At 68.5% G+C, this 54,428-nt stretch carries 61 protein-coding genes, 2 tRNA genes and 2 pseudogenes (2 of these 65 cut by a window edge); 40 read left to right on the top strand and 25 right to left on the bottom strand.

All coding sequences use genetic code 11. The annotated features are described in order from the left end of the window. The 4 genes and pseudogenes from dnaN to AB0L64_RS20120 all read left to right on the top strand — a co-directional run. Nucleotides 1-407: the final stretch of a DNA polymerase III subunit beta gene (dnaN, locus tag AB0L64_RS20135; RefSeq protein ID WP_363712055.1), read on the top strand. Its footprint begins 727 nt before the window's first position; 407 of the gene's 1,134 nt are visible here — the last part of the coding sequence; its start codon lies off the left edge, out of view; it ends in the stop codon at nt 405-407. A 60-nt stretch (nt 408-467) separates the two neighbouring features. Continuing rightward, nucleotides 468-707, top strand: a pseudogene (locus AB0L64_RS20130) (maleylpyruvate isomerase N-terminal domain-containing protein); the annotation flags it as partial. A 187-nt stretch (nt 708-894) separates the two neighbouring features. Next, on the top strand, nt 895-1,068 hold the full coding sequence (locus tag AB0L64_RS20125) for a hypothetical protein (protein ID WP_363712374.1): 174 nt from the start codon (nt 895-897) through the stop codon (nt 1,066-1,068). Next, nucleotides 1,061-1,756, top strand: coding sequence for a YdcF family protein (locus AB0L64_RS20120; RefSeq protein ID WP_363712053.1), 696 nt, complete (start codon nt 1,061-1,063; stop codon nt 1,754-1,756). Before AB0L64_RS20125 ends, AB0L64_RS20120 begins: the two co-directional genes overlap by 8 nt. On the opposite strand, the gene AB0L64_RS20115 is transcribed toward AB0L64_RS20120, so the two are convergent. Together AB0L64_RS20115 and AB0L64_RS20110 are read right to left on the bottom strand one after the other, a co-directional pair. Beyond that, nucleotides 1,747-2,058 carry a hypothetical protein gene (locus AB0L64_RS20115; protein ID WP_363712051.1) on the bottom strand — a complete coding sequence of 104 codons (312 nt, stop codon included), beginning with the start codon at nt 2,056-2,058 and terminating at the stop codon, nt 1,747-1,749. The genes AB0L64_RS20120 and AB0L64_RS20115 overlap by 10 nt on opposite strands. 22 nt (nt 2,059-2,080) lie before the next feature. Beyond that, on the bottom strand, nt 2,081-2,848 hold the full coding sequence (locus AB0L64_RS20110) for an alpha/beta hydrolase (protein WP_363712049.1): 768 nt from the start codon (nt 2,846-2,848) through the stop codon (nt 2,081-2,083). A 169-nt stretch (nt 2,849-3,017) separates the two neighbouring features. Here AB0L64_RS20110 and AB0L64_RS20105 point away from each other — a divergent pair, with 169 nt between their 5' ends. The 3 genes from AB0L64_RS20105 (at nt 3,018) to AB0L64_RS20095 (ending at nt 5,151) form a co-directional block, all read left to right on the top strand. Then, entirely contained in the window at nt 3,018-3,989 is a 972-nt protein-coding gene (locus AB0L64_RS20105; RefSeq protein ID WP_363712047.1) for a LysR family transcriptional regulator, read from the top strand. A 141-nt stretch (nt 3,990-4,130) separates the two neighbouring features. Beyond that, the gene (locus tag AB0L64_RS20100; protein WP_363712045.1) at nt 4,131-4,298 is read left to right on the top strand and encodes a hypothetical protein; all 168 of its coding nucleotides are present in this window, start codon (nt 4,131-4,133) and stop codon (nt 4,296-4,298) included. Nucleotides 4,299-4,398: 100 nt separating this feature from the next. Then, a complete protein-coding gene (locus AB0L64_RS20095) occupies nt 4,399-5,151 on the top strand; it encodes a GntR family transcriptional regulator (RefSeq protein ID WP_363712043.1) in 753 nt (250 codons plus the stop codon). Between the two features lie 144 nt (nt 5,152-5,295). Here AB0L64_RS20095 and AB0L64_RS20090 read toward each other — a convergent pair whose 3' ends face one another. The 5 genes from AB0L64_RS20090 to AB0L64_RS20070 are packed head-to-tail and all read right to left on the bottom strand — an operon-like array spanning nt 5,296 to nt 12,539. Next, on the bottom strand, nt 5,296-5,829 hold the full coding sequence (locus AB0L64_RS20090) for a hypothetical protein (RefSeq protein ID WP_363712041.1): 534 nt from the start codon (nt 5,827-5,829) through the stop codon (nt 5,296-5,298). Nucleotide 5,830: 1 nt separating this feature from the next. Continuing rightward, a complete protein-coding gene (locus AB0L64_RS20085) occupies nt 5,831-7,327 on the bottom strand; it encodes an Nramp family divalent metal transporter (protein WP_363712039.1) in 1,497 nt (498 codons plus the stop codon). Nucleotides 7,328-7,360: 33 nt separating this feature from the next. Further along, complete coding sequence (locus AB0L64_RS20080; protein WP_363712037.1) at nt 7,361-9,553, bottom strand: acetate--CoA ligase family protein; 2,193 nt, start codon at nt 9,551-9,553, stop codon at nt 7,361-7,363. A 25-nt stretch (nt 9,554-9,578) separates the two neighbouring features. Continuing rightward, nucleotides 9,579-10,817 carry a formyl-CoA transferase gene (frc, locus tag AB0L64_RS20075; RefSeq protein ID WP_363712035.1) on the bottom strand — a complete coding sequence of 413 codons (1,239 nt, stop codon included), beginning with the start codon at nt 10,815-10,817 and terminating at the stop codon, nt 9,579-9,581. A 12-nt stretch (nt 10,818-10,829) separates the two neighbouring features. Next, entirely contained in the window at nt 10,830-12,539 is a 1,710-nt protein-coding gene (locus AB0L64_RS20070) for a thiamine pyrophosphate-binding protein (RefSeq protein ID WP_363712033.1), read from the bottom strand. A 122-nt stretch (nt 12,540-12,661) separates the two neighbouring features. On the opposite strand from AB0L64_RS20070, the gene AB0L64_RS20065 reads away from it, so the two are divergent. Next, on the top strand, nt 12,662-12,919 hold the full coding sequence (locus tag AB0L64_RS20065) for a hypothetical protein (RefSeq protein WP_363712031.1): 258 nt from the start codon (nt 12,662-12,664) through the stop codon (nt 12,917-12,919). Here the strand turns inward: AB0L64_RS20065 and AB0L64_RS20060 are convergent. Next, nucleotides 12,871-13,398 carry a hypothetical protein gene (locus AB0L64_RS20060; protein WP_363712028.1) on the bottom strand — a complete coding sequence of 176 codons (528 nt, stop codon included), beginning with the start codon at nt 13,396-13,398 and terminating at the stop codon, nt 12,871-12,873. The two genes, AB0L64_RS20065 and AB0L64_RS20060, sit on opposite strands and share 49 nt — an antisense overlap. Nucleotides 13,399-13,430: 32 nt before the next feature. After that, nucleotides 13,431-14,765: an OFA family MFS transporter gene (locus tag AB0L64_RS20055; RefSeq protein WP_363712024.1), complete on the bottom strand. Its 1,335-nt coding sequence runs from the start codon at nt 14,763-14,765 to the stop codon at nt 13,431-13,433. A 134-nt stretch (nt 14,766-14,899) separates the two neighbouring features. On the opposite strand from AB0L64_RS20055, the gene sucC reads away from it, so the two are divergent. Next, nucleotides 14,900-16,057: an ADP-forming succinate--CoA ligase subunit beta gene (gene sucC, locus AB0L64_RS20050; RefSeq protein WP_363712022.1), complete on the top strand. Its 1,158-nt coding sequence runs from the start codon at nt 14,900-14,902 to the stop codon at nt 16,055-16,057. Between the two features lies 1 nt (nt 16,058). Next, on the top strand, nt 16,059-16,958 hold the full coding sequence (gene sucD, locus AB0L64_RS20045; RefSeq protein ID WP_363712019.1) for a succinate--CoA ligase subunit alpha: 900 nt from the start codon (nt 16,059-16,061) through the stop codon (nt 16,956-16,958). An 80-nt stretch (nt 16,959-17,038) separates the two neighbouring features. On the opposite strand, the gene AB0L64_RS20040 is transcribed toward sucD, so the two are convergent. Beyond that, a complete protein-coding gene (locus AB0L64_RS20040) occupies nt 17,039-18,085 on the bottom strand; it encodes a LacI family DNA-binding transcriptional regulator (RefSeq protein ID WP_363712017.1) in 1,047 nt (348 codons plus the stop codon). A gap of 136 nt (nt 18,086-18,221) precedes the next feature. On the opposite strand from AB0L64_RS20040, the gene AB0L64_RS20035 reads away from it, so the two are divergent. The 3 genes from AB0L64_RS20035 to AB0L64_RS20025 are packed head-to-tail and all read left to right on the top strand — an operon-like array spanning nt 18,222 to nt 21,375. Then, nucleotides 18,222-19,151 (top strand): sugar ABC transporter permease, encoded by a 930-nt coding sequence (locus AB0L64_RS20035; RefSeq protein ID WP_363712015.1) that lies wholly within the window; start codon nt 18,222-18,224, stop codon nt 19,149-19,151. Beyond that, on the top strand, nt 19,148-20,011 hold the full coding sequence (locus AB0L64_RS20030; protein WP_363712013.1) for a carbohydrate ABC transporter permease: 864 nt from the start codon (nt 19,148-19,150) through the stop codon (nt 20,009-20,011). The genes AB0L64_RS20035 and AB0L64_RS20030 overlap by 4 nt, the downstream gene beginning before the upstream one ends. A gap of 11 nt (nt 20,012-20,022) precedes the next feature. Next, entirely contained in the window at nt 20,023-21,375 is a 1,353-nt protein-coding gene (locus AB0L64_RS20025) for a sugar ABC transporter substrate-binding protein (RefSeq protein ID WP_363712011.1), read from the top strand. Nucleotides 21,376-21,427: 52 nt separating this feature from the next. On the opposite strand, the gene AB0L64_RS20020 is transcribed toward AB0L64_RS20025, so the two are convergent. After that, nucleotides 21,428-22,399, bottom strand: a complete 972-nt coding sequence (locus AB0L64_RS20020) for a 2-dehydropantoate 2-reductase (protein WP_363712009.1) — start codon at nt 22,397-22,399, stop codon at nt 21,428-21,430. A gap of 190 nt (nt 22,400-22,589) precedes the next feature. On the opposite strand from AB0L64_RS20020, the gene AB0L64_RS20015 reads away from it, so the two are divergent. From AB0L64_RS20015 to AB0L64_RS20005, 3 genes are all read left to right on the top strand, one after another. Beyond that, nucleotides 22,590-23,144: a dihydrofolate reductase family protein gene (locus AB0L64_RS20015; protein WP_363712007.1), complete on the top strand. Its 555-nt coding sequence runs from the start codon at nt 22,590-22,592 to the stop codon at nt 23,142-23,144. Between the two features lie 12 nt (nt 23,145-23,156). Next, on the top strand, nt 23,157-23,951 hold the full coding sequence (locus AB0L64_RS20010; RefSeq protein WP_363712005.1) for a hypothetical protein: 795 nt from the start codon (nt 23,157-23,159) through the stop codon (nt 23,949-23,951). 94 nt (nt 23,952-24,045) lie between these two features. Beyond that, nucleotides 24,046-24,249 carry a cold-shock protein gene (locus tag AB0L64_RS20005; protein ID WP_130381366.1) on the top strand — a complete coding sequence of 68 codons (204 nt, stop codon included), beginning with the start codon at nt 24,046-24,048 and terminating at the stop codon, nt 24,247-24,249. Between the two features lie 24 nt (nt 24,250-24,273). On the opposite strand, the gene AB0L64_RS20000 is transcribed toward AB0L64_RS20005, so the two are convergent. Then, nucleotides 24,274-24,753, bottom strand: coding sequence for a GNAT family N-acetyltransferase (locus tag AB0L64_RS20000; RefSeq protein ID WP_363712003.1), 480 nt, complete (start codon nt 24,751-24,753; stop codon nt 24,274-24,276). 77 nt (nt 24,754-24,830) lie between these two features. On the opposite strand from AB0L64_RS20000, the gene AB0L64_RS19995 reads away from it, so the two are divergent. The 6 genes from AB0L64_RS19995 to AB0L64_RS19970 all read left to right on the top strand — a co-directional run bounded on the left by AB0L64_RS19995 (nt 24,831) and on the right by AB0L64_RS19970 (nt 28,976). Next, on the top strand, nt 24,831-25,736 hold the full coding sequence (locus AB0L64_RS19995) for a class I SAM-dependent methyltransferase (RefSeq protein WP_363712001.1): 906 nt from the start codon (nt 24,831-24,833) through the stop codon (nt 25,734-25,736). A gap of 51 nt (nt 25,737-25,787) precedes the next feature. After that, nucleotides 25,788-26,411, top strand: a complete 624-nt coding sequence (gene orn, locus AB0L64_RS19990; protein WP_359939156.1) for an oligoribonuclease — start codon at nt 25,788-25,790, stop codon at nt 26,409-26,411. A 79-nt stretch (nt 26,412-26,490) separates the two neighbouring features. After that, nucleotides 26,491-26,563 (top strand) — tRNA-His (locus AB0L64_RS19985). A 592-nt stretch (nt 26,564-27,155) separates the two neighbouring features. Next, nucleotides 27,156-27,644, top strand: coding sequence for a SigE family RNA polymerase sigma factor (locus AB0L64_RS19980; protein WP_363711998.1), 489 nt, complete (start codon nt 27,156-27,158; stop codon nt 27,642-27,644). Between the two features lie 15 nt (nt 27,645-27,659). Continuing rightward, on the top strand, nt 27,660-28,436 hold the full coding sequence (locus AB0L64_RS19975; protein WP_363711996.1) for a hypothetical protein: 777 nt from the start codon (nt 27,660-27,662) through the stop codon (nt 28,434-28,436). Nucleotides 28,437-28,625: 189 nt separating this feature from the next. Next, nucleotides 28,626-28,976, top strand: a complete 351-nt coding sequence (locus tag AB0L64_RS19970) for a hotdog domain-containing protein (RefSeq protein ID WP_363711994.1) — start codon at nt 28,626-28,628, stop codon at nt 28,974-28,976. Here the strand turns inward: AB0L64_RS19970 and AB0L64_RS19965 are convergent. From AB0L64_RS19965 to AB0L64_RS19955, 3 genes are read right to left on the bottom strand one after another with little or no spacing between them, the layout of a single operon-like run. Further along, nucleotides 28,973-29,965, bottom strand: a complete 993-nt coding sequence (locus AB0L64_RS19965; protein WP_363711992.1) for a cation diffusion facilitator family transporter — start codon at nt 29,963-29,965, stop codon at nt 28,973-28,975. The two genes, AB0L64_RS19970 and AB0L64_RS19965, sit on opposite strands and share 4 nt — an antisense overlap. A gap of 13 nt (nt 29,966-29,978) precedes the next feature. Then, a complete protein-coding gene (locus AB0L64_RS19960; protein WP_363711990.1) occupies nt 29,979-30,623 on the bottom strand; it encodes a response regulator transcription factor in 645 nt (214 codons plus the stop codon). Continuing rightward, nucleotides 30,620-31,792: a sensor histidine kinase gene (locus AB0L64_RS19955; RefSeq protein WP_363711988.1), complete on the bottom strand. Its 1,173-nt coding sequence runs from the start codon at nt 31,790-31,792 to the stop codon at nt 30,620-30,622. The genes AB0L64_RS19960 and AB0L64_RS19955 overlap by 4 nt, the downstream gene beginning before the upstream one ends. 145 nt (nt 31,793-31,937) lie before the next feature. On the opposite strand from AB0L64_RS19955, the gene AB0L64_RS19950 reads away from it, so the two are divergent. Together AB0L64_RS19950 and AB0L64_RS19945 are read left to right on the top strand one after the other, a co-directional pair. After that, nucleotides 31,938-32,903, top strand: a complete 966-nt coding sequence (locus tag AB0L64_RS19950) for a gluconolaconase (RefSeq protein WP_363711986.1) — start codon at nt 31,938-31,940, stop codon at nt 32,901-32,903. A 113-nt stretch (nt 32,904-33,016) separates the two neighbouring features. Then, nucleotides 33,017-34,105, top strand: a complete 1,089-nt coding sequence (locus tag AB0L64_RS19945) for an ankyrin repeat domain-containing protein (protein ID WP_363711984.1) — start codon at nt 33,017-33,019, stop codon at nt 34,103-34,105. Here AB0L64_RS19945 and AB0L64_RS19940 read toward each other — a convergent pair whose 3' ends face one another. Then, a complete protein-coding gene (locus tag AB0L64_RS19940; RefSeq protein WP_363711982.1) occupies nt 34,106-35,830 on the bottom strand; it encodes an aminotransferase class V-fold PLP-dependent enzyme in 1,725 nt (574 codons plus the stop codon). It lies immediately after the preceding gene. Nucleotides 35,831-35,922: 92 nt separating this feature from the next. Here AB0L64_RS19940 and tenA point away from each other — a divergent pair, with 92 nt between their 5' ends. The 6 genes from tenA (at nt 35,923) to AB0L64_RS19910 (ending at nt 40,258) form a co-directional block, all read left to right on the top strand. Continuing rightward, on the top strand, nt 35,923-36,585 hold the full coding sequence (gene tenA, locus AB0L64_RS19935) for a thiaminase II (protein ID WP_363711980.1): 663 nt from the start codon (nt 35,923-35,925) through the stop codon (nt 36,583-36,585). Then, entirely contained in the window at nt 36,582-38,129 is a 1,548-nt protein-coding gene (locus AB0L64_RS19930; RefSeq protein WP_363711978.1) for an NAD(P)/FAD-dependent oxidoreductase, read from the top strand. Before tenA ends, AB0L64_RS19930 begins: the two co-directional genes overlap by 4 nt. Nucleotides 38,130-38,189: 60 nt before the next feature. Continuing rightward, nucleotides 38,190-38,262: transfer RNA gene (locus tag AB0L64_RS19925), tRNA-Lys, on the top strand. Between the two features lie 436 nt (nt 38,263-38,698). Next, the gene (locus AB0L64_RS19920; RefSeq protein WP_363711976.1) at nt 38,699-39,193 is read left to right on the top strand and encodes a hypothetical protein; all 495 of its coding nucleotides are present in this window, start codon (nt 38,699-38,701) and stop codon (nt 39,191-39,193) included. 370 nt (nt 39,194-39,563) lie between these two features. Then, a complete protein-coding gene (locus AB0L64_RS19915) occupies nt 39,564-39,791 on the top strand; it encodes a creatininase family protein (protein WP_363712372.1) in 228 nt (75 codons plus the stop codon). After that, complete coding sequence (locus AB0L64_RS19910; RefSeq protein WP_363711974.1) at nt 39,788-40,258, top strand: hypothetical protein; 471 nt, start codon at nt 39,788-39,790, stop codon at nt 40,256-40,258. Before AB0L64_RS19915 ends, AB0L64_RS19910 begins: the two co-directional genes overlap by 4 nt. A gap of 174 nt (nt 40,259-40,432) precedes the next feature. Here the strand turns inward: AB0L64_RS19910 and AB0L64_RS19905 are convergent, their stop codons facing one another. Genes AB0L64_RS19905 through AB0L64_RS19895 form a run of 3 tightly spaced genes read right to left on the bottom strand, consistent with a single transcriptional unit; the run spans nt 40,433 to nt 42,508 of the window. Continuing rightward, nucleotides 40,433-40,873, bottom strand: a complete 441-nt coding sequence (locus tag AB0L64_RS19905; RefSeq protein ID WP_363711972.1) for an SRPBCC family protein — start codon at nt 40,871-40,873, stop codon at nt 40,433-40,435. A 54-nt stretch (nt 40,874-40,927) separates the two neighbouring features. Continuing rightward, complete coding sequence (locus AB0L64_RS19900; protein WP_363711970.1) at nt 40,928-42,112, bottom strand: DUF6596 domain-containing protein; 1,185 nt, start codon at nt 42,110-42,112, stop codon at nt 40,928-40,930. Between the two features lie 24 nt (nt 42,113-42,136). After that, complete coding sequence (locus AB0L64_RS19895) at nt 42,137-42,508, bottom strand: YciI family protein (RefSeq protein WP_363711968.1); 372 nt, start codon at nt 42,506-42,508, stop codon at nt 42,137-42,139. A 183-nt stretch (nt 42,509-42,691) separates the two neighbouring features. Here AB0L64_RS19895 and AB0L64_RS19890 point away from each other — a divergent pair, with 183 nt between their 5' ends. Next, nucleotides 42,692-42,940: a hypothetical protein gene (locus AB0L64_RS19890; protein ID WP_363711966.1), complete on the top strand. Its 249-nt coding sequence runs from the start codon at nt 42,692-42,694 to the stop codon at nt 42,938-42,940. Further along, the gene (locus AB0L64_RS19885; protein WP_363711964.1) at nt 42,930-43,295 is read left to right on the top strand and encodes a hypothetical protein; all 366 of its coding nucleotides are present in this window, start codon (nt 42,930-42,932) and stop codon (nt 43,293-43,295) included. The genes AB0L64_RS19890 and AB0L64_RS19885 overlap by 11 nt, the downstream gene beginning before the upstream one ends. Nucleotides 43,296-43,364: 69 nt before the next feature. Here AB0L64_RS19885 and AB0L64_RS19880 read toward each other — a convergent pair whose 3' ends face one another. From AB0L64_RS19880 to AB0L64_RS19865, 4 genes and pseudogenes are all read right to left on the bottom strand, one after another. Next, on the bottom strand, nt 43,365-43,634 hold the full coding sequence (locus tag AB0L64_RS19880) for a transaldolase family protein (RefSeq protein ID WP_363711962.1): 270 nt from the start codon (nt 43,632-43,634) through the stop codon (nt 43,365-43,367). Between the two features lie 95 nt (nt 43,635-43,729). After that, nucleotides 43,730-44,377, bottom strand: a pseudogene (locus AB0L64_RS19875) (transaldolase family protein); the annotation flags it as partial. 455 nt (nt 44,378-44,832) lie between these two features. After that, nucleotides 44,833-45,081: a hypothetical protein gene (locus AB0L64_RS19870; protein ID WP_363711960.1), complete on the bottom strand. Its 249-nt coding sequence runs from the start codon at nt 45,079-45,081 to the stop codon at nt 44,833-44,835. Between the two features lie 271 nt (nt 45,082-45,352). Continuing rightward, entirely contained in the window at nt 45,353-45,580 is a 228-nt protein-coding gene (locus tag AB0L64_RS19865) for a hypothetical protein (protein ID WP_363711958.1), read from the bottom strand. A gap of 179 nt (nt 45,581-45,759) precedes the next feature. Between AB0L64_RS19865 and AB0L64_RS19860 the strand changes: the two genes are divergently transcribed. The 5 genes from AB0L64_RS19860 to AB0L64_RS19840 are packed head-to-tail and all read left to right on the top strand — an operon-like array spanning nt 45,760 to nt 51,778. Beyond that, a complete protein-coding gene (locus tag AB0L64_RS19860) occupies nt 45,760-46,755 on the top strand; it encodes a universal stress protein (RefSeq protein WP_363711956.1) in 996 nt (331 codons plus the stop codon). Beyond that, the gene (gene aceE, locus AB0L64_RS19855; RefSeq protein ID WP_363711955.1) at nt 46,752-49,466 is read left to right on the top strand and encodes a pyruvate dehydrogenase (acetyl-transferring), homodimeric type; all 2,715 of its coding nucleotides are present in this window, start codon (nt 46,752-46,754) and stop codon (nt 49,464-49,466) included. The genes AB0L64_RS19860 and aceE overlap by 4 nt, the downstream gene beginning before the upstream one ends. A gap of 50 nt (nt 49,467-49,516) precedes the next feature. After that, nucleotides 49,517-49,954: a hypothetical protein gene (locus tag AB0L64_RS19850; RefSeq protein WP_363711953.1), complete on the top strand. Its 438-nt coding sequence runs from the start codon at nt 49,517-49,519 to the stop codon at nt 49,952-49,954. Next, nucleotides 49,951-50,904, top strand: a complete 954-nt coding sequence (locus AB0L64_RS19845) for a slipin family protein (RefSeq protein WP_363711951.1) — start codon at nt 49,951-49,953, stop codon at nt 50,902-50,904. Before AB0L64_RS19850 ends, AB0L64_RS19845 begins: the two co-directional genes overlap by 4 nt. 58 nt (nt 50,905-50,962) lie before the next feature. Continuing rightward, entirely contained in the window at nt 50,963-51,778 is an 816-nt protein-coding gene (locus AB0L64_RS19840) for a DUF488 family protein (RefSeq protein WP_363711949.1), read from the top strand. A gap of 30 nt (nt 51,779-51,808) precedes the next feature. Here AB0L64_RS19840 and AB0L64_RS19835 read toward each other — a convergent pair whose 3' ends face one another. Further along, on the bottom strand, nt 51,809-52,183 hold the full coding sequence (locus AB0L64_RS19835; protein WP_363711947.1) for a hypothetical protein: 375 nt from the start codon (nt 52,181-52,183) through the stop codon (nt 51,809-51,811). Nucleotides 52,184-52,199: 16 nt separating this feature from the next. Further along, nucleotides 52,200-52,874, bottom strand: coding sequence for a DUF2249 domain-containing protein (locus AB0L64_RS19830; RefSeq protein WP_363711945.1), 675 nt, complete (start codon nt 52,872-52,874; stop codon nt 52,200-52,202). 87 nt (nt 52,875-52,961) lie between these two features. On the opposite strand from AB0L64_RS19830, the gene fdxA reads away from it, so the two are divergent. The 3 genes from fdxA to AB0L64_RS19815 form a co-directional block, all read left to right on the top strand. Continuing rightward, the gene (gene fdxA / locus AB0L64_RS19825; protein ID WP_359924744.1) at nt 52,962-53,288 is read left to right on the top strand and encodes a ferredoxin; all 327 of its coding nucleotides are present in this window, start codon (nt 52,962-52,964) and stop codon (nt 53,286-53,288) included. A gap of 5 nt (nt 53,289-53,293) precedes the next feature. Then, complete coding sequence (locus tag AB0L64_RS19820; protein ID WP_363711942.1) at nt 53,294-53,998, top strand: helix-turn-helix domain-containing protein; 705 nt, start codon at nt 53,294-53,296, stop codon at nt 53,996-53,998. 287 nt (nt 53,999-54,285) lie between these two features. After that, on the top strand, nt 54,286-54,428 hold the 5' portion of the coding sequence (locus tag AB0L64_RS19815) for a hypothetical protein (RefSeq protein WP_363711940.1). It continues 118 nt past the right edge of the window; 143 of the gene's 261 nt are visible here — the first part of the coding sequence; its start codon is at nt 54,286-54,288; the stop codon falls past the right edge of the window.

Genomic DNA, 54,428 nt, shown 5'->3' with positions numbered 1-54,428 from the left:
TCCCGAAGGTGCGCGGCCTGATCCCGGCCGAGAGCGCGATCACCAGCACCGTCACAGTCCAGACCGCCGCGCTCGTCGAGGCCGTCAAACGGGTCGCCCTGGTCGCCGAGCGGTCGGCGCCGGTCCGGCTGACCTTCGCGGACGGCACGGCGACGCTCGACGCGGGCAACGGCGAGGAGGCACAGGCGTCCGAGTCCGTCGAGGTCACCCTCAACGGCGATCCGGTGGTGACGGGGTTCAACGCCGGCTACCTGCTCGACGGGCTGGCGTCCCTGGGCGCGCCGATCGCGCACTTCGCCTTCACCCAGCCCACCAAGCCGGCCAACCTGACAGGCCTCAGCTCCCCCGAGGACACACCGCCGTCCGACGCCGCCTACATCCTGATGCCGATGCGTCTCCCGACCTGACGTCAAACCGCCGTTTTCGGCTCCGACCACCCGGCAAAGGACCGAGCGGAGGAGTAGCAGATGGAGTTCGAGCGGCACTGCGAGCTGATCGTCGAGCAGACGGAGTTGCCGGCCGGCCACCTGGGCACGGGCAACGACCTGAGCACTGATGAGCTGACCGGGTGGATCGTCGACGGAGCCAATGAGCTGGCCGAGGCCCTGCGCACGGCCGGCCCCGACGTACCGATCCGGATGCCGGTCGATGAGCCGACGACCCGGTTCACCGCGCGTCGGATGGCGCACGAGACCGTCATGCATCGCGCCGACGCCGCGCTGGCGCTCGGGACGACGTACGAGCTGGATGCCGACGTCGCGACCGATGGGATCGACGAGTGGATGGAGCTGGGCGCGCTCCCGTTCCACTTCGAGGTGCACCCGTGGATGCGTGAGCTGCTCGCTCCGGGCCGGACGCTGAAGCACCGCCCCGGAGCAGTCGTGGGTCGTCGACCTGACCGGCGAGTCGATCCGCTGGCGGCACAGCACCGAGCGGGCCGCGGTCACCGTCCGCGGCTCGCTGACAGACCTCCTGCTACACCTGTACAAGCGCCGCGACGACAATCTCGAGGTGGACGGCGACAGAGACCTCCTCGAGTACTACCGGGAGCGAGTCAGCTTTGGATGAGGGCGTCATCGCGCGGTGGCTCGCGCGCCGGGACCCGATCGATCGGCCGGTCGATCGGGTCGTGCTGATGGGCTCGGCCGTGGTGGAGTCGGTGGAGGTCGCGGCCGAAGCGCACCGCGCGCACTCCGCACCGATTCTCGTCAGCGGTGGGATCGGGCATTCGACACAGTTCCTCGACGAGGCCGTCCGGCGGCGCGGGCTCGGCCTGGCCACCGGCCGGCCCGAGTCGCACGTCTTCCGCGAACTCCTGCTGAGGTACGGCGTCCCGGACGATCAGATCGTCGTCGAGGACCGATCCACCAACTGCGGCGAGAACGCGGCGTTCACCCGCGCGCTGATCAGCCACCCGCAAACGCTGCTGCTGATCCAGGACCCGACCATGCAGCGTCGTACGCACGCCTGCTTCGAGCGATCCTTCGCCGACCTGCCCGGCAGCACGATGATCAGCCACGCGCCGGTCATCCCATGGATCGGTCCGGATCACGTCGGCGCGGCGCCGGCCGCGCCCGAGATCTGGAGCCGCGAGCGCTTCCGCGCCCTCCTGCTCGGCGAGATCCATCGGCTGTCGCCGGACGTCTACGGGCCCCGCGGCCGCAACTTCATCAACCACGTCGACATTCCGGACGAAGTACTTGCCGCTTACAACCGTCTCGTCGCCGCATACCCCGCATCCGACCGTCATCCGTAGACCGGTACGGAGCGACGTCGCAGACACTCGCCCTCGTCGCGGTCTCGCTCGGCAACGCGGTCTACCGCGGTATCGGGTTCGCCGACGTCGGTCTCCGGTACCGCACCGAGATCGACCGCACGGTCGTGGTCGCGATCATCGTGGCGATCTCCGCCGTCATGCCGGCGGTCGCGCTGAAGCTCACACACCGGCTGGGCCGGCCGTGGTTCGCGGTGCTCGGCGCGCTCACCTACCCGCTGTATCTGGTGCACGCGCACATCGGCTTCATCATCTTCGAGCGGCTCGGCGACCAGGCGAACCACGTCCTCCTGGTCGCCGCCCGGTTCACACAGCGCCGAAGTAGCCCGCCAGCACGCGCGCCAGGTTCTCCGAGGCGATGGTGTGGAACGTCCCGTCGTGGCCCTCGGCCGTGCCGTGCTGCAACGCTTCCGCGGTCTGCCGGACCGAGTCCTTCAGCCAGTCGGGACTCGCGTTGCTGTAGAGCGCCAGCGCCGGGATGTCGATGGACGACAGCAGTGCGGTCGGCACCGCGCTGTCGCCCATCTGCAGCGCGTCGTACACCAGGGTGTGCGCGATCGCCTCGAGGCCGGCCCACATCGGCGTCTCCCGGATCTGGTCGACCATCTCCTTCGGCTGGCCGACGGCCTCGACCATGAACAGCTCCGCCGCGCCACCGGGATTCCCGGCCGCGACGAACTCCTGCAACCGCTCGAGGTACCGCTCCGGCGCCGGCGGTGCGCCCTCCACCCGGAACGGCGGCTCGACAACCGCCAGCTTCTCGAACGGCACCCGGGACTGCAACAGCACCATCGACCCCGACGAGTACGCACAGGCGAACCGCGCGCCGGTCGCGTCGCGCACTGCCGCGAGGTCCTCCCACTCGCGCTCGACCGCGTAAGGCAGGGTGTCGCCGGAGTCACCGCGACCTCGCCTGTCGTAGTTCACCACGCTGAACGCCGACGCCAGCGCCTCGGCGTCCTGGACGTACCTCGACCGGTCGGTGAACGCGCCGGCGACCAGCACGAGTGCGGGTCCGCTGCCGGTCACGTCGTACGCGATCTCGGTGCCGTCCTTCGAGACAACCTTCTCCATCACTGCTCCTTCGCCCGAAAAATCTCTCTGCCCTACCGTCGAACGGCGCGGTCCACCCGAGACATCGTGTGACCCACATCACAGTAAGCCGGGATCTTTCCGTGCGCGACCGGTCTCACTACAGTTGGATTATGTATACAGGCGACTGCACACCAGCCCGAGGCCGTTGATGCTGCTCCGTCAGCTCGAGTACCTCGTCGCCCTCGCCCGCGAGAAGCATTTCGCGCGGGCCGCGGACGCCTGTTACGTCTCCCAGCCGTCGTTGTCCGCGGCGATCCGCAAGCTCGAGCAGGAGCTCGACGTACCGATCGTGCGCCGCGGCCGGCGCTTCGAGGGCCTGACTCCCGAGGGCGAGCGGGTGCTGCTCTGGGCGCAGCGGATCCTCGCCGAGCAGGACGCACTCCGCCACGAGCTGTCGATGATGCGCGGCAGCCTGAACGGCACACTCCGGCTCGGCGCGATCCCGACCGCGATGCCGGTCGTCTCGCTGCTCACCACCCCGTTCTGCGAGCGGCACCCGAACACCCGCGTCACGCTCGAGTCGCTGTCGTCACGCGACATCACCCAGAAGCTGGCCGAGTTCGAGCTGGACGTCGCGATGACGTACCTCGACGACGACACGCTCGGCCAGGTGCGCAAGACACCGCTGTACGAGGAGCGGTACCTGCTGCTCACGCCGAAGGACACCGAACTCGCCGAGCTGCCGTTCGCGACCTGGGCGCAGGTCGCCGGCCTGCCGCTGTGCCTGCTCTCCCCCGACATGCGCAACCGGCGGATCATGAACGGGTACTTCACCGACGACGGGGTGACCGCGACACCCTCGATCGAGAGCGACACGGTCTCCGGCCTCTACAGCCACCTGCACGGCAACCATTGGTCGACGGTCATCTCGCACGCGTGGCTGCACATGTTCGGCGTACCGGACGGGATGCGCGTCGTACCGCTGAAGCGCCCGGCGCACGGCCCGCGCGTCGGCCTGGTGATCGCCGCCCGCAGCCCCGAGCCCGTCCTCGCCCGCGCGCTGCTCGACGTCGCGCGCCAGGCCGGCGTACAGAAAGCCCTCGACGGCCTGCTCGACGTACATCTGATGGATTCGGGCTATCTCGACATAGCAACCAAGTCTTTGACCGCCGGCCACTGACCCGGCGATGGTGGAAGTGCCTACCTGATCGTGTAAGCGGGATCACGGCGTACGTAACGGGGATCACGTGAGACGTGGGCATAACCGGTGAGTACGGCTGGTTGAATGTATACAGAAGGCAGAATTCAGGAAAGGACAGCAATGATCTTCACGCGGAGGTTCGGTGCTCTGGCGGCGCGGCCGCAGTTCCCGGACGCACCGGAACTGCAGGAGCTGAGCACGCCGCTCGATCTCGATACGGAGCTCGCGAAGCTGACGGCCGAACAGGGCCGCGGCACCCACGACGACGACCGCGAGTCGGCCGCCTGAGTCCGGCACAGAACACTCTGTCGCCGGAGCTATATGTCAAGTCATGGCACTTGGTAGACTGTCTACCAAGTGCCATGACTGTAGGACCGGAAGGGACCTCATGACGACCATCAGCGCAGGCCCAGGGGCGGGTGCGGAACCGGCCGGTGTGCGGCACGTCAAGCGCCCGCAGCCGTTGCGGGAATCGGTGTACGAGGCCCTCACCGAGATGATCATCGACGGCACCCTCGAGCGCGGCCGGCACCTGGTCGAGGTCGAGCTCGCCGGGATGCTCGGCGTCTCCCGCCAGCCGGTGCGCGAGGCCCTGCAACGGCTGAACAACGAAGGCTGGGTCGATCTGCGGCCGGGGTTCGGCGCGATGGTGCACGTGCCGGCCGAGGACGAGGTCGACCAGCTGCTCGCGGCCCGCGCCGCCCTGGAATCGGAGTCCGCACGCCTCGCCGCCCGGCACGCGTCCAAGGACGACGTCGCGCGGTTGCGCGAGCTCTGCAAGGTCGGCACCGCGTACCAGGAAGCCGGCGACATCGACGGCACGGTCCGCACCAACGCGGAGCTCCACAGCTTGATCACCCAGATGTCCGGCAACCGCTTCCTCGTCGACTTCGCGGCCCAGGTCGACCGCCGCGTCCGCTGGTACTACACCCCCGTCGCCCCCGTCCGCGGCGCCGCGTCCTGGCGCGAACACAACCGCCTGGTCAAGGCCATCAGCGATGGCGACGAGGACAAGGCCGCCCAAATCATGCGCGAACACACCGAACACACCCGCAAGGCCTACCACGACCTCCAGGCCTCCACACCCCCCGCAGAAACCCCGGACCCAGAACCCTCCCGCCGCCGACGCCGCACGAGCTGACGGGCACCACCAGGCGGCAGTTCCCGGCCGAGCACAGCTGCCGCCGTACCAGCACTCGAGGGGATATCCCCTCGAGTTGGGGGTTCTCTCCTGGCCTACGAGCGGAGAACCCACAACAGGAGGGGATATCCCCTCGAGCGACTGTCAGGCGGTGCGGTTCTTGCGGCCCCGGCCGGTGGCGGCCTTGCGGGCCTCCAGGGCGGTGGCCAGGTGGGTGTACTGCTCGACTACCCGTCGGGCGTACATGTTGCGGTCGAGGATGTGCGGCCACCAGAGGCGGCCGATCTGTTCGTGCATCCAGAGGAAGCCGATCGCGAATCCCATGCTCACCAGCGCACGGAAGGCGAGGAACTTCCACGGTTCCGGCGGCAGACCGGGCGAACCGGCGACCACCCATTCGGTGACGACCGCGTGCACCAGCAACGCCAGCGGAAACGCGATCACCCAGTAGACCGCCGCCGGCGCGAACACCCCGGCGGGGACTTTCCCCAGCGCGACCAGGACGGCGTACCCCGTCCCGAACACCATCAGCGGTACGCCGAGACCGAGCCCGGTGAGCACCGCCCAGCCGGCGGGCTGGCCGACGAATGCGGCCAGTCCACCGGCGATCAACCCTGCCGCGGCACCGACCGAGACGGCCGGGACCGAATACTGCGCCAACTGCTTCAGATCCGCCATGTCAGCCCACAGCCACGCCGAAGCGGAACAGGCAGTAGAACAGCATCCCGAGGTAGAACACCGCGCCGAAGCCGATGATCACGTTCCGCACCGGGCCGGGACGGATCTTCTTCGGCAGCAGCATGTTGTTGGTGAGCAGCAGCACGATGCAGTACGCGCCCATCGCGAAGGTGGACAGGAACGCGAGCGTGTCCAGGATCCCCGCCGGACCGTCGGCGGGCCCGAACAGCAGGATCAGGATCCCGAACAGGATCACGCCCCACAGGAACCCGGCGTACAGCCGCGACATCGAGAACCGCTTCGCGCCGGGCACGAAGTAGTACGTCATGTCCGCCTGGCCGCGGGAGAACGAGTCGAACAGACCGAGGGTCGCGTTCAGCCCGATCAGTGCGATGAAGGCGAAGAACAACGTGCCGAGGATCGGCGAGCCGGCCGACGCGAACGCGTCCGACATCGCCTTCAGCGCCGCCTCCCGGTCACCGCCCTCGATCAGCGTGGCGACGTCCGGGTTCTCCCGGGACGCCGACATGGCCAGCACGGTGAACGAGATCGTGACCAGCATCGTGATGCCCCAGAAGAGCAGCAGCGCGTCGAACGTGACCCACTTGCGCCAGCCCTTCCACTTCGCCATCTCGGCCGGGTCCTCGGTGTCGAACATGAACCCGCGGGACGGCATCGACTCGGCCTCGCTCGCCGCCCGCAGGCCGCGGATCTTCGGGATGTGCGCGCCCATACCGGCGCCGCTGTCCCGCAGCTGCAGCGTGTACCACATCTGCTGCATCCCGGACGGTCCCGCGAACGCGATCGAACCGACCACGACCGGGAACCAGGCCGACGTCATCGCCTCGTCCGGGAAGTACCCGAACGCGAACATCCCGGACAGCGTCCGGCCGAGGTCGTCCCAGCTGCCGACGATCGCCGCGATCACCGACGTACCGACGACCAGCAGCCCGATCAGCAGGCCGAGCAGCTTCTCGAGGAAGTTGTAGATCACCGACAACAGGCTGAACAGCACACCGACGAACACCAGAGCCACGCACGCGGTGACCTGCCAGGGTATGCCGGTGATCTCCTCGAAGGCGGCCGCGCCGGCGGACAGATGGCCCGGCCACATGTAGATCAGGATCGCCGCCGCGTAGAAGAACCACATCAGCGGTTTGAAGATCCGGGCCGCGCCGAAGAAGATGCTCTCCCCGGTGGCCATCGCGTACCGCGCCATCTCCAGCAGCACGAACGCCTGCAGCGTGACACCGACCATGAACAACCAGCGGATGTCCGGCCCGAACACCAGGACGAGCCGGGGCCACATGTACGACTCCCCCATGCCCACCCCCAGCGCGACCAGGAAGACGGTCGGGCCGAGGATGTGCAACGAGGGCGGTGCGTCCGGAAGTTTCCGGATCGGCATCGGTTCGAGCCGGCCGGCTTTCCACACCTTCTCGGTGACCGCGGCCGCCGGCTCTTCGGGTACTTCTGAGGTCTTGCTCGTGACGTCCAAGGCGGACTCCTTAGATCGACGCCAACTAGCGGACTACCACACCCCCGCGGACTGCTTCCTCCAATCAGCTGATGCCGAGCGGCCCGGCGTTGCGGGCCCGGCGTTGCGGGCCCAGCGGTACTTGGCACCGAGGACCTGGACCGGGGTCTCGGTGGTGTACGGGTACGCGACCACACCGTGGTCGAACAGGTACTGGCTGGCTTCCTCGACCTGGACGTCGCCGGACAGCGAGGCGACCACGGGCTTGTCGATGCCCTTGGCCCGGAATTCCCCGACGACGTCGGCGACCAGCTCCGCGAACACCATCGGCGGTGTCACGATCGTGTGCCAGTACCCCAGGATCAGCGCGTGGATCCGCTCGTCGGACAGCCCCAGCGCGATCGTGTTCCGGTACGTCGACGGCGGTTCGCCGCCGGTGATGTCGACCGGGTTCCCGGCCGCGCCGAACGGCGGGATGTACGCGCGGAACGCCTCGTCGAGGTCCGGCGGGATGTCCATCAGCGTCAGCCCGGCGTCCACGCAGGCGTCCGACAGCAGTACGCCGGACCCGCCCGCGCCGGTGATGATGACGACGTTCTCGCCCTTCGGCGTCGGCAGCAGCGGGATGCCGCGGGCGTACTGCAGCATCTCGTTCAGCCCCGGCGCCCGGACCACGCCGCTCTGCCGAAGGATGTCGTCGTACACCTTGTCGTCGCCGGCCAGGGCGCCGGTGTGCGAGCTGGCCGCCCGCGCGCCCAGGGAAGTACGGCCGGCCTTCAGTACGACGACCGGCTTCTGCTTCGACACCCGGGCCGCCGTCTCGGCGAAGGCCCGGCCGTCCTTCAGGTCCTCAAGGTGCATGGCGATCAGGTTGGTGTTGTCGTCGCTCTCGAAGAACGTCAGGAGGTCATCCTCGTCGATGTCGGCCTTGTTGCCTACCCCAACGATCGCGGAAACTCCCATCCGGCTCGAGCGGCTGAAGCCCAGGATCGCCATCCCGATACCACCAGACTGCGACGACAGGGCCACGGAACCGCGCACGTCGTACGGCGTGCAGAACGTCGCGCAGAGGCTCTCCGGCAGGTAGTAGTAGCCGTAGATGTTCGGTCCCAGGATGCGGACATTGTGCTTGCGGGCGATCGCGACCACCTCGTCCTGGAGCTCCTGCTCGCCGGTCTCGGCGAACCCGGACGGGATCAGGATCGCGCCCGCGACGCCCTTCTGGCCGCACTGCTCGAGCGCGCCGCCGACGAACTTGGCCGGTACGGCGAACACCGCGACGTCGACGTCACCCGGTACGTCCACGATGCCGGCGAACGCCTTCAGCCCGAGGACCTCGCCGCCCTTGGGGTTGATCGGGTAGATGTCCCCGGCGTACCCGCCGTTGACGAGGTTCTTCATCACCGAGTTGCCGATCTTGCCGTCCTCGTTGGACGCGCCGATCACGGCCACCGCGCGCGGCTTCATGATCCGGGTCATCGCGGTCAGGATCTCCGCCTGGGTGTACCGCTCGACCGGTTTCCCGGCCTCGGCGTCCACGATGATCCGGAAGTCGACCGCGGTGGCGCCGTCCGGCGCGGCGAGCACCGGGTTCAGGTCGACCTCCGCGAACTGCGGGAAGTCGGTGACCAGGTCCGACAGTCTCCGGACCAGGTCGGCGAGGGCGTCCTTGTCGACGGGCCGGGCGCCGCGGACGCCGTCGAGCATCTCGTGGGCCCCGATCCCGTCGATCATCGCCCGCGCCTCGTCGCCACCGAGCGGAGCCAGCCGGAAGGTGACGTCCTTCAGCACCTCGACGAGGACGCCACCCAGCCCGAACGCGACCACCTTGCCGAACGTCGGGTCGGTGACCGCGCCGACGATGACCTCCTGCACGTCACCGCCGGTGACCAGCATCTTCTGGACCTGTACGCCGGTGATCTCGGCGTCGGCCTGGTACGCCCGCGCGTTGGCGAGGATCTTGTCGAAGGCGTCCCGCGCCGCGTCCTCGCTGTCGACGCCGACCACCACGCCGCCGGCGTCGGTCTTGTGCAGGATGTCCGGCGAGACGATCTTCAGCACGACCGGGAACCCGATCTCGGCCGCGAGGCCGGCGGCCCCCTCGGCAGTCGTGGCCAGCCCCTCGCCCGGTGTCGGGATGCCGTACGCATCGGCCACCAGCTTGGCCTCCGGCGCGCTCAGCGAGGTGCGGCCGTCCGCCAGAGCCTGGTCGAGGATGGTCCGGACTGCTGCCTTGTCATAAGTCATGCGAATGCACTCCATTTCGCGAGAGTCAGATCACGCCGGCGGTCTTGAGGTCGTCGAGCTCGGCCGGGGAGATCCCGAGCGAGCCGTAGATGACGGAGTTGTGTTCGCCGAGGCCCGGCGAGGTCTGCACCTCGACCGGCGAGTCGGACAGCTTGATCGGGCAGCCGACGGTCTTGAAGGTGCCGCGCTGCGGGTGCTCGACCTCGACCACCGCGCCGAGGTCGGCCAGCGTCTCGTCCGCGATCAGCTCGGCCGTGGACATGATCGGCCCGCACGGCACGTTCAGCGCGTTGAGCTTGTCCATCACCTCGAACTTGGTGTGCTGCTCGGTCCACTGCTCGATCAGCGCGAACATCTTGTCGAGCTTGTCCAGCCGCGCGACCGGCGTCGCCCAGTCCGGGTCCTCGGCCAGCTCCGGCTTGCCGATCAGCTCGGCGATCGGGGCCCATCCCGGCGGCTGGACGATCACGTAGATGTAGTCGTTCGGGCCGCCCGGCGCGCACCTCAGCGCCCAGCCGGGCTGGCCGCCGCCCGACGCGTTGCCGGACCGCGGGACCTCGGTACCGAAGTTGTCGTTCGGGTACTCGCGCAGCGGGCCGTGTGTCAGCCGTTGCTGGTCGCGCAGCTTCACGCGGGTCAGGTTCAGGACGGCTTCCTGCATGGCCACGGTGACCCGCTGGCCCTTGCCGGTGCTGGTCCGCTGGAACAGCGCGGCCAGGATGCCGGCCACCAGGTGGATGCCGGTGCCGGAGTCGCCGATCTGCGCACCGGTCGCGGTCGGCGGTCCGTCCTCGAACCCCGTCGTACTCATCGCGCCGCCCATCGCCTGGGCGACCACCTCGTACGCCTTGAAGTTCTCGTACCGGCCCGGGCCGAAGCCCTTGATCGACGCGAACACCAGGCCGGGGTTGATCTCCTGGAGGCGTTCCCAGGTGAACCCCATCCGGTCGATGGCGCCGGGCGCGAAGTTCTCGACGAGGACGTCGGAGTTCTTCACCAGGTCGGTGAAGATCTCCTTGCCCCGGTCGGACTTCATGTTCAGCGTGATGCTGCGCTTGTTGCAGTTCAGCATCGTGAAGTAGAGGCTGTCGACGTCCGGCAGGTCGCGCAGCTGCTGGCGGGTGATGTCGCCGGTCGGTGCCTCGAGCTTGATCACGTCGGCGCCGAGCCAGGCGAGGATCTGGGTGCAGGACGGTCCGGACTGCACGTGGGTCATGTCGAGAACACGGACACCTTCGAGGGCCCTCTGAGTGGACGCTGTCATGCTGGGTCCCCTTTACTTGTACATGGTCTGGTTCATGGTTCCGGGGGCGTACGCGTCCGGGTCGACCCAGACGTTGATCAGCGACGGCAGCCCGGACTCGCGGGCCCGCAGCAGCGCCGGCCCGATGTCCGCGGGGTCGCGAACCTCCTCGCCGTACCCGCCGAGCATCCGCGCGAACTCGTCGTACTTCACGTCGCCGAGGGTGTTGCCGACCCGGCCGCGGTCCTTGCCGTACTTGGCCTCCTGGCCGTACCGGATCTGGTTCATCGAGGAGTTGTTGCCGACCACACCGACGAACGGGAGCTGGTAGCGGACGAGCGTCTCGAAGTCCCAGCCGGTCAGCGAGAACGCGCCGTCGCCGAACAGCGCGACCACTTCCTTGTCCGGCCGCGCGTATTTGGCCGCGAGCACGAACGGGATGCCGACGCCGAGCGTGCCGAGCGGGCCCGGGTCCATCCAGTGGCCGGGCGACTTCGGCTGCACGACGCCGCCGGAGAACGTGACGATGTCACCGCCGTCGCCGATGTAGATCGAGTCCTCGGTGAGGAACTCGTTGATCTCGTGCGCGAGCCGCAGCGGGTGGATCGGGTTCGCGTCGGACAGCTGCCGCGGCAGCCGCTTCTGGTACGCCGAGTCCTCCTCGGCGCGCAGCTCCGCGAACCAGGCCTTGCGGTCCGTCTTCTGGATCCGGCCCGACGCCGCCTGCGTGACGGCCGCCAGGATCGCTCCCGGGTCGCCGACCAGGCCGAGGTCGATATCGCGGTTCTTGCCGACGGTGCGGTAGTCGAGATCGATCTGTACGACGGTGGCGCTCTTCGGGAGCCGGCGCCCGTACCCCATCCGGAAGTCGAACGGCGTACCGACGATCAGGATCAGGTCGGCGTTGTTGAAGCCGTACCGCCGGGACAGGTGGAAGTGGTGCGGGTCGCCGGGCGGCAGGGTGCCGCGAGCCGAGCCGTTCATGAACGCCGGGATGTCGAGCGTACGGACGAAGTCGACCGCCGCCTCGCTGCCGCGCGACGTCCAGACCTGGCTGCCGAGCAGGACGACGGGCTTCTCGGCCCGCACCAGCAGGTCGGCCAGCGCCTCGATGCTCGCCGGGTCGCCGATGCTCTTCGTCGACGCGCGGTAGTGGCCGGCCTCGGGGACGGTCGCGGACTCGACCGGCACCGAGTTGTCCAGGATGTCGCGCGGAATCTCCAGGAACGACGGACCGGGCGCGCCGTTGTAGCACTCGCGGAACGCCATCGAAACCATGTCCGCGGCCCGCGCGGTGTGCGGCACGGTAGCGGCGAACTTGGTGATCGGCGTCATCATGTCGACGTGCGGCAGGTCCTGCAGGGACCCCATCTTGTGCTGGTTCAGGGCGCCCTGGCCGCCGATCAGCAGCATCGGGCTCTCGGCGCGGAACGCGTTCGCGACACCGGTGACCGCGTCGGTCGTGCCGGGGCCGGCGGTGACGACCGCGCAGCCGGGCTTGCCGGTGACCCGCGCGTACCCGTCGGCCGCGTGCGCCGCGACCTGCTCGTGCCGTACGTCGACCACTGCGATGCCCTCGTCGACGCAGCCGTCGTAGATGTCGATGATGTGACCGCCACAGAGCGTGAAGATCACGTCGATGCCCTCGGCCTTCAAGGCCTTCGCGACGAGGTGCCCCCCGGAGATGGTCTCCGGCTCCTTGACTTCCGCGACGGGGTGGGTCTCCGACACTGTCTGCGCCATCTGCAGTCACTCCTCGGAAAGGCCGGTTAGCGGCTTGGATGTAGATTGCATACCGTATGGTGTAGTCGTAGTCTTATCCCACGCCGCGGTGGTTGTCCAGAGTTCGCACCCAGGAGGCTGTGATGACGATTTCCGACGAACTCGACCGGACCCGCGCCGCGCTGCTCGCGCTGGAGAAATCCCTTGTGGCGTTGAGGAATCGCCTCGGTCCACACCTCGACGTCCTGCGGTTGCTCGACGACCTGGAGCGCTGCACGGCAGACCTCCGCCGCCTCGAGCAGCAGGTCCGTGCGCCCCGCCGGCACGAGCTCGTGGTGATCCCGGACGACGACTACGACCACGATTTCTGGGCCGACGCGGAGCACGAAGGTTTGGGCTGACTTGCGAGGCACAGCTTCAGCAGGCTTCGCAGCCGTACGTCGGGATTGGCCGCGCGGGCGGTGATCGTCACCGCCTCGGCTGCCTGTTCTGTGGCGACGAAGGAGCGATAGAAGGGCTCGCTCCACTTCAGGGGCGAAAGCACCGGTAGCCACCATCGCGCCGCTCCCCCGGGGCTGTCCTCGGAACCGAGCAGGTGCAGGGCTGTCTGGTGCGCCTCGGTCAAGCGGCGGCGCTCGTCACGCAGGAGCTCGCCGGTCGTCAGCGCTGTCGATACGCAGAGCGCGACCAACCGGGCGGACGACTCGAAGCCCGCCCGGTTGGTGTCGATGAACCGCGGAGCCAGCGGCAGTAACTCGCGTCGACCGGTCGACGTGCTGTGGTCGTGGGCGACCCGCGCCACGGCACTCAGTACCGGGTGCACGCATCCAGGACGATCCGTCCAGGGCTCTCGCGCCAAACGGGACACCAGCTCCATCACACAGGGATCTCGCTGAACCTTCCCGTAGCCGTTCACTCGCCTGCCACCGGCGTACCGAGCTGCGGGCGGACGGGCAGCGCGGGCCGGCCGGGCTGTTTGAGCAGCCGCACGCTGAGCGCGGTCAGTACGCCGAGCAGCCCCGCGGTCAGGAACACCGGCCGGTATCCAACGGCGGCGATCACCGAGGCGGCGACACCGATACCGACCAGCCCGCCGACCGCCTTCGCGGAGTACAGGATGGCCTGGTTCTGCACCAGGCTGTTCTCACCGAAGAACTCGAGCACCAGGTTGGCCATGATCGCGTAGAACGCACCGCCGCCGAGGCCGGCGAACATGGCACACACCACGAACACCCATCCGGTTCCGGCGGTCACGAGTCCCATGTGCGCGAACCCCTCGACCATCAGTACGGCGGCCAGTACGCGGCGGCGGCCGAAGCGGTCGGAGAGGTGGCCCGCCGACGACCGCCCGAGACCGTTGACGGCGGCAAGCAATCCGGCGGCGCAGGCTGCCGTCGCCGTCCCCAGTCCGGTGTCGACGGCGTAGCCGGCCACGAACGCGATCCCGAGCAGCGACAACGCCGCGCTGATTGCCAGCAGCAACCACATCAGCGGCAACGCACCGGTCTTCATCGCCTCCGCGGGACGGTAGTGCCGGACCGCGGGCGCATTGTGGGGAATGCTGCGGTTGAGCTTCCGGTCGATCGCCCACGCCTGAGCATCGATGTGCGCGGGCCACCAGTACCGCGGCGGATCCTTCAACAGACCGCCGGCGACCAGCACGATCAGCACCGCCACCAGCGCAGTCAAGTCGAACACGAACGACTCGTCCAGCCAGGTGAGCAAGAAGATGCTCGGCACCGCGCCGACCGCGAAGCCGCCGGTGACGAATCCGATCGTCGCCGTCCGCCGGTCCGGGAACCAGCGGGCCGATGTGGTGATGCAGGCGGCGTACACGAGGCCCGCGCCGGTGCCGCCGAGGAGTGAGTAGCCGGCCACGACCGCGACGTACGCGTCGACGTGCGCGAGCGTGACGAGTCCGATCGCCGAGAGCGCCCCGCCCGCGATGACGAGCTGCGTCGGCGTGGCCCGTCGTACCCGATGGGCCCAGGCCGCCGGGACCGCGACCAGCGCCTGGCAGGCGACGAAGACGGCGAGCAGCCACAACGTGCGAGCAGGGCCCCACCCGCGATCCGACGACAGACCGAGCGCCGCCGCGCCGAACGAGTACTGCAGCGGACTGATCGCGACCATGCAGGCCCAGGCTGCCCAGAGTTGCCAGCGGCGCGCGCGGCCGGTCAGTTCCCGGGCATCCTCGCCGATCCGGTACCGCCGGCCATAGACGTCACGGACATCAACGTGATCCATCGTGCCCTCCTGACTACTGCATACCGTATGAAGTCTGTGGTACTCCTCCGGTCGCGGCCTGTCCAGACCTGAGCGGGTCTTGTGAGTAGATTGCATACCGCATACAGTCGTCACCACACTTTCAGGGAGGCGACGTGGACCTCATGGAGTACCAAGCCAAGGAACTGTTCGCCCGGCACGGCGTCCCGGTGACGCTCGGACGGGTGATCGAGGACCCCGCCGACGCGGCGGCCGCGGCCCGCGAGCTCGGTGGGCGCGTGGTGGTGAAGGCTCAGGTGAAGACCGGCGGGCGCGGCAAGGCCGGCGGAGTGAAGCTGGCCGCCGGACCGGACGAGGCGACGGCCCGGGCGGGCGAGATCCTCGGGATGGACATCAAGGGCCACACCGTGCGCCGGGTGCTGCTCGCGCCGGCCGCGGAGATCGCCGAGGAGTACTACTTCTCGTTCCTGGTCGACCGCGCGAACCGCGAGTACCTCTGCATCGCCAGCACCGAAGGCGGTGTGGAGATCGAGGAGGTCGCGCACACCAACCCGGACGCGATCGCGAAGGTGCCGATCGACCCGGCCGTCGGAGTCGACGACGCGAAGGCCGCGGAGATCGTCACGGCGGCCGGATTCCCTGCCGAGGCGTCGGCCGTCGTACAGCGGCTGTGGGACGTGTTCGTCGCCGAGGACGCCTCACTGGTCGAGGTGAATCCGCTGGTGAAGCTCGGCGACGGATCGCTGGAGGCGCTCGACGGCAAGGTCACGCTGGACGACAACGCGGCGTACCGGCACGCGGACCATGTGGGCTTCGACGACAAGACGGCCGCCGACCCGCTCGAGGCCGAGGCGCACGCCAAGGGCCTGAACTATGTGAAGCTGGACGGCTCGGTCGGCATCATCGGCAACGGCGCGGGCCTGGTGATGTCCACGCTCGACGTCGTCGCGTACGCGGGGTCGGCGTACGGCGTGCAGCCGGCCAACTTCCTGGACATCGGCGGCGGCGCGTCGGCCGAGGTGATGGCGAACGGGCTCGGGATCATTCTGTCCGACCCCCAGGTGCGCAGCGTCTTCGTGAACGTCTTCGGCGGGATCACCGCCTGCGACGCGGTCTCGAACGGCATCGTGCAGGCGCTCGCCGTGCTCGGCGACCGGGCTGACAAGCCGCTCGTCGTCCGGCTGGACGGCAACAACGTCGAGGAGGGTCGCGCGATCCTCGCCAAGGCCGCTCATCCGCTCGTCACCGTGGTCGACACGATGGACGGCGCCGCCGCCCGGGCCGCCGAGCTCGCCGCAGAGAAGGGAAACTGACATGGCGATCTTCCTGACCGAGAAGAGCCGGGTCGTCGTGCAGGGCATGACCGGGTCCGAGGGACAGAAACACACCAGCCGGATGCTTGCCGCCGGCACCACGGTGGTCGGCGGCGTGACCCCCGGCAAGGGCGGCCGGTCGGTGGACTTCGCGCGGCAGTCGATCCCGGTCTACGGGTCGTGTGCGGACGCGGTGAAGGCGGCGGACGCGGACGTGTCGGTGGTGTTCGTCCCGCCGCGCTTCACCAAAGGCGCGGTGCTCGAAGCGGTCGACGCCGGGATCCCGCTCGTCGTGGTGATCACCGAGGGCGTGCCGGTGCACGACACGGCCGCGTTCTTCGCCGCCGCGCGGACCAACGGGACGCGGATCATCGGCCCGAACTGCCCGGGCATCATCAGTCCCGGCCGCGCCAACGCGGGCATCATCCCGGCGGACATCGCGGGTCCCGGGAGGATCGGCCTGGTCTCCAAGTCGGGCACGCTGACCTACCAGATGATGTACGAGCTGCGGGACTTCGGGTTCTCGACCGCGATCGGGATCGGCGGCGACCCGATCATCGGGACCACGCACATCGACGCGCTGCAGGCGTTCCAGGACGACCCGGACACCGACGCGATCGTGATGATCGGCGAGATCGGCGGTGACGCCGAGGAGCGGGCGGCCGCGTTCATCAAGAAGAACGTGACCAAGCCGGTCGTCGGGTACGTCGCCGGCTTCACCGCGCCCGAGGGCAAGACGATGGGCCACGCGGGTGCGATCGTGTCCGGCTCCTCCGGCACCGCCGCCGCCAAACAGCAGGCCCTGGAAGCGGCCGGCGTACGCGTCGGCAAAACCCCCACCGAAACCGCCCACCTCCTCCGCACCACCCTCACCCCGGCCGCCCGCCATTTGGCTGGTTGACCAGCAGAATGCGGGGTTTGTCACCCGTATCCAGGGTGACAAACCCCGAACTTGCCTGGTTGACCAGCCAAATGCGAGACCTAGCCAGCGGGTGCAGCGGTGGGCGGGGGTGCGGTGCTGCTGCGGTGGACGAGTTTGGCGGCGACGGCGACCGGCTCGTGGTGGTGTTCGCCGGCGTGGATCTCGCGGATCAGCGCGTCGACGCTCAGCCGGCCGACGTCGACGAAGTTCTGGCGGATCGTGGTCAGCGGCGGCCAGAAGTGCGCCGACTCCTCCATGTCGTCGAAACCGACCACGCTCACGTCGCCGGGCACGTCCCGGCCGTGTTCGTGGAGTGCGCGGAGCAGGCCGAGCGCCATCTGGTCGTTCGCGACGAACACCGCGGTCACCTCGGCGTTGGCGGCCAGCTGCCGACCCGCCTCGTAGCCCGATCCCGCCGTCCAGTCCCCGTCGAATACCGGCGGCACCTCCCGGCCGTGATCCAGCAGCGTCGCCTCCCACGACCGCCGGCGCCGGTCAGCGGCGAACGAGGTCGGCGGGCCGCCGAGATGCCACACCGTGGCATGCCCCAGCCCGAGCAGGTGCTCGGTCGCCAGCCGTGCGCCCTGCCGCTGGTCGGTGTCGACGATCGGGTAGTCGTAGTGCGCGCTCGAGTCGACCACGACGACCGGGAGACCGTGCGGGAGCCGTACGCCGGCCTCGTCCAGCGTGTGCGCCTCGATCAGGATGATGACGCCGTCCACCGCCTGCTCACCGAGCCGGCTGAACGCGTTCGTGACCGCACTCTGCGTGACGTCCAGCACCGGGACCAGGTTGATCGCGTACCCGCTGATCGTGGCGGCGGTGGCGATCGCGTCGAGCGTCCGCGTCGTACCGAAGCTGTGCAGCTCGAAGACGATCACGCCGATGCTGCGGTACTCGCCGTTGCGCAGGGCGCGGGCGGCGCTGTTCGGGCGGTACCCGAGCTGGCGCATCGCGGCCTGCACCCGGTCCCGGGTGACCGCGTCGACGTTGTTCCGGTCGTTCGCGACCCGCGACACGGTCTGCCCCGAAACCCCCGCCAGCCGCGCCACGTCCGCCATCGACGGGCCGCGCCGCCGGCGGCCCGCTGAATCCTCCGCTGGCATCCGCACCTCCTCGGTCTTTGCGTCGGAGTGTAGACATGTTGACGTAAACACGTTACCGTCGCGCCGTCGATGTTGACGTCAACATCGCGCGTCGCGCCCACCTCCGGGCGCGGAAAGCGAGAGGAGGTCCCCGGACATGGCGGAGTCCGTGGCCCATCAGCACGTGGCACGGGCCGGCGCGACCGGCAGGCGGCGGAGGGTGTTCAAGGACGGCAAGGGGTGGCTGTTCGTCGGGCCGTTCCTGGCGGTTTTCGCGCTCACCTTCCTGGCCCCGATCGGGTACGCGATCTACCTGAGCCTGTATCGCAACCAGGCGTTCTTCGGCGGCACCGTGTTCGTCGGGCTGGACAACTACACCCAGGCGCTGCAGGACCCGAAGTTCTGGGAGGCGTTCGCCCGGGTGGCGGTCTTCCTGGTCGTCCAGGTGCCGGTGATGCTCGTGCTGGCGCTGCTCGCGGCGCTCGCGATCGACAGCGCGCGGCTGCACGCGGCCGGTTTCTTCCGGATCGTGATCTTCCTGCCGTACGCCGTACCGGGCGTGGTCGCCGTACTGATGTGGGGCTACATCTACGGCGACAACTTCGGCCTGGCGGCGAACCTCAACGACCTGCTCGGCACGACCGCGATCCAGCCGCTGAGCAGCAGCTGGATGCTGCCGTCGATCGCCAACATCGTGACCTGGGAGTTCGTCGGCTACAACATGCTGATCTTCTACTCGGCGCTGCGCACGGTGCCGAGTGAGTTGTACGAGGCGGCCGCGATCGACGGCGCCGGGACGTTCCGGACGATTCTCGCGGTGAAGCTGCCCGCGCTCCGCGGCGCGATCGTGATCGCGACGATCTTCTCGATCATCGGCAGCTTCCAGCTGTTCAACGAGCCGAACATCCTGCGGACGCTGGCGCCGAACGTGATCACGACGTACTACACGCCCAACATGTACGCCTACAACCTGTCCTTCGCCGGCCAGCAGTTCAACTACTCGGCCACGATCGCGATCGTGATGGGCGTCATCACCGCGGTCATCGCGTACGTCGTCCAGCTCCGCGGATCCCGGGAGGCGCTGTGAGTGCCCTGACTTCTCCCCTGCGCCCGAAGCGCTCCAAGCTGCTGACCGGCGTGATGGTTCTGTACCTGCTCTACACGATCGTCCCGCTGGTCTGGTTGTTGCTCAGCACAACCAAGACCCAGGACGACCTGCTCTCGACGCCCGGCCTGTGGTTCGGGAAGAGCTTCGCGTTCTTCACCAACATCAAGGACACGCTCACCTACAACGACGGCATCTTCCTGCGCTGGCTGGGCAACACGGTGCTGTACGTCGTGGTCGGCGCGGGCGGCGCGACGCTGCTCGCGACCGCAGCCGGCTACGGACTGGCGAAGTACAAGTTCACCGGCCGCCGCGCGGTGTTCGCGGTGCTGCTCGGCGCGGTCGCGGTGCCGGGGACCGCACTCGCCGTACCGACGTTCCTGATGTTCTCCAACCTCGGACTGACGAACACGGTCTGGGCGATCATCATCCCGTCGCTGGTGAGCCCCTTCGGGCTGTACCTGATGTGGGTGTACGCGACCGACGCCGTACCGGGCGAACTGCTCGAGGCGGCCCGGATCGACGGCGCCGGCGAGGTCCGGGTGTTCTTCACCGTCGCGCTGCGGCTGCTGGCCCCGGGCATCGTCACCACGCTGCTGTTCGCGATGGTCTCGACCTGGAACAACTATTTCCTGCCGCTGATCATGCTCAGCAAACCCAACCTCTACCCACTCACGGTCGGGCTCACCCAGTGGAGCAACCAGGCGACCGGCGTGGGCGCCCGCCCCATCTACAACCTGGTGGTCACCGGATCGTTGCTGACGATCGTTCCGCTGGTGGTCGCCTTCCTCCTTCTCCAGCGCTTCTGGCAGTCGGGCCTCAGCGCAGGGAGCGTCAAGTGAAAGGGACACAGATGAAGTCACAGTGGCGCCGGGTCCGGCAGCTGGTGGTTGCCGGAACCGCCCTCACGGCCCTCGCGGTCGTGGCCGCGTGCGGCGGCGGGTCGTCCAACGACAGCGCGAGCGGAGGTACGACGACCGGCTCGGCCGACGCCGTCGACGCCGCACTCAAGGCGGGCGGCGAGATCACCTACTGGAGCTGGACGCCGTCGGCGCAGGCCCAGGTCACCGCGTTCATGAAGCAGTACCCGAACGTGAAGGTCAACTACGTCAACGCCGGTACCGGCAACGACCACTACACGAAGCTGCAGAACGCGATCAAGGCCGGCTCCGGTGCCCCGGACGTGGCCCAGATCGAGTACCAGGCGCTCCCCCAGTTCGCGCTGCCCGGCTCGCTCGTCGACCTGAACCAGTACGGGTTCTCGCAGTACGAGTCGGCGTACACGGCCTCGACCTGGGGCGCAGTTCACGCCGGCAGTGGTCTGTTCGGCCTGCCGCAGGACTCCGGGCCGATGGCGCTGTTCTACAACAAGGAGGTCTTCGACAAGTACGGCATCGCCGTGCCGAAGACCTGGGACGAGTACGTCGCGGCCGCGAAGAAGCTGCACGCCGCGAACCCGAAGTCCTACATCACCAACGACTCCGGTGACGCCGGCTTCACCACGAGCATGATCTGGCAGGCCGGCGGGCAGCCGTTCAAGACCGACGGCAAGAACGTCACGATCAACCTGCAGGACGACGGGTCCAAGAAGTGGACCGGGATGTGGAACCAGCTCGTCCAGGGCGGACTGGTGTCGAACATCCCCGGCTGGACCGACGAGTGGTTCAAGGCGCTCGGCGACGGCACGATCGCCACGCTGCCGACCGGTGCGTGGATGCCCGGCGTGATGGAGTCCTCGGTCAAGGCCGGCGCCGGCAAGTGGGCAGTCGCGCCGATGCCGACGTACGACGGCCAGCCGGCCACCGCGGAGAACGGCGGCAGCACCGAGTCCGTGATCAAGCAGAGCAAGAACCCGGCCCTCGCGGCGGCGTTCGTGCGCTGGCTGAACCACGACGAGGGGGTGAAGCCGTTCCTGGCCAGCGGCGGCTTCCCGGCGACCACGGCCGACCTGAAGGACCCGGCGTTCGTGGACAAGGCGAGCGCGTACTTCGGTGGCCAGAAGATCAACCAGGTGCTCACCAGCGCGGCCGGCCAGGTCGTGAAGGGCTGGAGCTACCTGCCGTACGAGCTGTACGCGAACAGCATCTACGGCGACACCGTCGGCAAGGCGTACCAGTCCAAGTCCGACCTGAACGCCGGTCTCACGGCGTGGCAGGAAGCGCTGGTGAAGTACGGCAACGAGCAGGGCTTCCAGGTCAACGGCTGACGTTGATGGAACAGGTGGGTCCGACGTCGCTGCGGTCGGACCCACCTGGTCTTTACACGCCGACCTTGCTCGCCAGGAGATCGGCGACGGCGTGGACCGCGCGTAGCGTCGGAGCCTTGACGCCGGTGAGGTCAGCCAGCTCGACGACCGCGGCCAGGATGACGTCGAGCTCGAGCGGCTTGTCCTTCTCCAGGTCCTGCAGCATCGACGTCTTGTGCTCCCCGACGCGTTCGGCGCCGTCGAGGCGCTTGTCCACGGAGATTTCCGGATGACAGCCGAGCGCGGCGGCGATCTCCAGCGACTCCTCCATCATCATCCGGACCATCTGCCGGGTGCCCTGGTGCGTGGCGATCTCCACCATCGTCGCCCGGGCCAGAGCGCTGATCGGGTTGAACGCCGCGTTCCCGAGCAGCTTGATCCAGATGTCCTTGCGAATGTCGTCCTCGACGGGGCACTTCAGTCCGCCGGCGATCATCGCCGTACTGAACTGGGTGCAGCGTTCCGACTGCCCACCGCCGGGTTCGCCGATCGAGAAGCGGGTGCCTTCCAGGTGCCGGACGACGCCCGGGCCGTCGAGCTCGGTGGAGCAGTACACGACACAGCCGATCGCGCGGTCGAGGTCCAGCACCTCGGTGACGGCGCCGCCGGGGTCGACCGATTCGATCCGGCGGCCTTCGTACGGGCCCTTCAGCCCGTGGAAGTACCACCAGGGGATGCCGTTCTGCGCCGCGACGACGACCGTGCGGTCGTGCAGCAGCGGCTCGAGTAGGGGGCCGGCGCTCGCGTACGAGTTCGCCTTGAGCCCGAGAAAGACGTAGTCGACCGGGCCGATCGCGGCCGGATCGTCCGTGGCGGGTGTGCGGGCGGTGAAGTCACCGCGGGGACTGCGCACCGTCACACCGTTCGACCGGATCGCGGCCAGGTGCGCGCCGCGAGCGACCAGGTGGACCTCTGTCCCACCTCGGTGCAACGCCGCGCCGACGTATGCACCGATCGCACCGGCGCCGAGAACAGCAACTCTCATAGGGGTCCCTGCCTTCCGAGAGGCCGGATAGGGCTTGGTATACGGGATACAGTAGGCTAGAGGTTGAATGCGGTCAAGATCACATTCCCCCGGCAAGCGCTCGCCCGAAAAGTTCGACGGGACCGATGAATCGGCGCATCGCCGGCGGTAAGTACCTGCGTCAATCCACTCGACGCAAGGAGCAGGAACCATGGGCCACGTCATCGTCACCGCGTTCGTCAGCCTCGACGGCATTGTCACCGACCCCGACGGCTCCGGCGGCACCCCGGCCGGCGGCTGGGCGTTCCGGCACGGTCCCGAGACGGTCGGCGGCGACAAGTTCCGCCTCGGCGACCTGATGGACACCGGCGTGCTGCTGCTCGGCCGGACCACCTGGGAGCTCTTCAGCCGGCTCTGGCCGAACCGTACCGACGAGTTCTCCACCCAGATGAACAAGATGGCGAAGGTGGTCGCGTCGCACTCGCTGACCGACCTGTCCGCCTTCCCCAACTCCACGCTGATGAAGGGCTCTCTGGCCGACTACGTGCGGTCGGAGTCGCGCACCATCGCCGTCACCGGCAGCCTCAGCGTGATCCGGGAGCTGCAGGCCGCGGACCTGGTCGACGAGTACCGGCTGATGACCTTCCCGTCGATCGTCGGCACCGGCTCACAGCTCTTCGGCCCGTCGGACGCACCCGTCCACTTCCAGCTCACCTCGGTGGCGCAGACCGGCGCGGCGTCACTGGCGACGTACCTCCGGGCCTAGCAAGATGTCCCGATGACCTGGCCGGCGATGGTGTGGATCGGTGGGGCTCCGGGCGCGGGGAAGTCGACGATCGCGCGGCGTCTCGCGCGGCGCGCCGATCTGCCTCTGCACCCGGTGGACCTGTGGACGTATGCGCACCTCGACCGGCTGCCGCCACTCCGGCCCCTGACGGAGGAACTGGCCAAGGGACCGGACTCTGCCGCCGAGGCCTTCGTGGGCGTTGCGCGGCTGCGGCTGGACCTCGTTGTCGCGGACGTCCGCGAGCGCGACCTGGGCGACGTACCCGCGGTGGTCGAGGGACCGCAGCTCTTCCCGTCGATGGCTGACTCGGTTCCGGCGGCGGTGTGGTTGCTGCCGGACGCCGAGCAGACCCGTAGGGCGCGGGAGGAGCGGCTGGCCCGGGCAGACGATCCGGCCGGGCGCGCCCGTCTGGAGAGCCTGCTGGCGCGGGACACCGTACTGGCTGACCTGGTACGGCGAGAGGCGCTCGAACGCGGGCGGGTACTCATCGAGGTGTCCGCGCAACCGGACTGGGCAGGTATCACCGAAGCGGTCGAGGACGCACTGGGGGCCCCACCGCGTCTTGCGCCGGGCGCAGAGCTGAGTCGGCAGCGACGGTATGAGAACCTCGCAGCGTGCCGGCAGGGGCGGCTTTGGCAGGCGGACATCGGCCTGGCCGAGCTGCCGCCGTACCCGTTCGCCTGCGAGTGCGGGACGTCCGGCTGTGCTGCTACGTGGGAGGGCACGCCCGACGAGTACGACGTACGGCGAGAACAGGGGTGGCTGACGGCTCATCCAGCGTGCTAGGGTTTCTGATTGTTGCAGTTGCAGTTCCACGTTCGTGTCGAAGCGCCCGCGGATTTGTGATCCGCTGGGCGTTTTGTCGTATCAGGAGAAAAAAATGGCTTTGGGAACAGTGAAGTGGTTCAACGGCGAGAAGGGCTTCGGCTTCATCTCCCAGGAGGACGGCGGCGCCGACGTGTTCGTGCACTACTCGGCGATCCAGACCCAGGGCTTCCGCTCCCTGGACGAGAACCAGCGGGTCGAGTTCGAGATCGCCCAGGGCCCGAAGGGCCTGCAGGCGGAGAACGTTCGCCCGGTCTGATCTGAGCTTGGCGGCAGACCCGGTTCAGGCCGGGTCTGCCGTGCTCCACAGGTACTCGCCGTCCTCCAGCACGTCGGTGCGCTCGAGACCTGTCGCGGCCGCGATCGCGGCCGATGCACCGTGGTCCGGATGGACGTGCGCGACGATCCGGCCGATTCCGTGAGCCCGTAACCAGGTGACCAGTCCCTGGGCGGCCTCCTTCGCGAGACCCCGGCCCTGCCAGGCAGTGCCGATCACCCAGGCGATCTCCGCCGTACCGTCGGTCACCGTCGCCTGGACGTAGCCGACCAGCGCGTCGTCGTACTCGATCACCCAGTTGAGCCACTGCTCGTCCGGACGTCCCGGACCGGCCAGTTGGCGGCGGTAGCGTGCCTCCAGCTCCGCCACGGACGGGGGCTCCCCGCCGGTGAAGGTGTAGAGCGCGGGGTCCGACAGCACCTCCACCATCGGTTCGGCGTACTCGACCCGCAGCGGCCGCAAGGTCAGGCGGTCCGTGGCAATCACCCGCGCAACGGTAACGCCCTTTGCCGAAACAGCAACCTGAGACCGACAACGTCCCTGAGCGGCGCGAGACTGTCGGCATGATCGAGATCGATTGGGCGGGAGAGGCCGGACGGCTGCGCGCGTCGGCCGAGGGCGAGACGGACTGGAACGCGGCAGTGGCTCGCAGCCTCGTGCGCGACGGCGACAACGTCCTGGCGGACGTCGGCTGCGGAGGCGGCGGGATGGCCAAGGCGCTCGCCGAGGCACTGCCCGGTGCGACAGTGGTGGCGATCGACGCGGATCCCGAAGTCCTCGAGCAGGCACGCGAGCACACCGCCGGCCTGGTGCGGTGCGAGCTCGCCTCCATGGACGACGGCGTGGAACCGTTGCGCCGGGCAATCGCCGCCCCAGCCGATCTGATCTGGGCATCGGCCTCGGTGCACCACGCCGCCGACCAGCAGGCCGCTGTCGACGCGCTGGCCTCGCTGCTTGCGCCCGGCGGGCGGTTGGCGCTCGCCGAAGGCGGTCTGCCGGCGCGGTACCTGCCGTGGGACCTGGGGGTCGGCGAACCCGGACTGGAGCTGCGGCTCGACCTGGCGCAGGACCGGTGGTTCAAGGTGATGCGCGACTCGCTGCCGGGATCGGTGCCGATGCCGTACGGTTGGACGGAGGCGCTGACCCGCGCCGGGCTGACCGGAGCCACCACGCGGAGCGTGCTGACCGAGACGCCGGCACCGCTGCCGCCGGAGCGGCTGGAAGGCGTCGTACAGGCGTTCCGGACACGGATCGAGCGGCTGACCGGCGGCGACAGCGGTCATGGTCATGGTCATGGGCATGGGCACGGTCATGGGCATGTTGTGAGTGATGAGGAGTGGCTGACGCCCGACGATGTCGAGGTGTGGCAGCAGCTGCTCGACCCCGACAGGCCGCAGTACCTCGGGCGGCGCTCCGACCTCGCCGTACTGTCCGTCCGCAGCGTCCACCTGGGGCACGCGCCGCGCTGACAAGGCACGCCGTCACCGCGCTGTCGGCGCGCCACCGTAAGGTGGGTGCCCATGAACGACCGGCTGGTGTGGATCGACTGCGAGATGACCGGCCTCGACCTGGCGAACGACGCCCTGATCGAGGTCGCGGTGCTCGTCACCGACTACGAACTGAACGTGCTCGGTGACGGGATCGACGTGGTGATCGCGCCCCCACCGGCTGCCCTCGACCAGATGGGCGACTTCGTCCGCGACATGCACACCGGGTCAGGGCTGCTCGAAGAACTCGCCAACGGCATCCCGCTCGCCGACGCCGAACAGCAGGTCCTCGACTACATCACGTCGTACGTCAAGGAACCCCGCAAAGCCGCCCTCGCCGGCAACTCCGTCGGCACCGACCGCACCTTCCTCGTCCGCGACATGCCGCGCGTCGAATCCCACCTGCACTACCGCAACGTCGACGTCAGCTCGATCAAGGAACTCGTCCGGCGCTGGTACCCGCGGGTCTACTACGCGACGCCCGCCAAGACCGGCAACCACCGGGCGCTCGCCGACATCACCGAAAGCATCGACGAGCTGCGGTACTACCGGGAAACCGTCTTCGTGCCACAGCCCGGCCCCGACTCCACCACCGCCCGTGCCGCCGCCAGCCTCATCGTCGACGGCGCCCCCGAGGACAGTCCAACAGGCGCCTGACCTGCGGATCCGCCCTCGATTTCTGGTCCTGACAGTTCATCGCTATGATTGCTCAGCCGTCGCGGTTCGGACGGCAATGGTGGGTGTAGCTCAGCTGGTAGAGCACCTGGTTGTGGTCCAGGTGGTCGCGGGTTCGAGTCCCGTCACTCACCCGATGGCCGGCCATGCCTGCGGAGAGCGCAGGCTTGGTCGGCTTCGTCATTTTGTGCGGCTGCGCTTCGCTTGCCGCAGGCGGGGGCTCCGCCACCCGCACCCCCTGCGCCTTCGCTTCGCTCGGCTCCTGGGTTGGGTTTTGCGGTCGCCGCCGCGGTTGGGGTTGGGTTTCGCGGTCGCCGCCGCGGTTGGGGTTGGGTTTCGCGGTCGCCGCCGCGGTTGGGGTTGGGTTTCGCGGTCGCCGCCGGGGCCGGGGTTGGGTTTTGCGGTCGCCGCCGGGGGCCGGGGTTGGGTTTGCGGTCGCAGCCGGGGCCTGGGTTGGGTTTCGCGGTCGCTGCTGGGGTTGGGGTTGGGTTGGCGGTTGGCTTGGGTGCTGGGTGGGGGTGGGTTGGCTGGTGGGCGTGGGAGGATTCGCTGGTGAAGTTGAGTGGGAGTGCCTGGTTGGGGTACGGCGTCGTGGTTGTGGTGACGTTTGTGGTGGGGTTCTTGGCGTTTGCCGTTTGGGTTCTCTCGAAGGTTTTCTGAACTGGGTGTGACCCAGGCCGGCCGTGGGTGCGTCTTGTGGGGCAGAGGCATCTACAGGAGGTGTGGATGGGTACGACCGGGGACTTCGAGGAGTTTGCGCGGGCACAGATACCGCGGCTTTATCGGACTGCTTGGCTGCTGGCAGGCGATCGGCATCACGCCGAGGATCTCGTGCAGGAAACGCTGGCGAACCTGCTGAAAGTCTGGCAGCGGATCGACAGCCCAGGGGCTTACGCGCGGACCGCGATGGTGCGGACGTACATCTCGCAGCGGCGGCGTAAGAGCTGGTCGGAGCGGCCGACCGCCGACGTGCCGGAGATTGCGGAGCGAGCCGGGGATCCGGAGCTGCGGATGGCCCTGCAGAGCGCCCTGGCCGAGCTGGCGCCGCTGGATCGGGCCGTGTTGGTGCTGCGGTTCTTCGAAGATCGCAGCGTCGAACAAGTGGCGCTCGATCTCGGCAAGAAGACCAGTGCGATCACCACTCGCACCGCCCGCGCCCTGGACCGCCTCCGCGCCGTCCTCGGCGAAGGCGCCGACCAGCTGATCGCGCTCTGAAAGGCGAGGAGAACCATGAACACCCAACTCACCGACCTGATGCACCGCGCCACCGAGAACCTCGAGCCGGTCACACCCGACCTGCTCGAACGCACCGTCGCGCAGGGACTACGGCTGCGACGCCGGCGTACGGCGCTGCTTACCGCGTCCGGCGCCGGCGCCGTACTCGCAACCGCGGGCCTGATCGCCGGCGGGATCCACCTGGCCGGCTCCCCGACGAACGTCGCCGTCGCCGGCTCCCCGGTGCCGTCGGCCAAGCCGACACCGACCGCCAAGCCGCCCGCGGTCAACCTGAAAGAGACGCTCGCGACGCTGAAGACGCTCGTCACGGCGCCCGGACGGACACTCTCGAGCCCCGAGACCTGGGGCGGCGGCGACTACGCCGGCGCGGCGTACGTCGTCGACGACGGGCACGGCGCCTCCCGGGTCGACGTACTCCTGTCCGGCGGAGGCGAGGCGAACCCGTGCGTCCCGGTCCGCCAGGGCTGCAGCACCCTCCCCGACGGCTCGGTCGTGTACGTGTCCAAGGAGTCCCCCGTGTACAGCGACAGCCGCCAGTCGCAGTACGGCGTCATCAGCAACTACGTGCTGCTGTACCGCCACGACGGCCGCGTCATCAGCCTCACGAGCTACAACGGCCCCGCGGAAAAGGGCAAGCAACACACGCGCCCCAAGCCGCTGCTCTCCACCGAGGCCCTCACCGCCCTCGCGAAGAGCAAGTCCTGGAAGCTCCCCCCGGTCTCCCCCACCAAGGCGTGGAAGGGCACCAAGGGCGCGAAGCCCACGAAGTAGCCCCACCCCGAGCCCATCGCGACCGCTCCCCAGGAGCGATCGCGATGGGCTCACTTCGCGGCGAGTACGATCGCGCCCGGGCTGGCGCACCGATCGGGTTCACGATCGGCAACAATGCAGCCAGTGCCGAAACCGCAACGTGTACCGGCTCCACGGTCGGGAGCGTGCACGCCTCTGAGAGGAGCCACCGTGCGCCACGAGGTCACCGCCGGCGACACAGCACTCGCCGTCGGCAGCGGCGATGTCGAGGTCCTCGCAACGCCCCGCCTGATCACCTGGCTCGAGTACACGACCGCACAGCTCGCCCTGACCACGCTCGAGCCCGGCCAGACCTCGGTCGGTACGTCGGTCCGTATCCGCCACCGCCTCCCGACCCGCGTCGGCGACACCGTGGACATCGCCGCGGACGGCCCCGAGGTGGACGGCCGGCACCTGCGCTTCCAGGTGCGCGCCACCAACTCCGCCGGCCAGCTCGTCGCGGACGGTGAGCTCGAACGGGTCGTCGTCGACCGCGAACGCTTCCTCGCAAACGTGCCTTAGACCGGCGGCTCCACGTACCAGCGCGGCAGCTCGCCGGGCTCCAGGCTCGTCGGGTCGCCGGGCCGGGACAGCGTGAGGATCGCCTGCTGGATCTCCGGGCGGGCGTTCAGCGCGTCCTCGATCGCGTACAGGCGCGCGGCGACCTCGGACTCGACGTCGTTGCCGGCGACGTCGACCGCGGCGACCAGGAAGATCCGGTCGGCGCCGACCCACTCCATGTGCAGGAAGCTGATCCGCTCGATGTCCTCGTGCGCGAGCAGCGCGCGGAGCACCCGGTTGCGGGCCAGCGGGGTGACCGCCTCACCGGTCAGGAAATCCATGTTCCGGCTGATCAGGAACAGCGCGACCGTACCGAGCAGGATGCCGACCACGATCGAGCCGATCGCGTCCCAGACCGCGTTGCCGGTGAGTTGGTGCAGCAGGATCGCGACTCCCGCTATCAGGATGCCGATCAGCGCCGACAGGTCCTCGACGAACACCGCGCGGAGCACCGGGTTCGACGTGAGCCGGACATATCGCCACGGTCGCAGCATCCGCTCCAGCGCGCCCGCCTTGGTCTGCCGCAGCGCCTGCGCGAACGAGATCCCCTCGAGCACGAACGAGATCCCGAGCACGGCATACGCCCAGCCGTACGACGTGGCTTCCGCCTCGCCGTGCTGCAGCGACTGGATGCCGTGCCACACCGAGACCGCTGCACCGACCGTAAACAGGCCGAACGCCGCGAACATCGACCAGATGTAGCTCACCCGCCCGTACCCGAGCGGGTGCAACCGGTCGGCCGGCTTCCGCGCCCGGCGCTCCCCGATCAGCAGGAACACCTCGTTGCCGGTGTCGGCCCACGAGTGCGCGGCCTCCGCCGTCATCGAGGCGGATCCGGTGATCACCGCGACCACCGTCTTGGCGAGCGCGATCAGCAGGTTGGCGGTGAGCGCGACCAGGACGGTCAGCAGGCTCTCGCCGCCGGTCGCCTCGTCGTCCGAGCTGCTCACGGTCCGACCATACTCAACTGACCGGCCGGATGATGCGTTGCTCGATCGCGCGTGCCACGGCGGCCGCGCGGGTGTCGACGTCCAGCTTCGAGTAGATGTGCGCCAGGTGGGACTTGATCGTGGCCTCGCTGACATACAGCTTCTTCGCGAGGTCCCGGTTCGACTTGCCGGTGGCGAGCAGGCCGAGGATCTCCACCTCGCGCTCGGTCAGCATCGGGCCGGAGCGTCGGACGAGCCGGGCCGCCACGGCCGGTGCGAGCACGGTCTCGCCGCGCGCGGTGCCGCGGATCGCGCGGAACAGATCCTCCGGCGGCGCGTCCTTCAGCAGGTATCCGGAGGCGCCGGCGTCGATCGCACTCATGATGTCGGCTTCGGTGTCATAGGTCGTCAGAATCAGCACGTACGGCGGCTCGGGCAGTGCCCGCAGCCGCGCGGTCACCTCGGCACCGCCGAGGCCGGGGCCGAGATTGAGGTCCATCAGCACGACGTCCGGATGCAGGCCCGCGACGAGTTGCTCCGCGCTGTGCGCGTCGGACGCCTCGCCGACGACGATCAGATCGTCCTGGGCCTCGACGAGCGCGCGGACGCCGGCGCGCACGACGGGATGGTCGTCGACCAAAGCAACGCGGATCGCCGGGGCCGCGGCGTCGCTCGTCATGAATGCTCCGCCGTCGCCCGCAGCGGGATCGACGCGGCCAGCGCCGTACCGTCCCCCGGTTCACTCTCCAGCACCAGCGTTCCTCCCAGTTGTCTCAGTCGTTCCCGGATTCCGGCCAGGCCGTGGCCGCGGTCGGAATCGATGGTGACATGAGATCGCGGAAGGCCCCGGCCGTTATCCACAACGTCGAGGACCACAGCGTCGGGGTGGTACGTGAGAGTCACGAAGGCCGTTTCAGCCTGCGCGTGTTCGAGCACATTGGCCAGTGCGCCGCGAGCGGTGCGCAACAGTGCGGTTTCCACCTCCGAGTCGAGAGTCACCGGCTCACCGTGCACCTGCACCCGGACATCGAGGGCGCTGTGGGCCGCCAGCCGTTCGCAGGTCTTGCGCAGTGCTTCCGGCAGGCCCACGGCCAGCTCGGCCGGTGCGAGGTCGCGGACCACTCTCCTGACCTCGTCCAGTCCGTCGCGGGCGGTCGCGGCCGCCTGGGCCGCGTGCTCGCGAGCTGCAGCGGGCCGGGCGTCCCACTCGCGCTCGGCGGCTTGCAGCAAGAGGTTGATGCTCGACAGACCCTGCGCCACGCTGTCGTGGATCTCCCGCGACAGCCTGGCTCGCTCTGCCATGGCTCCTGCCTGGTGCTGTGCGTCGGCAAGGTCGCCCTGCGCGGCATGCAGCTCGTCCAGCAGCGCCTGTCTGGCCAGCGCGTCCCGCTCCAGCGCCCGGTAGGCGCCCACGGCAAGCACTGCGACACAGACCGGCCCCAGCACGATCGTCGGGTCCAGCCGGTCGGTCATCCGGGTCCACTGGACCACGGTGACCACCACCATGCCGGCCACGACCAGACAGGCCGGGCGGAACGACAGGATGCGCAGGGCAACAAAAGAGAGTGGCACGGCGCACCAGGCGAACGACGGAGCCAGCAGGACCAGGGCGCACCACTCCACGACCAGCAGCGCCAGCCAGACCCGGCTGGGGAGCAGCCGGTAGGCGCCGTATGTCGCCAGCAACACCGCTGCGCCGAGCAGCACCCACGGCGCGCGGTCGCCCAGGCCGTGACCGGTCAGGTAGCGGATCGCGGACGCCAGCACGAGGACGACCAGCGCCGCGTGTAGTGCAGTCACCAGCCGCGTCGCGTGACTCAGGATCGACGGAGTGTGCGCAGTGGACATGTTCTGCCGATCGTAGGCCGCGCGGCCCCGGATCCGAATCATCCGTTCGGCTATCCATCGGTGGCCGAACACCCGTCGTGCGGACCCGTCCGGCCGACGGAGGCTGGAGGCAGCTCGAATCCACCGACCGTCCTGAGAGGTTCAGATGTCTGTCCGTTCGCTGTCCGCCACCCTCGCCTTGTCCGCCACCCTGCTCGGCGCCGGAGCCTCGGCGGCCTTCGCCTCGCCGGCACACACCCGGCCGAGCACCTACGAGCTCCCCGGTGACCCCGGCGGCTCCAAGTTCGAGGGCATCGGGTTCGACGCGCGCACGAAGAACTACTACGTGTCCGAGACCACCGGCGGTGAGATCCACCGCGGGCAGCTGCGCTCCGGAGCGGCGACCGAGTGGCTCCAGGGCGACGGCACCGATGGCCGCTGGACGGCCCGCGGCGTCAACGTCGACTCCCAGGGCCGGGTGTATGTCGCCGGCGGGCCGAACGGGATCGACCATCCAGGCGCGCCGGACCTGTGGGTGTATGACCGCGACGGGCAGCTGCTGGCCGCGCTGCGGACCGGCGTGCCGAACGCGTTCCTGAACGATCTGGTGATCGGTCCGGACGGCGCGGCGTACTTCACGAACTCGAACGCTCCACAGATCTTCCGGGTCGCCGAGCAGCACGGCCGGTGGACCGTCACGACCTGGGCCGACGCGACCGGGACGATCGACACGGCGACCGGCTTCAACCTCGGCGGGATCGTGCTGTCGCCGGACCGCAAGGCGCTGGTCGTGGCCCAGGGCAACGTCGGCAAGCTGTGGCGGTTCGACCTGCGGACCGCGCGGGCCACGGCGGTCGACACCGCGGGCGTCGACCTGGTGAACGCCGACGGTCTCGTCCAGCAGGGCAACAGCCTCTGGGTCGTGCGCAACTTCTCGAAGGTGCTCAGCACCCTGCAGCTGTCGGCCGACGGACGCACCGCGCGGCTGGTGTCCGCGACGCCGACCGACCCGGACCGGGTGCTGACCACCGCGAAGCTCGCCCAGGGGCGGCTGCTGGTCGTCGACAGCAAGTTCGACGAGGCGACCGCGGTCCCGCCGTACCAGGTCATCACGCTCGATCCGCGCCGATGAACCGCCGCCCGATTGCTGTGGCCGCCGTCCTGCTGACGGCGGCGACCACAGCGTGTTCCACTGAGACCCACAGTGCGCCTACGACCTCCCCCTCGCCCTCCAGGAGCGCAACCGTGCCGTCCACCGTCGACAGTCAGCTGATCGCCGCCGCCTGGAAGAACGACGTGGCCGAGGCCAAGCGCCTGATCGCCGCGGGCGCGGACGTCAACGCGGTCGACGACACCGTCCAGAGCGCGTTCCTGATCGCCGCCAGCGAGGGCTACCTGGAGCTGCTCGACCTGACGCTGGCCCACGGTGCCGACGTCCGCAGCCTCGACAGCTACCACGGCACGGCGCTCATCCGGGCCGCCGAGCGTGGTCATGCCGCCGTGGTCGGCCGGTTGATCAAGGCCGGCGTAGCGGTCGATCACGTCAACAACCTCGGCTGGACCGCCTTGCACGAGGCGGTGCTGCTCGGCAAGGGCACCCCGCAGTACGTCGACACTGTCCGGCTGCTGATCGCGGGTGGAGCCGATCGCGCCAAGCGTGCCGTCAACGACGGCGCCACACCGGTCCAGGCCGCCAAGGACCGCGGCCAGACAGCCGTCAGCGCCGTCCTCGACACCCAGGCGAAGGCTGACGCGCTGCTGGACGCTGCGGCGTCGGGTGACGCCAACAAGGTCGCCGCAGCGCTGGCTGCCGGCGCTCCGATCGAGTCCCGCGATGACCACCGCCGTACGGCGCTGTTGCTCGCCTCGCTCAACGACCGGGTCGACGTGGCGAGGCTGCTCGTTGCGCTCGGCGCGGATCCCGACGCGCAGGACGACCGGCAGGACTCCGCCTGGCTCGTCACCGGCGTCACCGGGAGTGTCGCGATGCTGGAGACCCTGCTGCCCGCGAACCCGGATCTGACCCTGCGGAATCGGTTCGGCGGCATCTCGGTCATCCCGGCCGGCGAACGCGGCCACGTCGACTACGTCCGGCGGGTCGTCCAGACCAAGATCAACGTCAACCACGTGAACAATCTCGGCTGGACCGCCCTGCTGGAGGCGATCATCCTCGGCAAGGGCACGCAGCAATGGCAGGAGATCGTGAAGATCCTCGTCGGCGCGGGCGCGGATCCCAACCTGGCCGATGCCGACGGCGTCAGCCCGCTCCGGCACGCCGAGTCCCGCGGGTATGACGAGATCGCCAAGACCCTCCGCGCCGCAGGAGCCCGCTAGCTAGCGGTCGCGGGTCAGACAGCGGGATGGGAGCTCGAACCAGCGGAGGTGATCGAAATCGGTGTTGACACTGCCCTCGGAGTCGGTGCGGTCCTGCTGACAGGTGGACAGCAGGTCGCGGGCCTCGGCGAGGTAGTCGTCGAGGGCGGACTCCGGCGCCGTGTGGTCGTGGCGCGGGTACCGGAGCTTGCCGTCGGCGTCGTAGCCGACCTGGGAGAGCCGCATCGGCGGCTCGACCGGGCCGCGATGGTGCCGCCACAGGCCGTTGGCCGGGTCGAAGCGGTAGTCGCCGAGCAGCCGCCAGCCGTCCCGGGCGACGAGTTTGACGGCCTCGACGACGTACGCGAACACCGCCTCGGAGATGAAGTAGTTGAAGTTGACCCGCACCCAGCCGGGCTTGATCCCCTCACAGCCGTGCATGATTTCGTGCTCGAACTCGTGGGACCTGTCCAGATCGATCCCGAGCAGCGCATGCCCGTACGGCCCGGCGCACGAGCAGCCGCCCCGCGACTGGATGCCGAACAGGTCGTTCAGCAGCGCGACCACGAAGTTGTGGTGCAGGTACCGCCCCGAGGGCGCCTTGACCACGAACGACACGATCGACAGCCGCTCGGCGTCCAGGTTGCCGAGGATCTGCAGGTTCGGCTCGGCCGTCCAGGCCGCGACCGCGCGCCGCAGGTAGGCATCCTCGTGGGCGCGGATCACATCGATCCCGACCGCCTGCTTCAGCTGGAAGGCCAGCCCGGCGCGGATCGAGCCGATGATCGCCGGCGTACCGCCCTCCTCGCGGTGCACCGGGTCGTCCAGATACCGGTGCTCGAGCGGATTCACGTAGGCGACCGTGCCGCCGCCCGGCACATCGGGCACCCGGTTGCGGAGCAGCTCGCGGCGCGCGACCAGCACGCCGGGTGTGCCCGGGCCGCCGATCAGTTTGTGCGGGCTGAGAAAGATCGCGTCCTTGTACGACAACGGGTCCTGGTCGCGCCCGCCGTACATGTCGATCTCGACGTACGGCGCCGCCGCGGCGCAGTCCCAGAACGAGAGCGCGCCGTAGCGATGCAGCAGCGCCGACAGCCGCTGCGTGTTGCTGACGATGCCGGTCACGTTGCTCGCCGCCGAGAACGAACCGATCTTCAGCGGCCGGTCGGCGTACTCCCGCAGTCTCGACTCGAGCTGGTCGATGTCGATGTGGCCGTCCGCGTCCTGGGAGATCACCACCACGTCGGCGATCGACTCGCGCCAGGGCAGCTCGTTCGAATGGTGCTCGTAGGGGCCGATGAAGACGACCGGGCGCTCGTCGCGCGGGATCCGGTCGGTCAGGTGATACCGGTCGTCGAGCTCGGCGGGGATCCGCAGGCCCATGATCCCGATCAGCTTGTCGATCGCCCCGGTCGCGCCCGAGCCGCAGAAGATCAGCGCGGTCTCGTCGTCACCGCCGACGCTGGTGTGGATGATGCGCCGGGCGTCCTCGCGCAGCCGGGTCGTCTGCAGCCCGGTCCCGCTCGACTCGGTGTGCGTGTTCGCGTACCGCGGGAGGACCTCCTCGCGGATGAAATCCTCCAGGAACGTCAGCGCTCGCCCGGAGGCGGTGTAGTCGGCGTAGGTGACGCGCCGCGGACCGTACGGCCCCGGCATCACCTGGTCGTCACCGATCACCGACGCCCGGATCCGTCGCAGCAACGGCGACTCCGGCGGCATCTCCGCCTGCTCCCCCTGGATACCCATGTCTCAGAGTATGGCGCGGACGTGACCTGCGTCTCGGTGATCGCTGCGCGCCTCGTGGATAAGGTCGGTGCAGTCGACGGCGAGGAGTGGGGATGACGTTTTCCAGCGAGCTGTGGAACCGCGGGGCCGCCTCCGTGTACGACGAGATCGTCCGGCACCCGTTCATCACCGGCCTGACCGACGGGACCCTCGACCACGACGCGTTCCGGTACTTCATCATCCAGGACAGCCACTACCTCCGGGCGTACTCGCGAGCGCTCAGCCTGATCGCCGGACGCGCCCTGGACGAGGACGCGGTCAGCATGTTCGCGCTGCACGCCGCCAACGCGATAGCTGTCGAGCGTGAGCTCCACACGTCGCTGCTGGCGTCCCTGGGGCTGACGGCGGCGGACGTCGACGCAGCCGGCTCGGGTCCCACCACCACGGCGTACATGTCCTATCTGACCGCCGTGTGCGCCACCGGGACGTACGCCGAGGCAGTGGCCGCTGTCCTGCCCTGCTACTGGATCTACCGCGACGTGGGGCGTGAGCTGCTCAAGCGGTCGTCCCCCGACCCGGCGTACCGGAAATGGATCGAGACGTACGGCTCGGAGGAGTTCGACGCTGTTGTCGAGTCAGTACTCGCCGTCACGGACGGACTGGACGTCGGAGCAGCTGAGCGGGAACGCTGTCATCAGCACTTCGCCATGACGTGCCGCTATGAATGGATGTTCTGGGACGCCGCGTACAACAAACTCGATTGGCCGGTGGGATGAAGGACTTCTACGACGTCGTGATTGTCGGCGGCGGGCACAACGGGCTCGTCGCGGCCGCGTATCTGGCCCAGTCCGGGCTCTCTACCCTCGTCCTCGAGCAGCAGGCGCACACCGGCGGCGCCGCGGTCAGTCAGCGCGTGTTCCCAGGCGTGGACGCCCGGCTGTCGCGCTACTCGTACCTGGTCAGCCTGCTGCCCGACAAGATCGTGGCCGACCTGGGCCTCGGTCTCGAGCTCCGGTCCAGGACAGTCGCGTCGTACACCCCGGTACGCCGTGACGGGCGCGACGTCGGTCTCATGGTCGAGCGTCGCGAGGGGGTGGCCACCCGTGCGTCGTTCGCTGCACTGACCGGCAGTGACGCGGAGTACGACGCGTGGGCGGCGTTCTACGGCGCGGTCGGCTCAGTGGCCGCTGCTGTCGCTCCCACGCTGCTGGAGCCGCTCAGGACGGCGGCTGACCTCCGCTCCCGCGTCGACGGCGCGTTGTGGGACGAGCTGGTCGAGCGGCCGCTCGGCGAGACCATCGAACGGCGCTTCACCGACGACACCGTCCGCGGGGTGGTCGCGACCGACGCCATCATCGGCACGTTCGCCGGGCTGCACGACGAGTCACTGATCCAGAACCGGTGCTTCCTGTACCACCTGATCGGCAACGGCACCGGCGAGTGGCGGGTGCCGGTGGGCGGTATGGGAGCGGTCACCGACGCCCTCGCGGCAGCAGCACGACGCGCCGGCGCCTCCCTGGTCACCGACGCGGCAGTCACCTCGGTCCAAGTCGACGGGACCCGCGGATCGGTCACCTGGCTCGGCGGTGACGGTGAGCGATCCGTCGACTGCTCCTGGGTGCTCTCGAACGTCGCCCCGTCGACACTGGCCACGCTGCGCGGTCAGACCGGTGTCGAGAAGCCGGAGGGGTCGCAGCTGAAGGTCAACCTGCTGCTGAACCACCTCCCCGCGCTCAAGTCGGGTGACGACCCGGCACAGGCCTTCGCCGGCACGTTCCACATCGACGAGGACTACAGCCAGCTCGAGGTCGCGTACCGCTCCGCCGCGGCGGGCGAGCTGCCCGCCGTACCTCCGTCGGAGGTGTACTGCCACTCGCTGACCGACCCGTCGATCCTCTCCCCCGACCTGATTGCCTCCGGCCACCACACCCTCACCGTGTTCGGCGTGCACTTCCCCGCCCGGTTGTTTGCCTCCGACAACGATTCGGCCCGGGCCGAGTCCGTACGCCGGGTGCTCGCCGGACTCCAGTCGTACCTCGCGGAACCCCTCGAGGACTGCATTGCCCGGGACGCCGACGGCAACCTGTGCGTCGAGGCCAAGACGCCGTACGACATCGAGGAATCGGTCGGCATGCCCGGCGGCCACATCTTCCACGGCGACCTCCAATGGCCCTGGGCCACCGACCCCGCCGACGCCGGCCGCTGGGGCACCGAAACCGACGTCCCGAACCTCCTCATCTGCGGCTCCGGCGCCCGCCGAGGCGGCGCAGTCTCCGGCCTCGGCGGCCACAACGCAGCCATGACCATCCTCACCCGCTAACCGATTTCGCATCTCCCCGATCCCCCTGCTACGATCCTCTTCGTTCGAAGGCAACACCAAGCGCCGCTAGCTCAATTGGCAGAGCAGCTGACTCTTAATCAGCGGGTTCGGGGTTCGAGTCCCTGGCGGCGCACAAAAGCCCAGGTCACCTAGGTGCCCTGGGCTTCCTCATGTCCGGCGCGGGCCTTTTACGTGCCCCTTTGCCAGAGGATCCCTACCCAGCGAGCACCCGCCTTCGTGTTCGGGTCGGCTCTTGACCTTCGAATTGATCGTGACTGTGTGTCACATCACATCGTTGCCGGAATCTCGGCCAGCGTCGAGAGAACTGACGACAGGGGCAGGCCCGTCGCATACCGAGCCACGTCGCGCACACTGAGCCGCAGCCAGCTCGCTCATCGAGCACGCGGCGACGGCATGGTCGTTGTGATCCGAGTTTTGCGCGACTTGCTCCGCACCAACGGTACGACCCCGTGACACCGCGCCTTCGACCGCCGCCTCCGCGTCAGCTCTCGGAACTCGCGGGCAGCCGGAGACGGGCCAGTAGAGTTGCGCCCGGAGGGGATCGACACATGGTGATGGGAAATCAGGACATCGGCGCCTGGGACGCGGAGTTGCACCGGTCCGGCCGAGTGATCTTCGCGGTCCGGCGGGCGCTGGCCTTCGGCGGGCTGGTTGTCGTGCTGACGCTGGCCGGCATCCCGATCGTCTCGGTCGTCCGGGACCTCGACACCCGCGGCACCTGGTTCACGATCCGCGTGGGGCTCCTCGCCGTACTCCTCGCCGCCTGCATCGCGCTCGCCGTCCTGTTTCTCCTCGGCCACCCGCGAGTCACCGTCAACGCCCGCGGCGTCCGCTTCGCTTGGTGGCGGCAGATCCCGTGGTCCGAGTTCGAGGGCACCACCCTCGTCACACCCACCAGCGGCCTCGCCGCCCCCTACCTGACCATCACCTCCACCCGCGGCACCAAACTCCACATCCCTCAAACCAACGTCGAAGACCTCAGCGCCTTCGCCGCCTGGCTCACCAAACTCCACACCCAACACCACCTGACGACCAACAGCTGAGCGCGCTGAGGCGCCGAGGTGGGAGTGGACGATCCAGCCGAACCTGTCCCGCGCCTGCCAGGCCTTCAGGAACGTCTCCTGAACGAAGGTCCTCCGCTTCACAGAACGAGCCCAGCGACGTCGTCGTCCTCAGCGGGCAGAGACCGCTCGATCAGAACGGGCAGCTCGTCGGTACCACGATCGAGGAGCAGACCCGTGCAACGCTGGACAACCGGCGCCGGTTGCTGGCCGCCGAAAGCATGAACCTGTGCTCTTCCGCGTCAACGCGTACCTTCTGGACCTGGCCGAGCGGGACGCCTTCAGCCAGGAATACGAACGGCACCGCTGACCGCCCGCACCGCCGTCGGCGTCGACCTGCTGCTGGGCATGCCTGTCGAGCTGGACCTGCGGGCGGCACCGTGAGACGTCCGCGCAGTGCGATTTCCACGACCGGGTCTCACGGGTCGCGCTGCTCCCGATCGGTGCCGTCGAGCAGCACAGCCGGCACCTGCCACTCGGTACCGACTCCCTGATCGCCGAAACTGGTTGCCCACGGCACCGAGACCGCGCCGCCCGGGAAGGCTCTCTTGCTGCCCACGGTGAGCGTCGGCGCCAGTGATCACCACCTCGTCATGCCCGGCACCGTCTCCGTCGCCGACTCGATCACGCGCCAGTTCACCACCTTGGCACGGAGCGCTGGCGTCCCCCCGCTTCCTGATCCTCAACGGCCACGGCGGCAACCAGCCCGCTCTGCGCCTCGCACCCGAGCAGCTTCACGCCGCCGAGCCCGGACTGGCCGGCTACGGCTGCGACTACTGGACGCTGATGTTAGACCAGCTCGATCGCGCGAAGTCGCCGACAACCTCGACTGGCCCCGAACCAGAGGCGACCACCAACTCGTCCAAACCTCGTCGGCACCTACGGATCGACCTCGACCATCTCCACGGCCTGCGCGCCCAAGTCCACGACGCCGTCCAGCCAGCCGAATCCGACAAACTCGTCTGCATCCGCTCCCACCCCCTCCGCAAAACCACCGCAGCCGCCCAAGCCCTGCAAGACGCTTTCGATGACCCAGGTCTGCCGTGAAGCCGATGGCCTCGAAGCTGTCCACAACATCGGCGGTGCTGACACCGTCCACAGCGGAGGGCTCCGATATCGCCTCTGACTTGGGGATTTGTTGCTCAACCCCACTCATTGGTGTTCGACGATTGTCAGCGTTCGACGGAGCAGGCGCAGCGGCTTGAATGAATGTCCCGACCGTCAGCGCGCTTCGAGTAGCGATTTCAGGCGGGCTAGGTCCTTCTGGTTGGCGCGACGCATCGCGGCGGACATCAACGGCGCCGCGACGCCGGCGAATCCCGACGGTTCGCCTCGATTGCGCAGTGACATGTGTGTGGACCTGTCGGTGACAGCCGACCACTGGTAGCTGGTCTCCATCGGGAACGGTCCTTGCGCCGTCCGCATCACCAAACGCTGCTGCGGAACCAGCTCGATGACCTCGTAGGTATAGGCGAGACGCCGCCCCAGGAAATGCGCGACAAAATCCATCCGCGACCCGACAGCGACCGGCGGCTCGGTCTGCCACTCGACCGACTCGATGTTGGCGTACCACTCCGATGCGTTCGACGGGTCCCCGACGTATTCGGCCACGACACCGACCGGCCGGTTGATGACGATCTCGGTCACGACATCGACGGCCATCGATCCTCCTGGTGCACAGCGCCCGCTCGTCTCCTGAAACCAACGGTGCACGCTTCAACCCACAACTGTCGAGGCAGCCTGTTCTTCGAGGAACGTCCTGGCCGGTTCGGTTCTGGCCACAGCCGCGCCGCGGGCGTAAGCGCTCGCGGCCTCGGCGCGCATTCCGAGTTGGCTCAGCATGCGGCCTCGCGCCGCGTGCAGTACGTGATATCCGACGAGCTCATCGGCAAGTGTGTCCAGGATGACCAGCCCAGCCTCCGGCCCCTGTAACTCGGCGACAGCGATGGCCCGGTTCAAGGCGACAACAGGTGTCGGCATCACCGTGAGCAACCGGTCGTAGAAGCGGACGATCGCGGCCCAGTCGGTGTCCTCGTACCGGGCGGACGCGCAGTGCAGCGCCTGGATCGCGGCCTGTAGCTGGAAAGGTCCGAGGCGGCGTCGGCGTAGGCAGGACAGCACGAGCGTCTGCCCCTCGTCGATCAGGGCGTGGTCCCACAGCGAGCGATCCTGGTCCTGGAGCAGCACTCCGATCCCCTGATCACCACGCGCGGGCTTGCGCGCGTCGTTCAGCAGCATCAGCGCAAGCAGACCGGCAGGCTCAGGCTCGGCGGGCACGAGGCCCACCAGCCGCCGGGTCAGCCGGATCGCATCGGTACACAGGTACGCGCGATCGCGGTCATCAGCGCCGGTGTTGTACACGAGGTACAAGACCGAGAGCACAGCACGAAGCCGTCCGGGCAACTCGGCGTCGCCCGGAATGCGATATGGGATGCCGGCTGCCTTGATCTTGTACTTCGCCCGTACCAGGCGCTTCGACATCGTCTCCTCGCCGACCAGGAAGCCCGAAGCCAGCTCCGGCAGCGTAAGACCGGCGACGAGCCGCAGCGTCAGCGCCACCTGATGCTCGCCTCTCAGGGCCGGATGGCAGCAAGTGAACATCAGCCTCAGCTGATCGTCCCCGGACGTCTCGGGTCCATGCAGCCGGTCGGCCGCGATGTCTCTGGCCAGCTCGCGTCCGCGGGCGTTCCGCCGTACGACGTCGACCGCGCGGTGCCGGGCCGTCGTCACGATCCATCCGGCCGGATTCCCCGGTACACCGTCGCGCGGCCACCGATCCATCGCGGTCACGAAAGCATCCTGTACGGCGTCCTCGGCCAGGCCGATGTCCCCGAACAGCCGGACCAGCGTGGCCACGGCCGGGCCGTGCGCGTCGCGGAACGCTCGCTCGACGTCCTCCACCCTCGGCCCCGTCCACCTCGCCCGTCAGAGTCCGGCCTGCACGCGACCTGTCGCCCTGAACGGCCGCACCTCGATATCGTGGTCGATCGCCTCGACCACCTTCTCCGCCCACGCCAGCGCCGCGTCCAGATCCGCGGCGTTGATGACGTAGAACCCGCCGACATGCTCCTTCGCCTCGACGAAGGGACCGTCGGTGGTCACCTTGTCGAGGCCTGTGCCGCCCCGGACCACGGTCGCCGCATCGGAGCCATGGAGCGCTCCGCCGAACACAAACGCGCCTGCCGCGTCCATCTCCTCCTCGAGCGCGATCACCCGGCCCATGAAGGCGTGCATGTCCTCAGGCGTCGCAGGCGCGCGTCGCCCACCGTCGTACACCGACAACAAGTACTGGTTCATCACCGCACCTCGACTCTGCGGGACCGTCCCGCTCCGTACTTCCGACGAAAGACGGGCACCCGATCAGGACACCTCAGCATCTCAATCTTCTGCCAACTCCGACATAGGGTTGTCGCGAGCGGCCGGGACTGTTGAACCGGCCCGCCACACCGGAGGGCGCATCGCAGAACGAAGGACCGACCCATGACCCACCCCACTGCCGGCAGCTTCGCCTGGTTCGAGGTCGCGACCGACGACCCGGACAGCGCCCAGAAGTTCTACGGCAGCCTGTTCGACTGGACCTTCGACGCCGACGGCCCCGCGGCGTCGGGCGGCATGGACTACCGCAACATCTCGCCCTCGGCCCCGGCGCCCCAGCCTTCGCCTGCCTGCGCGACCCCTCGGGCAACCAGTTCGGTGTCTTCACCCCACCGGCAGCCTGATGTCTCCTGACCCGGCAGGCCGGCCCTCGCCGGAGAAGTCCGGCGAGGACGCCGGCCGTGATCTGTACGACGCCCTCACCGACGCCCTGCTCTACGATCCGGCCATCGGCCGCTCGACCATGATGGGCTACCCCTGCGTGCGCCTCGCGGGCCAGTTCCTCGCGTCGTACGATGCCGCGAGCGGTCTCGTCGTCAAACTGCCGGCCTCCCGGGTATCCGAACTCGTCGACGCCGGCGACGGGATCCCGTTCGCCCCCGCCGGCAAGGTCTTCCGCGAATGGGTCGCGCTCCCCGCCGTCGACCGGGACCTCTGGCGCAACCTACTCGACGAGGCAGTGGCCTTCGCCCGAGCATCCCTCGACTGACGCTGACTGCCACGCCGGGTCGGCACAACCTGTGGGTAGTCCGCCCCACGGTTGTGCCGACCCGGCCGTCTAGAGGGATGCCGCCGAAGGCTGCGTGGACGCGGTCAGGTCCGCGAGAACTCCGCGATAGGCCTTCTCGAAGCCGGCGATGCCGTTGTCCTCGAGGGTGCGTCCCACCGCCGTCATATCGATTCCGGCAGCCGCCAGTCGCTGCATGATGCGGGCGGCCTCCGGGACGCCGTTGTCCACGGTACGAGCGATCGTGCCGTGATCCTCGAAGGCCTCGATGGTTGCCTCGGGCAAAGTCGTGACGGTCTCGGGGCCGATGAGTTGCTCCACATAGCGGGTATCGCGGTCCGCCGGGTTCTTGGTGGACTCGAGGCCCACAGCGGCCGCTGGACATCCGCGCCCAGGACGGCGAGCCGGTGCCAGCGTCTGGTGGAGAACCGTTCGGTGAACATCCGGTAGGCGAGCTTGGCCTGCGCGACCGCCGCCTGGCCGCGCAAGGCGAGCGCCTCGTCGGTGCCGAGCGCCTCGAGTCGCTGGTCGACTTCGACGTCCACCCGGCTGACGAAGAACGAGGCGACGCTGCTGACAGTCGAAGGATCGCCGCCGTTCGCGGTGAACTTCTCCAACCCGGCCAGGTACGCCTCGATGATCTCGGCGTACCGAGACAGGGAGAACAACAGCGTGACATTGATGCTGGCGCCCTCGGCGGTCAACGTTTCGACGGCGGACACGCCTTCCGCAGTTGCAGGGATCTTGACGAGCAGATTGGGTTGGGCCAGGCGATCGTGCAACCACCGCGCGGCGGCGATCGTGCCGGGCGCATCGTGGGCAACCTCGGGAGACACCTCCACAGAGACGAACCCGTCAGCGCAGTCACCCGCGTCGAAGACCGGTCGCAGGATGGTGAGGGCCTGGTCGGTGTCGGAGATCACCAACTCCCAGTAGGCCTCCTGCACCGACTTGCCGGCCGCCGTCAGCGCGGCGAACTGTTCGTCGTAGTCGTGGGAGCCGGTGATACTCCGAGCGAAGATCGTCGGGTTCGCGGTGACACCTCGGATCCCGTTGTCGACCATTCGTGCCAGGGTTCCGTCACGCAGGGCAGCGCGGGTGAGGTTGTCCAGCCAGGGACTCTGCCCGCAGTAGCTGTAGAGATGTTCCAGCTTGGTCATCGCATTCTCGATCTTCCCCGGCCTACGCCGGAGTCGTAGTTGGCTATTTGTCCATGTCGTGGAGCAGGTCGTCCCAGTCGATGCGGGCACAGCCTGCCGCGCCGTCGCCCACGACGAACCGGCTAGGGTCTCCAGCTGCTCGAGGTCCAGAAGCGAGCCACGCCGCCATACCGTGGTGGTACGGCGCTCGATCTCGTCGAGATACGCCCGGCGCTCGTCGACGATCCGCAGCCGCTGCGCGGGTGAGCCGGCCTTTTGCAGAGCCGAGAAGCTGACCCGCCAGGCCAGGCAGAGCGCTTCGTCGCTCAGGGCGTCAGGCGCGGTGTGAGGCCTCATGTCCAAGCCAGACCCGGTTCTCGTCATCGGTAGTACCGCAGGCTCCGAGGCTCGGTCGGCGGGGTCCGGCCGGTGAGGGTGCCCAGGCCAATGAACGAAAGCGTGCCGGCGGCGCTGAGGGCTGCGCGGCGGCCGATGATGCGTCGTCGCTCCAGCGCAGGCCTGGGCGGTTCGTCCGGGTTCGCCAAGACGACCATGGCCACCACTCGACCCATGAGGGCAGCGAGGGCAACGAGCAGCGCGACGTTCGAGAGTGACCAAGTGAACGCCATGACGGCTCCCGCGACGCCCAGCACACTACTGAAAACCAGCCAGAGGACTCGATAGGCTTTCATGGCGTTTTCGCCTGCGTTGTAGCGCTGGTTCGGAGGACGACTGGTTGGTCCACGACAACCTCCTTGTTTCGTGCAGCCCCAACCTTGCCTCCGACGACGAACAATTTGTACGGTGCCGACCGGCGAACTGAGGTCGTTCTCATCGCCGACGTCCGGCAATCAGGGGTACGTGACGTGCGGACCGACACGTTCAATCGGCGAGCCTGGGTCAACGGGTCAGAACCGCCTGAATGAGGTCGACAATGGCGGCCTGGTCCCGGACCAGGACCCGGTACACGAGCATGTCTCGTGCGTCGACGACCGCGGTATCGAGTCGCAACCGGTCGGCCGGCGTCAGCGCCTCCCGCGCCTCTTCGTAGGAGGCGCGATGCCGTACGAGCCGCGATCGCCTGTTCGCGGCGGAACCCGGCCAGCGCGGCCCACCGGATCGGCTCATTCCACTCCCCTCGAGCCCGGCCGCAGACAGGTACTGAGCCATGTCCCTGTAGAGCATTCTTGCCGGACGTCGGCCATAAGGACGATCACAGGTTCGCCGATCACCGCACTACCTGTCGCAGCGCTGGAACGGCACAGTCGAAATCGCAGGTACCGGACAGCTGAATCGGAGCGGCGACGATGACGAAGGCGATCGCAGTGAACAATCGGCGTCGTCGACCGGTTCTCGTCGGGATCGACGGGTCGGTGTCGGCGCAGGGCGCCCTGTCCTGGGCCGCTGCCGAGGCGGCGTCGCGACACTGCCCGCTGCACATCGTGCACGCCTTCAGCTGGCCGGTGATCGGCAACGCCCTGGAGATGGGCTTCACCGTGGACACGAACCTCGGCCTGCGGTCGGCCGCCGAGTGGGTCCTCGCCGAGGCGGCGGCGCAGGCACGCGAACTGGCCCCTGATATCAAGGTCACGACTGCCCTGATCGCCGGTCCCGCCACGCCGACGCTGCTCAGCCAAGCGCAGGATGCCGATCTGGTGGTCGTCGGAGGCCGGGGCGTCGGTGGCTTCCGCGGACTGCTCGTCGGGTCGGTGAGCGCCGCCATCGCAGCCCACGCCTCGTGCCCGGTGGTCGTCGTTCACCCGCATGCACACGGTACGGCGTTCTCCGCCTCACCGACCGGGCAGATCGTGGTCGGCGTCGACGGCTCGGAGCTCTCGGCCGCGGCACTCCGCTTCGCCTTCCAGCAGGCGGTGCGCCGCCGGATCGGCGTCACCGCCGTACACGCCGCGAGGCCGACTCGAGGCGACGCGGCACTCCGCGTTCCCCCCGAGATCGTCGATCAGGTCGAGCGGCAACTGTTCGCCGAAGCGATGCAGAGCAAACGCGTTCTGGTCCCGGGCATCGACGTCCGCACGAAGCTCATGCACGGGCACCCCGCACAGACACTGATCGACGCATCGATCGCCGCGGAAATGGTCGTGGTCGGGTCGCGCGGCCGCGGTGGCTTCGCCGGCATGTTGCTGGGTTCGGTCAGCCAGGCCGTGCTGCAACACGCCGTCTGCCCCGTCGCTGTCGTCCGGCCGTACAGCCCGCCGTCGGTCGTCGCGCCTTCCCCTGGGCGTCTTCGGCTGGCGGCGGGCACGGCTCGCGACGGAATTTCGGACCTGAAGGAGCTGTCGTGACACCGACACCGCAGGGCCTGCCGGAGAGCCTCGGTCTGCACAGCCAGCTGCTCGATCTGGACCCGTCCGAGACCCAGGAATGGCTGGAATCGCTGGACCAGGTGGTCGATCACGCTGGGCAGAACAGGGCCCGGTACCTGCTGCTCAGCATCCTGCAACGGGCGCGCGACCGGCGTGTAGGTGTCGCGAATCTGCGCAGTACCGACTACATCAACACGATCGCTCCCGATGCCGAGCCCGAGTTCCCAGGCGACGAACACATCGAGCGGCGAATCCGGGCCTACAACCGCTGGAACGCCGCCGTCATGGTCCATCGTGCGCAGCGACCCGGCGTCGGCGTCGGCGGGCACATCTCCACCTACGCGTCCGCGGCGGCGCTTTTCGAGGTCGGGTTCAACCACTTCTTCCACGGCTCCGAAGCACCTGGGGGCACCGACCAGATCTACTTCCAGGGACACGCCTCTCCCGGCATCTATGCGCGAGCGTTCCTGGAAGGCCGGCTCAGCAGTGACCAGCTCGACGGGTTCCGGCAGGAACTCTCCCACGCCGGTAACGGCGGCGGATTGCCTTCGTACCCGCACCCACGGCTGATGCCGGACTTCTGGGAGTTCCCGACCGTGTCGATGGGACTCGGACCGATCAACGCGATCTACCAGGCCCGCTTCAACCGCTACTTGTACAACCGCGGCCTCAAGGACACCAGCCGGCAGCGCGTCTGGGCGTTCCTCGGCGACGGCGAGATGGACGAACCCGAGGCCCTCGGCGCCATCGGCGTCGCCGCCCGCGAGGAGCTCGACAACCTCACGTTCGTCGTCAACTGCAACCTGCAGCGCCTCGACGGCCCGGTGCGGGGCAACGGCAAGATCATCCAGGAACTGGAGTCGTACTTCCGCGGCGCCGGCTGGAACGTCATCAAGGTGATCTGGGGCCGCGAGTGGGATCCGCTGCTGGCCAACGACACCGACGGTGCGCTGCTGAACCTGATGAACACCACGCCGGACGGGGACTTCCAGACCTACAAGGCCGAGTCCGGCGCGTTCGTCCGTGAGCACTTCTTCGGCCGCGACCCGCGCACCGCCGCCATGGTCGAACATCTGTCCGACAACGAGATCTGGAATCTCAAGCGCGGCGGGCACGACTACCGCAAGTTGTACGCCGCCTATCGGGCCGCGACCGAGCACACCGGGCAGCCGACGGTGATCCTGGCCAAGACCATCAAGGGCTGGACACTGGGGTCCCATTTCGAGGGCCGCAACTCGACCCATCAGATGAAGAAGCTGACGCTCGACGATCTCAAGGCCTTCCGGGACCGGTTGTTCCTCGAGATTCCCGACTCGGCGCTGGATGCGCTCAAGCCGCCGTACTTCCGGCCGCCGCAGAACTCGCCGGAACTGGAGTATCTGCACGAGCGGCGCCGCGCACTGGGCGGTTACCTACCGGCCCGCCGAGTCAGCAGTACGCCGCTTGCGCTGCCCGCCGAGACGGCGTACGCGATCGCGCGCCGCGGCTCGGGACGGCAAGCGGTCGCCACCACGATGGCGTTCGTCCGCCTGCTCAAGGACCTGATGAAAGACCCTCAGATGGGTCACCGGTTCGTGCCGATCATCCCCGACGAGGCCCGCACGTTCGGGCTGGACTCCCTGTTCCCGTCCAAGAAGATCTACTCACCGCACGGCCAGACCTACCTGTCGGTGGACCGGGACCAGATGCTCAGCTACCAGGAGGACATTCACGGCGTCCTTCTGCACGAGGGCATCACCGAGGCCGGTTGCGCCGCGTCCTGGACCGCGGCCGGCACGTCGTACGCGACGCACGGCGAGCCGATGATCCCGCTGTACATCTTCTATTCGATGTTCGGGTTCCAGCGCACCGGCGACCAGCTCTGGGCCGCGGCCGACCAGATGACCCGCGGGTTCCTCCTCGGCGCCACCGCCGGTCGCACCACTCTCAACGGCGAAGGTCTTCAGCACCAGGACGGCCATTCGTTGCTGCTGGCGTCGACCAACCCCGCGTGCATCGCGTACGACGCCGCCTTCGCGTTCGAGCTCGGCCACATCACCGCCGACGCGCTGCGGCGAATGTACGGCGAACCGCGACCCGGCGAGGACCAGAACGTCTTCTACTACCTCACCCTGTACAACGAACCGATCCTGCAACCGGCCGAGCCCGACGGTGTCGACGTCGACGGCATCCTCGCCGGCATGCACCGCTACTCCCCCGCCCCGGACGGCGCCGGGCCGAACGCTCAGATCCTTGCCTCCGGCATCGCCGTGCCCTGGGCGCTGGAAGCGCAACGCCTCCTGCACGACGACTGGAGGGTACAGGCCGACGTCTGGTCGGTGACGTCATGGACGCAACTACGTCGAGACGCTCTCGCCGTCGAGGACTGGAATCTGTCACATCCTGACCAGGCTCCCCGCGTTCCCTACGTCACGCAGCGGCTCAGCGAGACCGTCGGCCCCGTGCTGGCCGTATCGGACTGGATGCGCGCGGTTCCTGACCAGATCGCCCCGTTCGTCCTCAGCCCGTGGGCGTCGCTCGGCACCGACGGATTCGGCCACTCCGACACCCGAGCAGCGCTCCGCCGCCACTTCGAGATCGACGCGCAGGCGATCGTCGTACGGACGCTGCAGCAACTGGCCGACTGTGGAGAAGTGGACGAGTCGGTCCCAGCGGCGGCCAGAACGATCTACCTGACCGCGCAGGAGTAGGCGGTCACCGAACACCCAGAAGTACATCGGCGCTGTTGAAGGAGCAGATCATGAGCACTGAAGGGCACACCGCCCACACACCCAGCCGGGAGACACTGTCCGATCCGGCCTACCAGGCCTTCGTGGTCCTGCGAACCGTCTTCACCGTTGCCCCGATCGTGTTCGGTCTCGACAAGTTCGCCAACCTGCTCACCGACTGGCCGGCGTACCTCGCCCCATGGATCAACGACATCGTCCCCGGCTCAGGTCAGGACGCCATGTACTTCATCGGCGTCATCGAGATCGCCGCCGGCGTCGCCGTCGCCCTGATCCCCCGGTATGGCGCACTGCTCGTCGCAGCCTGGCTCGCGGGCATCATCTTGAACCTGCTCACCCTCTCGGGCTTCTACGACGTCGCCCTGCGCGACTTCGGCCTGCTGGTCGCCGCCGTTGCGCTCGCTCGCCTCGCTGCCAAATACGCGCCGGTCTCAACGGAGAAGAAGAAGTGATCGTCCTGTACGTACTACTCGTAGCCATGGCTGTCGGCCTGATCGCCGCGGCGTCATGTGTCCGCGTGGTGAAGCAGTTCGAACGTGGCGTCGTGTATCGGTTCGGCCGGGTGCGTGCCGAGGTTCGCCCGCCCGGTCTCGCCTTGCTGGTGCCGATCGCCGACCGGCTGCAGAAGGTCAACATGCAGATCATCACGATGCCGGTCCCTGCGCAGGACGGCATCACGCGCGACAACGTGACGGTTCGAGTCGACGCTGTCGTCTACTTCAACGTGGTCGATCCGGTACGCGCGGCGGTCGACGTCGAGGACTACATCTCGGCTGTCGGCCAGGTTGCGCAGACGTCGCTGCGCTCGATCATCGGCAAGAGCGAACTCGACGACCTGCTGTCCAACAGGGAGCGCCTCAACCAGGGTATGGAACTGATGATCGACAGCCCGGCACTGGACTGGGGCGTGCACATCGAACGAGTAGAAATCAAGGACGTCGCGCTGCCGGAGACGATGAAGCGATCCATGTCCCGCCAGGCCGAGGCCGAACGCGAGCGCCGGGCCCGCATCATCACCGCGGACGGCGAGTTGCAGGCCTCGGAGAAGCTGGGCCAAGCCGCCGAGGTGATGACTGAGCATCCGGCGGCACTGCAACTCCGTCTGCTCCAGACCGTCGTCGAGGTCGCCGCGGAGAAGAACTCCACGCTGGTGCTGCCCTTCCCCGTCGAGCTGCTCCGGTTTCTCGAGAGATCCACACCGGCCGAGAGCCCCCAGCCCGCTACTGCCGAGGATCCCGCCACGAACGCGGTCACCTCGTCCGAGCTGTCGAACGGCCGCGAGATCGCGCAGTCATCACCGGACGCGGAGCCCGGCTCCTCAGGACGGCTGCAGCCGACCGGTCGCAGCGCGCCGTTGCCGGAGATCGGCAACGGTGCGGCCGCCGGTGCAGTTATGTCGTAACGCGATATACTTGGATGAGTGCCGGGCTCTCCCGGTGAACGACTGAGGACGTGATCACATGCCGTCTGACGCGATGCGCGACGCCCACGCCGCTGAGCCGTTGACGAAGGCGGATTTCGAGGCGCTGGCCCGCTTCCGTTTCGGCATCCGCCGGTACCTGCGCTTCAGCGAGCAGGCCGTCCGCGAGCACGGACTGACCCCGCAGCAGTACCAGTTGCTGCTGGCCTTGAAGGGGTTCCCCGGCCGCGAGTGGGCCACGATGAGCGAACTGGCCGATCGCCTGCAACTGCGCCATCACAGCGTCGGCGAACTGGTGAACCGGGCGCAGGCGCAGAACCTCGTGACCAGGGCATCGCACCCTACGGACGCCAGGGTGGTCCGGGTGCAGTTGACGCGGCACGGCGAGCGGGCGTTGGCACAGCTGAGCGCACTCCACCGTGACGAGCTTCGACGCATGGGCACCGCCCTCGCCGTACCCGACTGGAGTGAGGCCGCCGAAGAGGTCGGCACGGCCCGCCACACGGTGCGGGTTCGCAGGATCTACGACCCGGCCGATGCCGGCGACGGCACCCGGGTCCTGGTGGATCGGGTGTGGCCGCGCGGGATCCGGAAGGAAGCAGCCGCTGTCGACGAGTGGGCCAGGGACGTTGCACCGTCCACCGAGCTCCGGAAGTGGTACGGGCACGTGCCGGAGAAGTTCGCGCAGTTCGAGGAGCGCTACCGCGATGAGCTGGCCACCCAGGCCGGCCGAGCCGCGCTGGAGCACCTGCGCACACTGGCAGAACGCGATGACCTGACCTTGGTGACGGCGACCAGGGACGTGGACCACAGCCAGGCGGCGGTTCTCGCCCGGCTGCTGAATGAGCCGCGTTGACCTCTAACGAGAGCTGGCCAGCTCGCCGGACTACTGCCCGGGTCGATTCCTGATCTGCAGGCCTGGCCGACGGCGATGGACGGTCAGGTACGACAGGCCCTCGCCGCCGGCGATGAGGCTGCGGGTCGAACCGCGGGGCAGCCAGACGACATTGCCGTCGGCAAGCGTCTGCTCTCCCTCGGGCGTAGTGGCGATGCCGCCACCGGCGACGACGACGAGTACGACGTCGAGGTCCGGCTCGGTATGGGTGTCCACGCGATGACCGGCAGGTAGGTGGATGAGATTCGCGTCGAGCTGGCGTCCTGGCTCGGCAAGAGCCCATCGGGCACCGGACGGCACGGGCGAATCGCCGACGAGTTGATGCACGTCGGCGAGGACCCGGAGCCGCGGCTGCTCTGCTGGCAAGCCGGCCCCTGGCTGGTCAGGCATCTGCGGCGACCCGGCCGATGCGGACCCGCCACTCCTCCGGGCCGGCTTGCAGGTAGTCCCAGCTGAAGCGACCGGAGAACCTCGACTCGAACTCCCGGCGCAATGGCTTGGGGTCATGGCTGTTCACCAAGACGAAGGACTCACCAGGCGCCAGCCGCGCGTAGCGCGCGAAGACGCGCGGATGACGGCCGCCGCGTGCGATCTGCCGGACATCGATGACCGCCTGCGGGTCTGCGACCACGAGCGAAGGATCGACGTCGGCCAGCTTGGCGAGGACGGGCAGCACCGACTCCTCGAGCCGGAGGTAGAGATTCAGTGCTCCGGCGATCATCGTGCCGATCCGGAGCGCTTCGCTCGGACTGGCGACAGCCAGGTCGTTGATCTGCTGGTTGAGCACCGCGCTGCCGACGCGAAGGGCGTCCGCCAGTTGGCGCGTCTCGGCAACCCTTGACGCCGGGGCGTACAGGTCGCGATCGGCGCCGGCCAGATAGCCGCGCAGCTCGTGACGGCAGAAGTCGACCAGCTCAGCGGTCAGCCGCGGCTCCGAGTCCGTCGTCAGCTCGGCCAGCCGTTGGCGCAATCGCTGGTGGGCCTCCCGCACCGCTGCCCGGGCGATGACCGCCGGATCCGTCTCGGTCGCCTGGATGAAGATCTCCGCAGCCGACATGGTGCCACTCTCCTCGACGTCGCTGTTTTCAATAATTATTACATGTGCTATTTGTATTAATTACAAGCCGCTGTGAGGGAGTTCGCTGTGACCTACGTGATCGCGCTGCCGTGTGTAGACCTCAAGGACCGCGCCTGCGTCGAGGAGTGCCCGGTCGACTGCATCTACGAAGGTGGGCGATCGCTTTACATCCATCCCGAGGAGTGCGTTGACTGCGGCGCCTGCGAACCGGTGTGCCCGGTCGAGGCGATCTTCTACGAAGACGATCTGCCCGAGCAATGGAAGGAGTACCAGACCGCCAACGCGGGATTCTTCGACGATCTCGGCTCTCCCGGCGGCGCCTCGAAGCTGGGCGTGATCGCACATGACCACCCCCTCGTTGCGGCGCTTCCGCCGCAGGAGCAGGCAAGCTGACCTCCATGACCAGGACTGCGCAGGCGTCAGGCGACCAGCCGCGCCGACAGGCGATGCTCGAAGCCCTCCGAAGCTCTGGGGCACCGTTGGGTGTCACCGAACTCGCTGAACGGCTCGGCATCCACCCCAATACGGTCCGGTTCCACCTCGACGCGCTCGTAGCGGAGGGGCTGGTCGACCGCCGGCTCGAGGAGCCGACCGGGCGTGGCCGGCCTCGCACCGTGCACACACCACATCCAGGGATGGATCGCGGAGGGCGACGTCAGTATCAGTTATTGGCCAAGATCCTGCTCGGTCAGCTGTCCACAGCTCCCGATGCCGGCGCCGCGGCGGAGGCCGCCGGCCGCAACTGGGGCGGCTATCTCGTCGAGCAGATCCCCCCGCCACGTCAGCCTGACATCGCCGAGGCCACCCAGCGGCTGAACGCGATGATGACCGACCTGGGATTCGCCCCAGAACCCGACGGTGATCCGGCCGAGCGCATCAGACTGCGGCACTGCCCCTTCTTGGAACTCGCGGAGGAGTACTCCGCCACGTTGTGCCCGCTGCATCTGGGACTGATGCGAGGCGCACTCACCGAGATCCACGCACCGATCGAGGCGACCCGCCTGGAACCGTTCGCCGAGCCTGATGCCTGCATCGTGCACCTCTCCAGCCGCCGGCCGAACGCGGGTGCCCGCCCGCATCGACGCGAGCAGAGGAGCACCTGATGTACCTGACCAGGATCGGCACCACGCCCCCGGTGCCGGACACCCATCCCCGCAGGTCCGACGATCGAAGTCCCGGTCGGCGCCGAGACCTCTGACAAGATCGCCTGGTCCAGATCTGGATCCCGCCCGGCGGCGGCCTTCCCGAACACGACCACGGGCCGTCCGAAACCGTCCTCGTTCACATCTCCGGCGCGATCGAGCTACACCAAGGCGACCAGCAGCACCGGCTCGCCCCTGGTGCCGTCGCGCAGCCATAGCCACCGCCGCCGTCTTCATCTGGCTCGGCAGTGGTGCTCGCGATCGCGCTCGCGAGGATCGTCGCAGCACGGCCGAGCGTCCCCGTCGCGGTTCTCACGGCGGCGACCGTCATCATCCTGGCCGGACAGCTCGTCGCGATCCGTCCCCGGCCGAACCGGCGCACCGACCGGAT

Source organism: Kribbella sp. NPDC051936 (assembly GCF_040680955.1).
GTDB lineage: Bacteria > Actinomycetota > Actinomycetes > Propionibacteriales > Kribbellaceae > Kribbella.
This window is presented reverse-complemented; position numbering and strand designations above follow the sequence as displayed.

Excerpts from the sequence above, each read along its gene's own strand:
- AB0L64_RS20080 (WP_363712037.1), bottom strand. The coding sequence starts at position 9,553 with ATGACTTATGACAAGGCAGCAGTCCGGACCATCCTCGACCAGGCTCTG.
- AB0L64_RS20105 (WP_363712047.1), top strand. The coding sequence starts at position 3,018 with ATGCTGCTCCGTCAGCTCGAGTACCTCGTCGCCCTCGCCCGCGAGAAG.
- AB0L64_RS20010 (WP_363712005.1), top strand. The coding sequence starts at position 23,157 with ATGACCTGGCCGGCGATGGTGTGGATCGGTGGGGCTCCGGGCGCGGGG.
- AB0L64_RS20055 (WP_363712024.1), bottom strand. The coding sequence starts at position 14,765 with ATGGATCACGTTGATGTCCGTGACGTCTATGGCCGGCGGTACCGGATC.
- AB0L64_RS20090 (WP_363712041.1), bottom strand. The coding sequence starts at position 5,829 with ATGGCGGATCTGAAGCAGTTGGCGCAGTATTCGGTCCCGGCCGTCTCG.
- AB0L64_RS19850 (WP_363711953.1), top strand. The coding sequence starts at position 49,517 with ATGAGCACTGAAGGGCACACCGCCCACACACCCAGCCGGGAGACACTG.
- AB0L64_RS19950 (WP_363711986.1), top strand. The coding sequence starts at position 31,938 with ATGTCTGTCCGTTCGCTGTCCGCCACCCTCGCCTTGTCCGCCACCCTG.
- AB0L64_RS19830 (WP_363711945.1), bottom strand. The coding sequence starts at position 52,874 with ATGTCGGCTGCGGAGATCTTCATCCAGGCGACCGAGACGGATCCGGCG.
- AB0L64_RS19995 (WP_363712001.1), top strand. The coding sequence starts at position 24,831 with ATGATCGAGATCGATTGGGCGGGAGAGGCCGGACGGCTGCGCGCGTCG.
- AB0L64_RS19885 (WP_363711964.1), top strand. The coding sequence starts at position 42,930 with ATGTCTCCTGACCCGGCAGGCCGGCCCTCGCCGGAGAAGTCCGGCGAG.
- AB0L64_RS20025 (WP_363712011.1), top strand. The coding sequence starts at position 20,023 with ATGAAGTCACAGTGGCGCCGGGTCCGGCAGCTGGTGGTTGCCGGAACC.
- AB0L64_RS19980 (WP_363711998.1), top strand. The coding sequence starts at position 27,156 with ATGGGTACGACCGGGGACTTCGAGGAGTTTGCGCGGGCACAGATACCG.
- AB0L64_RS19930 (WP_363711978.1), top strand. The coding sequence starts at position 36,582 with ATGAAGGACTTCTACGACGTCGTGATTGTCGGCGGCGGGCACAACGGG.
- AB0L64_RS19820 (WP_363711942.1), top strand. The coding sequence starts at position 53,294 with ATGACCAGGACTGCGCAGGCGTCAGGCGACCAGCCGCGCCGACAGGCG.
- frc (WP_363712035.1), bottom strand. The coding sequence starts at position 10,817 with ATGACAGCGTCCACTCAGAGGGCCCTCGAAGGTGTCCGTGTTCTCGAC.
- AB0L64_RS19840 (WP_363711949.1), top strand. The coding sequence starts at position 50,963 with ATGCCGTCTGACGCGATGCGCGACGCCCACGCCGCTGAGCCGTTGACG.
- AB0L64_RS19895 (WP_363711968.1), bottom strand. The coding sequence starts at position 42,508 with ATGAACCAGTACTTGTTGTCGGTGTACGACGGTGGGCGACGCGCGCCT.
- AB0L64_RS20070 (WP_363712033.1), bottom strand. The coding sequence starts at position 12,539 with ATGGCGCAGACAGTGTCGGAGACCCACCCCGTCGCGGAAGTCAAGGAG.
- AB0L64_RS20015 (WP_363712007.1), top strand. The coding sequence starts at position 22,590 with ATGGGCCACGTCATCGTCACCGCGTTCGTCAGCCTCGACGGCATTGTC.
- AB0L64_RS19870 (WP_363711960.1), bottom strand. The coding sequence starts at position 45,081 with ATGGCGTTCACTTGGTCACTCTCGAACGTCGCGCTGCTCGTTGCCCTC.
- AB0L64_RS19940 (WP_363711982.1), bottom strand. The coding sequence starts at position 35,830 with ATGGGTATCCAGGGGGAGCAGGCGGAGATGCCGCCGGAGTCGCCGTTG.
- tenA (WP_363711980.1), top strand. The coding sequence starts at position 35,923 with ATGACGTTTTCCAGCGAGCTGTGGAACCGCGGGGCCGCCTCCGTGTAC.
- AB0L64_RS19865 (WP_363711958.1), bottom strand. The coding sequence starts at position 45,580 with ATGAGCCGATCCGGTGGGCCGCGCTGGCCGGGTTCCGCCGCGAACAGG.
- orn (WP_359939156.1), top strand. The coding sequence starts at position 25,788 with ATGAACGACCGGCTGGTGTGGATCGACTGCGAGATGACCGGCCTCGAC.
- AB0L64_RS19920 (WP_363711976.1), top strand. The coding sequence starts at position 38,699 with ATGGTGATGGGAAATCAGGACATCGGCGCCTGGGACGCGGAGTTGCAC.
- AB0L64_RS20040 (WP_363712017.1), bottom strand. The coding sequence starts at position 18,085 with ATGCCAGCGGAGGATTCAGCGGGCCGCCGGCGGCGCGGCCCGTCGATG.
- AB0L64_RS20065 (WP_363712031.1), top strand. The coding sequence starts at position 12,662 with ATGACGATTTCCGACGAACTCGACCGGACCCGCGCCGCGCTGCTCGCG.
- AB0L64_RS19955 (WP_363711988.1), bottom strand. The coding sequence starts at position 31,792 with ATGTCCACTGCGCACACTCCGTCGATCCTGAGTCACGCGACGCGGCTG.
- AB0L64_RS19890 (WP_363711966.1), top strand. The coding sequence starts at position 42,692 with ATGACCCACCCCACTGCCGGCAGCTTCGCCTGGTTCGAGGTCGCGACC.
- AB0L64_RS20095 (WP_363712043.1), top strand. The coding sequence starts at position 4,399 with ATGACGACCATCAGCGCAGGCCCAGGGGCGGGTGCGGAACCGGCCGGT.
- AB0L64_RS20110 (WP_363712049.1), bottom strand. The coding sequence starts at position 2,848 with ATGGAGAAGGTTGTCTCGAAGGACGGCACCGAGATCGCGTACGACGTG.
- AB0L64_RS19975 (WP_363711996.1), top strand. The coding sequence starts at position 27,660 with ATGAACACCCAACTCACCGACCTGATGCACCGCGCCACCGAGAACCTC.
- AB0L64_RS19860 (WP_363711956.1), top strand. The coding sequence starts at position 45,760 with ATGACGAAGGCGATCGCAGTGAACAATCGGCGTCGTCGACCGGTTCTC.
- AB0L64_RS20020 (WP_363712009.1), bottom strand. The coding sequence starts at position 22,399 with ATGAGAGTTGCTGTTCTCGGCGCCGGTGCGATCGGTGCATACGTCGGC.
- AB0L64_RS20035 (WP_363712015.1), top strand. The coding sequence starts at position 18,222 with ATGGCGGAGTCCGTGGCCCATCAGCACGTGGCACGGGCCGGCGCGACC.
- AB0L64_RS19960 (WP_363711990.1), bottom strand. The coding sequence starts at position 30,623 with ATGACGAGCGACGCCGCGGCCCCGGCGATCCGCGTTGCTTTGGTCGAC.
- AB0L64_RS20100 (WP_363712045.1), top strand. The coding sequence starts at position 4,131 with ATGATCTTCACGCGGAGGTTCGGTGCTCTGGCGGCGCGGCCGCAGTTC.
- AB0L64_RS20005 (WP_130381366.1), top strand. The coding sequence starts at position 24,046 with ATGGCTTTGGGAACAGTGAAGTGGTTCAACGGCGAGAAGGGCTTCGGC.
- sucD (WP_363712019.1), top strand. The coding sequence starts at position 16,059 with ATGGCGATCTTCCTGACCGAGAAGAGCCGGGTCGTCGTGCAGGGCATG.
- AB0L64_RS19905 (WP_363711972.1), bottom strand. The coding sequence starts at position 40,873 with ATGGCCGTCGATGTCGTGACCGAGATCGTCATCAACCGGCCGGTCGGT.